Below are 57,671 nucleotides of genomic sequence, written 5' to 3'. Positions count from 1 at the left end.
GGCTTTCACCTATGCTGCTCCTTTGCAGGCCTTGTTCTCCAGCGCAGCTATTGCATTGCTGGATGGGCTGGTGATTATTCTGATAGGCGTGGTATTCATGCTGGTGCTGGAAGCCGAGAAGGCATTGATACGCCGTAGGGGCAAGACAAACATACTGTCTGAAGTTTAAGAAAGGAAATGCAGTGACTGTTGATTACAAGACCAATAAACCACGACATATCTTGCTGGCTACCGACCTTGGGGCCCGTTGCGACCGTGCGCTGGACCGATCGATACAGCTGGCACAGGCCTGGCAGGCCAAACTCACCCTGGTACATGCGTTTGAATCAGAACATGATTATTCAGACCAGCCACGCTGGCGACATCCTGAAGATCCTGCGCTTGCAATCCAGGTAGCATTGGAACAGGAGCTGGGAGCCACAGTGCTGCCGGGCGTCAGCGCGCGAGTGGTGCGCGGCAGGCCTGCCGAAGCCGTGCTCAAGGTGGCCGAGGAGGAACAGGCGGATTTGATATTGACCGGCATCAAGCGAGACGGCGCTTTTGAGAAAGCTTTGCTGGGAGATACGGTGACCGAGCTTGCACGCAGCTCCAGCGTTCCGGTACTGGTCGTCAAGAAACGCGCGCGGGTGCCTTACCGCAAAATCGTGGTGGCTACCGACCTTTCAGAAGTGTCCCGTCCGGCCCTGGCACGCGCACTTGATCTGTTCGGCCCGGACAATATCGTGTTGTTCCATGCTGCCTATGCCCATTTTGCCAGCCGCATGGATGACAGAACTGGTTATGAAAGCGAATTGCGCAGCGACGCAATCAAGAACTGCAAGGAGTTTATTGCAAGCGTGGCTGGGGATGGAGTGGCCGCGCAGATGGAGGTGCTAGTGGAATATGGCGAGCCTGACCTGTTGCTGGAAAAATATGTGCTGGATAAAGGAATAGATTTAGTGGTGGTGGCTACCAAGGGACGCAGTGGGTTGCTGGGAGCGCTGCTGGGAAGCGTGGCAACGCGCATACTGGATACCGTGCCATGTGATGTGCTGATTGCACGGAGCTGATACCAGGAAAGCCGGATGCGAGCAGATTACTTGGCACGGATTGATGCGGTCATGTGCGAGCTTGGTATCCCGATGCATATTGTAGTGGATAGGGGTTTGCCATTATTTCCTGAGGCAGAGGTTTTGGTCGAGACTTCCTCTGTCGGTAAAGATGGCAGGCCATTTCTTCTGGAGCCCAGCACGGCAAGCGCCTGGCAAGCCATGTGCCAAGCCGCGAACCGTAATGAAATCAAGCTGGTGGTGTTGTCCGCGTTTCGTAGTCTTGATTATCAAGCCGACATCATTCGTCGCAAGTTGCAACAAGGCAGAAGTCTCGAGGAAATCTTATCGGTCAGTGCGATCCCGGGATATAGCGAGCATCATTCAGGAAAGGCCCTGGATATTGTTAGCCCAGAATGTTTGAGCCTGGATGCTGCATTTGAACATACTCCGGCATTTCAATGGTTGACACAGCACGCGTCCACTTACGGCTTTTTCATGTCTTATCCCAGAAATAACAGGTATGGCTATATCTATGAGCCTTGGCATTGGTGTTTCCACAGTAAAGGCTCTGGATCCTAAGCAATTCTGACAAGGCTTTCAGCATGTTGCCTATCATATAAATATAGGATGACGGTTAACATGAAGGTTCATTCTTTGTCAGGAGAACATCATGGGTCTTTCACATGGAATTTTACCCGGTATGCCAGTGGTCTGTTCACAAGGTGGCCGTTTTGCCACAGTGGATCATATGGAAGGCAGCAACCAGATCAAGTTGCAAAAGGATGAAAGCGGCCAGCATCACTATATACCCGTGAGCTGGGTAACTGCCACGGACAATGCCGAAGTTACGGTGGATCGTCCCGGCAAGCAAGCAATGCAGGACTGGTCCACCAGTCCCTTGCCGGAGAAGCTTGACAGCTAGCAGTAATCCTCTAGCATGAACTGCTGATCAGAACGAGCGGTTCCACTGCGCGCTCAGTATATCCACCCTGGAGGAAAATTCGCCCTGCACATTGTGGCGAACAGCTCCTTCGCTACTGTGGTTCATGCCGGAGTCCTTCATACGGAGATAGGCATAGCCGACTTCGATAGTGTTGAAGGGATCCAGTTTCCAGCTTGCCCCGACTGCAAACCAGGTGCGATCAGCGTCCGGAATGCGCGGGGTGCGATGGCTGGAACTGGGGACCGGGGTCTGGTCATACGCAACGCCCGCGCGTAGGGTGAGCTGGTCGTTATAGCGATAGTTGCCGCCGAGCGAAACCCTGTAGCTGTCATCCCATTTGGTCGTCGTGACATTGTCCTCAACGCCGGAGTCAAATTTGACCCTGAGTTCCTTGAAGCGGCTCCACTTCGTCCAAGTCACGTCAGCCAGCAATTCCAGCCTTTCAGTCAAGCTTTGTACTACGCTGAGCGAAACGTTCTCAGGCATGGAGAGGTTTGCGGTGATATCGGAACCGCTCAGCCGTGCGGCAAGCGGCGCGATCTGGTCAATGGCGCCAGAGCGCCGGAAGCTGGCCTCGCCTTCCAGCTTGTGCTTGATATGCGAACGGTAGCTTGCCCCTAGGCTCGTCCCCTCCCACGGCCTATAAATCACGCCTAGGTTGAATCCCCAGCTGAGGTCATCACCCTTCAACTTGCTGTAACTATCCACGGCGGCATTACCGGCTTGCCCAAGTCCCAGCGCGTTGCACGTTCCCTGGTTTACATTCTGCAAACAGATCGCGCTCGAGTCCAGGGCGCTGGTCAATTCCGCCTTGACGTATTGCAGGCTGACGCCGCCGCCAATCGAGAGCTTATCGCTGGCCTTGAACGACAAGGCCGGGTTGACATTGATGGTCATCACCTCGGATTTCAACCCTTGGTAGCGTCCTTTCCAGCCATCGTCGTATTCTGAGGTGAGCCCGTATGGCACCGTCACACCCAAGCCAAACTTGAGATCCTGGCCCAGGTCAGTGGCCAGGTAGAAATTGGGCACCAGTTCCAGCGACCCTACATCTCCCCCATTGTTGCCGGAAACGGAAGCGCCGTTGCCGAGATAGCTCGCATTGGCATTCCTGAGCTTGGCGCTAGGGAGAATGGCGCTGCCGCCCAACACGATTTGCCTGCCTGCAGGCAGCCATGAAAGGCTGGCCGGATTGAAGAACTGGATGCTGGCGTCATCGGCACGCGCAGCCATGCCGGCATAGGCATTGCCAAAACCTGAAGCACTTTGTTCAATCAGTGCAAACCCGGCCCCATAGGCAGGGACTGTGATCATCCCCATTAAAATAGCTAAAGCAGTGCGATTGCTCATTAATTATGTCCTACGTTCAAGAGTTTCATTCCCGATATTAACGGCAAAAATCCATGTTTGTTAATAAATATCAATGATGAATCATTCATTTACCTTGGAGGATAATTGTGCTACGTCTATTCATGTAGTGCTTTTTTAACTTAATGTTATGGGGAGTTACTTATGAATGCCATCGTTGATTTCAATCCTTTAAGCAATATCCAGTTTGAGCAAGTGCGTGCCCACTATGAGCCTGAGTTTGGTATTACTTGGTTGTTTATGCAGCCCAGCCCACGACCATGCTTCAATAAAATTTGCATGAGCGAGCTCTTGATCAATCAAACGCAAATTGAAGCCTTGCATGCCAATCCGCAACATCGCCCTCAACAGCCTACCAACTATCTGGTGCTGGCATCGGATGTGGAAGGCATATTCAATCTTGGCGGCGACCTGGCAATATTCAAGCAGGCGATAGAGAAACAGGAAAGGAGCAAGCTGCTGGAGTATGCACATTTGTGCATAGATAATGTGTGGACCTTTTATAACATGCAGGCCCCGATCACCACCATTGCATTGGTCAAGGGCCAGGCCATGGGCGGCGGTTTTGAGTCTGCCTTGTCTGCACATGTGCTGGTGGCAGAGAAAGGCGCACTCATGGGCTTGCCGGAAGTACTTTTCAATTTGTTTCCCGGCATGGGGGCAATGAGTTTCCTTTCCCGTCGTATTGGCTTGAATGCTGCTGAGAAGATGATTCGTTCAGGCAAGATCTACACGGCAGAAGAATTGTACGAGATGGGTGTAGTGGATGTGCTGGCCGAAGCGGGTCAGGGTGAAAAGGCATTACATGATTGGGTGCGCAAGACCCATAAGTCCCTGAACTCATTCCAGGCCATCCAAAAAGCCAAGCAGCGTGTCAACCCGCTCACCAAACAAGAGCTGCTTGATATTACGGAGATTTGGGTGGACGCTGCCATGCGTCTGACGGATCGCAATCTCAAGGTGATGGAGCGCCTGGTACGCGCCCAGAACAGCAAGGTGGGCGAACAGGAAGAAGTGATTGTAAAGGCAGCAGGTTGAATGCCTAACTGGAGGCAGCCTGGCGACTACTCAGATAGTCGTTGATGGCATGCTTGGCTGCCTCAAATTCATTTTCCAATTGTTCAAGCATGATGGCGCCGCGGAAACGCAGCTCCTCCGGACTGGCTTTGTCCATGAGATCAGCTTGCTTGCTGACGGTCAGGGCGCCTATGCTCAGGCTGTTGCCCTTGAGCGCATGGCAGAACTCATGAAGTTCGCCGTAACGCCTGGCACCGAGGTTTTGCTTGATGAGCTTGATCAGGGCTCCGCAGTCAGTGACATATTTGCCGAGCAGGCGGGGTACAAACATACTATCCTTGCCTCCCAAAAGCTCCAGCTCTGACAGCGTTGAACCGGATAGTACATCATTGTCCAACGCATCCTGCCGCGGGGCGGTGTTTTGGCTTGCATAAAGCTGGGCCACCTGGCTGGAAACCGGTATGCTGCCCTTCAGGTTGGCAATGGTATCAAACAGCAGCTTGGTTTCAATCGGCTTGGTCAGGTATGCGTCAAACCCTGCCACTTCGGCTGCAGTCTTAGTTTCTACCGTGGCATCGGCAGTGAACAGGATGAATTTGGTTTCAGTGTCGTCCGGCCGCAGGAACCGGTAAAGTTTCAAGGCATCAATGCCATTCATTTCCGCCATGTTGAGGTCGGAGATGACCAGGTCAAACTGTTCAAGCTCAAGTTTGTCCAGCAATTCGTCAGCATTGTTGGCAACCGCAACCTGGTGGCCGGGCAATTGCAACAGCTTGACGATGATGGTCTGGTTGGTGGCGTTATCTTCGCACACCAGAATCTTGAGGGCCTGGTTGGTAGCAGGCGCGCTGGTGTCTGTAGGATTCAAAGGGACGACAGGTGCGGGGGCCAGGGTTTCCAGCGTGAGGTCGAACCAGAAGCGGCTGCCGACATTGGGTGCGCTATTCAGGTCGAGATGGCCACCAAGCGCTTCCACCAGGCGTTTTGCAATGGTTAGTCCCAAGCCGCTGCCGCCAAATTTACGTGTGGTGGAAATATCCGCCTGGGTAAAACTTTCAAAGATGCGGTCGCGGTGTTCGGTAGATATGCCCACACCGGTATCGATTACTTCAAAGCGATATGTGCTTTGGCCATCCCAGGTTTGCAGGGTATGCACAGCCAGAGTGACTGAGCCGCGCTCAGTGAACTTCACGGCATTGCCTACCAGGTTGGCGAGGATTTGCTGCAGGACGTAAGGGTCGCTTTTGACATAAGCATCGTTCATGTCAATGATGCTCTCGAGGGCAATCCGCTTGTTGAGCGCCTGGCCCCTGAATACTTCCACGGTTTGTTCCACCAGTTCGCGCAGGGAGAGTTCGGTTTTTTCCACCTGCAGCTTTTCCTGCTCGATCTTGGAGAAATCCAGCACATTGTTGAGTTGCGCGAGCAATAGTTTGGATGAGCTTTCCAGGGTGCGTAGCAGTTCATCCTGCTCGCTGTTGAGTTGCGTGTTGCGCAGCAGCGTGCTGATGCCGATGATGCCATTGAGCGGGGTGCGGATTTCATGGCTCATATTGGCAACGAAGCGTGTTTTTGCGTGGTTGGCCACTTCGGCTTTTTGCCTGGCTTCCTCAATCCGGGTGATCAGGGTGGCAACATAGAGCGGCAGCGCCGCCAGCATGAGCAGCAGGCTGTAGCTGATGGCTTTGTGCTCCAGCCAGAACGGATTGACGTTGATGGTGTAGAGAAAGCCAGCCAGGCTCAATAGCTGGGAATGGATCAGGTATTTCTTGCCAAAGCGGAAACCATTGCCGAAGGTTACCCATAGGTAGACCCCGACCAGAATGACGCCCATTTCACCTGTCATGGCCATGAACATGGTGGGAAGGCCTATATCCAGCCACGCACCGGAAAGCCTGCGCAGGGTCGGGTACTTTCTTGTGAACAGAATGAGCCAGAGTAAGACAAACGATAACAACTGGAATGCCAGTGTCATCGCAATGGCCAGCGGGAAGGCATGGCTGTCTGCATTGAGCCCTGCTATTTGCCGATAGACCAGGAAGGAAAGAAATGCCATGCATAGCCAGATGCGGATCGTGGCCTGCTCAAGCTCCAGCGGATCGCAATGTTTGCGTAGCGTCAGCCAGTATTGCCTGGCCCGCTTGAAGGGTTGTATTAATGGCATCATGCTGGTCAAGCTTTTTAAAGGTTGGAAAGCACCGTAATGAGGTTACAGCTCACTATCGTCATTTATTTTTGTATAGGGTGCGCTTAGATAAAGTTATATTCAAGTCCCCTAATGGGGAAATTTACAACTTCAGGAGGCATGACGTTTGTGGATTGCCTCAAACAGTACCCGTACTTCGGGGATCAGCTTGACCAGCTCCGGGTCAAAGTGCCTGCCGCTCTCCGCAAGCAGGTAATCCACCGCACTGTCCACGCTCCATGCGTCCTTGTAAGGGCGGCTGCTGGTGAGGGCATCAAAGACATCTGCAATAGCTACAATGCGGGCAGACAGCGGGATTTCCTGCCCAGAAAGGCCATAAGGATAGCCAGAGCCATCATATTTTTCATGGTGGGCAAGCGCAATCTCGCTGCCTTTTTGCAGATATTTGGATGGACTGCCCTGCAGAATTTCATAACCAATCAGCGGGTGTTGCTGCATGATTTTCTTTTCTTCCAGAGTAAACGGGCCCTGTTTCAGCAGTACCCTGTCCGGGATACCGATCTTGCCGATGTCGTGCAAGGGGGAGGCAAGCTCAATCAGCTCTGTCTCATCATCGGGAAAGCCCAGTGCCTCGGCCAATACGCGGCTGTAAAGTGACATGCGCAGCAAATGCTGGGCAGTATCGTAATCACGATATTCCCCCGCACGTGCAAGGTGCATGAGGGTTTCTTTCTCACGCATGAGGATGTTTTCGGTGGCTTCGCGCACCATGCTTTCCAGCAGGCGGCTTTTATCTTCCAGATTCAGCCTTTGTTGGCGCAATGTAATCAGGTTCTTGCAGCGAGCCATGCATTCATGCATATCTACAGGTTTGGTAAGGAAGTCGGTCACGCCGGCATCCAGTGCCGCATAGCGGATTTCCACGTCCTGCTTGATCGTGATCATGATGGTGGGGACCGACTGATACTGTGGCAAGCGAGTGATTTCACTAATGAAACACAGGCCGTTCATGCCGGGCATTTCATAGTCCACCAACAACAAGTCAACAGTATTGTCTTGTGCCCATAACAATGCTTCGGTGGGAGAGGAAAACTCAAAAGTTTTGATGCCGCGCCCGAGGTTCCTGACAATTTTTGACAGAATTGAACGGCTAACGGCCTGGTCGTCCAAAATCAAAACCTTGGCAGCATCCACGAGATTCAGATTCTTCATAAACACCTTATTACTAGTCCTGGGGGAGGGAGTTTGTATTGCCTGTTCCTTTTAAAGCTGAAGCCAGCATCACTTCGGTTGATAAGTATTGCAGAGATTCAGTCTCATTAGCATCATAAACCAGAGACCGTGTTTTGAATAACGGCAAACCAGGAATTTACATGAGTACCAAGCTAATGCCTTGGGATATTTGACTGAAAAATCGATATGAGACCGTACTAATTGCTTTCGTGCAATATTTAAGGCCAGCAGATGGGTATGGTAGCTGGTTGTACATATGTTGAGACCGGTAACATATTGTTCAACCAGACAAAGAGATGGTTTAGTTTGGTTGATGTTTGCCGGGAGTGACGGCAGGCGACAACATAAAAGCCAGGCCAACGAAAAACAATACTACCAGTAGCGCGTAGCGCAAGGTGAAATGTTCCCCAAGAAAGCCCAGCAAGGGCGGGCCTACCAGAAATGCGACATAGCCGGCGGTCGCCACCACACTGACGCGGGCCGCTGGGTTACTGCCAGTATCGCCAGCTGCCGAGATCGCGAGCGGGAAGCCCAGTGAGGTTCCCAGGCCCCAGAACAGCACGGCACCGGCTGCAATATAAGGATGGTGGGAAAAGATGACCAAGCCTATACCTATCACGCCTAGTAGCGCGCTGGTCCGGATCACGGCAGCCCGGCTGAACCGGGCCAGGAAGAAATCGCCTGAAAAACGCCCCAACGCCATCATGCCGGCAAAACCGGTGTAAATCATGGAGCCTATGGCAGCATCAAAACCGTGATCGTCTACCATGAGGAGTGGGATCCAATCCGTGGCGGAGCCTTCAGCCAACGCCATGCCAAGCACGATCAAGGCAATACATAAAAGTTGTTTGTCTTGCCATATGGCGAGCATGCGGATATTAGCGGGGCTGGTGTTTTCTGTTTGTTGCCCAACTTTGGGTGGGATTGCCTGGAATGCCCATAAAGTGGGCGGCAGGGTCACTACGGCAGTGAGTACCACATGCCAGCTGACAGGGAATGCGATGCTGCTCAAGCCTATCCCTATAACTCCTCCAATGAAGGTCCCCAGGCTGAATCCTGCGTGCAGCGTTGAAAGAGCAGGTTTACGCATGATGCGCTCCACTTCTGCCCCTTCAATATTGAGCGCAACCTCACCTACTCCTATTCCCAGCCCGAATATCATCAGGCCAGCAGCCACGCCTGGTACCAGCTTTAAGGCCAACCCTGCAGCCAGCACCAATAGCCCGGACAACATCATGAGCATGCCTGCTGTAATCACTGGTTTAGTGCCGAGTTTCTGCACCAGCTTGCCTGAGCTGAGAATGCCGGTCATGGCTCCGATGGAAATACTGAATAGTATCAACCCCATCTCCGTCAATGAGACCTCAAGTTGGTCACGGATGGCTGGAGTGCGCGTAACCCAGGAAGCGACGGCAAGCCCGGTCACCAGGAAAAACACGAACAAGGCACGACGACGATGGAGCGGAAAATAAGGCATTGTGAGTGGCAAGTCTACTGACTGGAGGTTGGAGGGTTGGATAATTGATGCACCAGCCCAAAGGCGGCATTTGCATGGAATGATGGAGCGGGCGACGGGAATCGAACCCGCGTATGCAGCTTGGGAAGCTGCCGTTCTACCATTGAACTACGCCCGCGCAGGGCGCCATTATACCCGTTTATCCCGATACATCTATCCCGCATGCGACATTATGCCGCATCTGCCCGCCTTGTATTTGGCTCTACAATTTTGCCTTTTTGTTGTGGCATGGCATGTGTCATGTCGCAGGAACCCGTCAGGAATAAAAGAAGACTTTAATGAGCCATCCTATTGTTCGCCATATCCCAGGTAGTCGCATCAAATGGACTATATTGTTGCTAACTCCGGTATGGAGCGCATTGGTCCAGGCCGAAGAAATGCAGGAGCTGCCTGAAGTCGAGGTGAAAGCCCATGCCCATGCTAGCGATAGCAGCCTCCACCGGCACATGATCAATAGTGCCGATACAGCATCGTTATTACAGGATTACGTCGGGGCCTATTCCTATCAGGCAGGCGGTATCTCCGCCCTGCCGAATATTCGCGGCATGAATGACAACCGTATTCGTATTCTGGTGGATGGAGCAGAATTGACCGCGGCCTGTGCCAATAACATGAATGCGCCGCTAACCTATATTTCACCAACGGCAGTGGCAAATGTCAGCGTGCTGGCAGGCATTACCCCGGTCAGTATGGGAGGTGACAGTATTGCAGGCACCATTACTGTGGATTCTGCCAAGCCCATTTATGCCAGCAATCCTGATGCCTGGCTTTATAAGGGCAGTTTCTCTACCGTATACCGCAGCAATAACAATGGCCTGAGCACCGCACTGAACGCGACGGCTGCCAGCGACAATCTCAGTCTCAATTTCACGAGCACCATGGATCGCGGACAGAGTTACGAGGATGGCAATGGCCGCAAGGTGCGCGCTACCCAGTTTGAGCGTCACATCCAGACCTTGACCATCGGCGCCAGGGGCGACAACGAGGATTTTGTATTAAGGCTCAGCCATCAGGAAGTGCCGCATCAGGGCTTTCCTAACCAGTACATGGATCTGGTGGGCAACCAAGCTGATTCGATCAACGCAAGTTACAGCCGCCATCTTGGCTGGGGTGACCTGGATACGCGCGTTTATTGGCAAGAAGTGCAGCATGAAATGGGATTCTTCTCCTCCGAGAAGACCGGGATGATGCCGATGAAGACCCATGGCAAGGATATGGGTTACAACATCAAGGCAACGATTCCACTGGATGATGTACATACCCTGCGCTTGGGACATGACTTTCACCGCAATACCCTGAATGATGTCTGGCCGCCTGTGGCAGGCAGCATGATGATGGGCCCGCGTACCTATGTGAATATCAACGATGGCCGCCGGGATCGCATTGGCATCTTTGCCGAGGTGGAGTCCAAATGGGACAGCCGCTGGAGTTCCTTGCTCGGTGCACGTGTAGACCATGTGCGCACCAGCACGGGAGAGGTGCAGGCGTATTCCACCATGGGCATGAATGCTGCCGATAATGCTGCAGCCCAGCGATTCAATGGGGGCAGCCGCACTGCCAGTGATAATCACCTGGATCTCACTGCAACAGGGAAGTATGAATTTTCCGAGACTGCCAGCGTGGAGTTTGGCTATGCCCGCAAAACCCGTTCTCCTAACCTTTACGAGCGTTACTCATGGGGAACCGGAACCATGGCCCGTACCATGATTGGCTGGTTTGGCGATGCCAATGGTTATGAGGGCAATCCTGGGCTACACCCAGAGAAGGCCAATACTTTGAGCGCTACCTTGGATTGGCATGACGCTGAGAAAAAATCCTGGCAGGCCAGGGTGACGCCCTACTTTACCTATGTGCAGGATTATATTGGTGTTGAACAGATTGGTACGTTTAATCCCTTGAACCGTGTTGGTACCACTAATGCATTCCTGCGCTTTGATAATCAAGATGCCCGTTTTTATGGCATCAACATGGAGGCTGCCAAACAGCTTTGGGAAGATACTTCGCTTGGCGAAGGCCGCCTGCGTGGCAACCTGGCGTGGACGCGTGGCGAACGCACCAATGGGGATTCGCTCTACCAGATCATGCCGCTCAATGTGCGTATTAGCCTGGAGCACAAGAAGAATGCCTGGTCCAATGGGTTGGATTTGCAGTTTGTCGACAGCAAGACCCGGGTGGACGATGCGCGCTTTGAACGTGAAACTGGGGGCTATACCTTGGTGGACCTGCGCAGCAGTTACCAATGGCAGAAAGCCAGGTTGGACTTCAGCGTCACCAACCTGTTTGATCGTTACTACGCATTACCATTGGGTGGCGTGAACTATGCAGACTGGAAAGCCGACAATTCACAAGGCGCAATCGGGCCGGTTGCTGGCATGGGCCGCTCGGTCAATGTTGGTTTGACACTCGATTTCTAGCCAGGCCTCAGGCCGATATTTTCATCGGGATGGCCGGCCCAAACATCCTGTGGTAGCGCTCGCGCATGGTGACGCTGCCTTGTATGCCACCTTGGTGCAGGTATAACCAGCCATGTCCGAGCGCTTCGCGGTTTTCCAGAATGTTGGCCCAGGCCGGTATGTCATAAAGCAGGTCAAACTCGATCCCGGTTTCCGCTTGCAGCTCGGCCTGAAGTCGCCATAGTTCACGATAAAGCGCGCCAAAATGATAATGGCGGCTGCCTGTGAGTATCTTCGGCATCTGGTGCGGGATTTGGGCATGCTGCCGTAGCGAGTTGAATTCTGCTTGCAGGTATAGTGCATCTCCATATGTCGGTGTAGTGAATACATCCATTTCATGCATTGCTCCTGCAAGATGAAAGGCGCTTACCCCGGTACCAGATGGAAGGAATACGCGCTTTATTCCCAACCCTGCTGCCACCTGTCCGATTTCCTGGGCAAGGAGGTGAAAACCGTACCCGACGGATGCGTGATGAGCGCCCTCGCCGAATACCAGGTCTCCTTCAGCTGGCACAAAAGCCTTGCGTGTCATGCGACGGTATAGTTCGCTGTCAATATGCATGTGCATGCCGCGCTCCAATGCTGACATCAGGTTTCCCCGAGGCCTGGCTTTGAGTTCATCAGACAGATAAGGCAGTACGTAATGGAATTCTACGCCCATCAGTTGTGCAAGCGCACTCAAGGCCAGCATGGCGTTGGATTGTGCTGACCCGTGGCTCCAGATGGATTTGGTCGTTGGCGGGGATGAAATGTTTTCCAGGAAATATGCCAGCTTGTATAGCTTGTTGCCTTCAATCGCAGAAAAATATTCAACAGGAATCCCCTGGCAAAATGCAGGGGCAGGCATGGTTTGCACGATTCTGCTGCCAGCAAGTATGGCCGGCGGAAGCAGTCTGCTCTCTATGCGCAGGATGAAGTCCATTCCGGCAATACTGCAATTGACATAACTGAAGCTGGGCAGGGGCATATGTTGGATCAATGAAAGATATTTACCTTCATGTTAAGCAAAAGCTGCACCAGCCGCCATAAAAAAACCGGCCACGTGGACCGGTTAAATGGGGGGGTATGACTAGAGGAGAATCAAATCACACTATTTGACTAGTGTTTAGTACAGCTCTTATTGAAGGACTCAATCTGCTTCTCAGCTTCTTCCTTTGAGATACCATAGAGCTCCTGCAATTTACCGGACAACATTTCACGGTTGCCCTTGATCTGTTCAAACTGGTCGTCAGTCAGCTTGCCCCACTGCTGGCGAACCTTGCCTTTAAGTTGTTTCCAGTTACCTTCAACTTGATCCCAATTCATTATGTGCTCCTTAGGAGTGAGTAAAAAACTGGTGATTGATCGCCATGCGACTCACCATGAAGCACATCATAAAGGGAGAGCCGTGGTCGGGCAGTCGGTCGCTCACTGAACTGAGTGTCAGTGCTCGCTGACAGAGCCTGATAACAGATGCGATCAGGGGCTATCTGGCATCCATGTCGTGCGCCATGTTTCCAGATGCGCTCCCTCCAGCATCCAGTCGGTATGGATAACACTTTGCAGTGCGTCGCCGGCCTTGGCCGTGGCATCTAGGTCATGGATGTGCATACGGATGGCATCCACCCAGTCGCGGAAGCGGTTTTTAACACGCGTAACAGGCAGATTGTCTTCCTGATAACAGCGTACATCGCTACAAATGACAGGGAAGCCGCAGGCGCCATATTCCAGCAGACGCAAGTTGCTCTTGCACTCATTGAACAGGTTCTGCTCAACCGGCGCCAACGCCAGGTCCAGGTTCAGCCTCGCAAGGGCTGCCGGATATTGGCTGATGGGCAGGCCAGTATGGTACTCGTGCACATAGGGCTGCAATTGGATTGGGCACATGCCGAAAAATACCCATTCAACCTCATCAGCCAGTTCCTTGACGACATCGATAATCAGCTCCAGGTCACCGGTATGGCTGTCTCCGCCGGCCCAACCAACCCGTGGTTTGGCACTGGTGCGGCGCTGGCCCTGCAAGCCCTTCCACCAGGCAACAGGCAGGAGATTCTTGATTACGCGGATATCGGGATGCATGCCAGCAAGTGCTTCTGCCAACGCCGGGGTGGAGACGACAAAGCGGTCTACCAGGCTCAATCCGCGCCGCATGGTCTTGATGATGTCCTTGGGCATGCGCTGGCGATGTATGCTCCTCATGGGCAGGTTGGGCAAATAGTCATCCAGTTCATAGACCTTGAAGGCTTGGGAAAAGGCCTGGATCCTGCGTGTGGATTCCAGGCGATCCTCTGAGGTAGGCTGCTGTAGCACAATTACATCGGGCGCAAAGCGTTCCAGTTCGGCTGGGGATAGATACTGCATGGACAGCGCACCCTCCACCACGCCCGCATCACGCAAAGCAGTTAATGGTTGAATGACCCGATAATGACCACAGCCTGCCAAATCTGAATGATGAGCCAGCAGGGTCGGTAAAGGCCGCCAGGATTGTAATGGCTGCCAGGACAAATAAGATTCGGCCAGCTTGAAGCCTTGTTCATTATGTAGCGAAAATCCTGGGTTGTAGGCCGGGTCACGGGCCAAGGCGGGCAGCCATCGGGCATACATGGCATCCTCTTCCTCCGAGCTGGCGCTAGTGGCAGCAGGCATATCCATCAGTAGCTGCACACGTGGTGTCCAGACATTGAGAAAGCCGGCCTGTTGTAGTTTCAGGCACAGGTCCACATCCGACCAGCGTGACAGCAAGGGCTCTTCATCAAAGCCGCCCGCTTCCAGGAACAAATCCCGGCGCAGCATCAGGCATTCGTTGCTGAGGGCGGAATAATTCTGGTCCACCTGCAGGCGTTGCATATAGCCGCCATCATCATGGGAGAGCCCTTCAAAAGCGCGCCCAGCCGGGCCATTCAAGCCTAGCAGCAAGCCAGCGTGGCGTATTTTGCCATCGGCCGACAGCAGCTTGCCGCCCACGGCGCCCACTTCAGGGCGCAGGCCATGGTTGAGGAGTTGCTGGAGCCAGTCCTGGCTTAATATGCCAGCACCGGCACCCAGCCATAGCAGGAAATCCCCCCGCGCCTGCTGGGCGCCCTGGTTGCACAATATGGTGTGGGAGAGTTCACCCGTAAAGCGCAAGACGCGTAGCTGTGGTACTTCCATGGCTTCAATGCCAGCGAGCCAGGTGCAGACATCCGATGCCTGGTTGCCATGATCCAGCAACAGGACTTCATAGTGCGGGTAGGTGGTGTTTGCCAACAAGGTGTCCAGACAACGCTGGACCTGAGAAAGGCGATCTTTGACGACGATCACTATGCTCACCGTGGGGTTTTGCGGGTGACCATAATGGATGTCGTAACATCTGGGCAAGCGGCTGGTGATTTGGGGCTGTTCATAACCGCGTGCTCTGAGATGGCGTTCAATCACCATCTGCTCTTCAGCGTGTTCTTCCAGCAAGAAAGAGTTGCCTGTCAGTAGCGGTTCACTAATATGGCCGATAGTGTTTGTACCATGCTGCTCAATGAGGCGTAGCTGGTATTCCAGCTCAAAAGCCTGTGAAAATTCTGTATTGAATCCGCCATGGTCCAGCCAGGCTGTCCTGCGCAACAACCAATGCGGAGACACGCTCGCCGGAAAGCTGAGCAGGAGGTCGAGGTTGAAGTCTGGCCGCAATATCAGCCCCAGTTCATCATCCTCCAGGCGCACCAGTTCATCGGCATAAGCGGCATGGCAAGTGTCGGGTAAGGTGGCTAGCTCCAGGGCAGTGATCAATAGGCCGCTGGGCATGAATTCGCTACCAGCGTCCACCAATAGTAGCCAGTCTGTTTCCAGTCCGGCAGCCTCTTGGTTGAGGACATGGAGAAGATGACCCTCGCTGAAAGTTAACACCCTCGCCAGCTGTTGAATCGTGGGCAAGGATGATGGCGTCAATACCAACACTTCCAGGTTCTGATAGCGATTGAGATCAGCCAGGCTGTTCAGTGTACGTTCAATCGCCGCTGGGTTCCCTGTGCGATCAATCAAGAAAATGGCGATGCGCGGCCCGCTATGGAGGGATGAGAGGCGCTGCTCAATCAGGCGATGTTGCGCAGCGCTGGGCACACGTGCCTCCAGCCATGACGACAATGGCACACTACCCAGGCCTGCTGCACGGTGCAAGGCTGCCAGCAGGTTCACCGGCTTGAACACACGTGCCTTGAGACGCGTGATGGGGGCTACATTGACCAAGCGGTTATCGCCAACGGTGCGGTACCAACCCAGGTCGCGGATGGTCTGGCGAAAATCATCATGTCCCTGCTTGCCTATCCCAGGCTGATCCCGTCCGACCTGGCTGAACTGCGCTTGCGATACCCGGAACTTGACCAAAGGCCTAGACAGAAATGCCAGCTTGCCTTGTTGCAGCAACTGGGCACATAGCGCCAAGTCACCCACCCAGTGAATCACCTTGCCGTTGAGTGACATCAGTTCATCAGCAATCTTCAGCAGGTCATCCCGACGCGCAAGGATGCAGCTGGGCTCGCCAATGAAGTTGATGGTATGGTCGCCGAGAAATGACACTAGCTCCTTGCCATCAATCAGCACATCACTGGCAAAAGGGAAGCAGGTAGGCAGGATGTCCGGCAATGGCTGGTCATCATCATCAATCCGCTGGCGACGTGAAGACACCAGGGACACATTGGCTTCATTCTCGATGGCGGCTACCTGTTGCGCAATGCATTCAGGTTCCAGCACATCGTCGTCATGCAGCAACTTGATGTATTGGCCCTGGGCGAGCTTGATGCCTTTTGCCGTGCTGCTGAATTCACCCAGTTGGATATCGTTTTTGAAATACCGGATGGGAATGGCTGTCTGGGACTGAATGGTGTTGGCGATTTCTGCCACGTACTGGTGATTGCTGTCGTCGCAGACAATGACTTCCAGCATGGGATAAGTCTGCCCAATCACACTGCGTAGCGTTTTTGTCAAAAACTTGATCTTGTATGCGGGTATGACAATGCTGACTAGCGGAAATCTACCTGCCATCCTGAAATACCTTTTCGTGATTGTTGAGCAAGATCATAGGGCAATATTATAGGCGTGAGACATGCGGTTTGATTGCCAGAACAGTGGCGATAAAGACCAGTTAATAGTCGAATTGCGGCGGGCAGCAGCCTCATCAAGCAATGCAGTCATGGTGAGATCAAGTGCAGCCTGTTTCCTGCGCAATGATGCTCGTCCAGGACAGGCTGTTGTCTTGCTGCATGTCCTCTTGAGAGGCATGTTTCTGCACCAGTGTCATGAAGGCGTTGCCGTGTAACAGGAATGTCTCCGGGTGCTGTTGCAATATGTGATGCACAAGTTGGGGGATATCGTCGCGGGCGGTATCTGCCGATGCGGAAATATTCTGGATCAGCCCGGTTGCGCGGAACCGATGCCCAATTTGCTGGAACGCTTGCCATGCGTCATTGCCCTGCACCGGGTCAGCATCGGTAAAGATATAGCTCAGTACGCAGTCGTAGGCCATACGCGGGTCAACGGAGTCAATGATGTGGTGCAGTGTCGGGTGCCAGAAATCCCTGACAAATGCCATGAATTCTGCATTGCCAACCCGGTACAGTGCATTGCCATTGAGATGCTGGAAGAATCGCGGGTTGAGCTTGGCAATCCCGCGATAATAGCTGCCAATCAGCCATGATTCCTGATCGCTGGCTGCCAGCATGATCAACTGATCCAGCCAGCCTGCCTGCAGGGGAATGCAGTCACTTTCCATATAGAAAATGAACTCTCCCATATCCCTGCACATGGCCATCAGTGTAAAGAACTGCTCGTTTGGTCCGGATTTGAAGCCCTTGCCTGTCACCGGTTGGCTGTAATCGCGCTGGTAATAATCCAACGAGGCATCAAGCCCAATAAAGTGCACATCAACCAGCGAGAAACAATGTTGCAGGCGGCGTGTGGCGCCCATGGCATCGCGTAATCGGGTCGCAATCGCTGCATCATGCTGGCCACTGAAGGCAAACAGGAGGTCTGGTTTTTGATGGTTGGACAACTCTGCATGCAATGGGAAAAAGGCGGCTTGATCCCATATCTGGATATTGAGCAGTAATTGCTCCAGTTCTGCTGTTGTTGTTGGCACCACCACCGCACCCAGGGCGCGTTTTTGCATAAATTCCGCTAAGGGTATGAAAGGGAATATCTGGTCGTCAAACAACACAGATTCTGCATTCGAGTTGAATAAGCGGGTGCCCCAGCCAAATTGCTCGCGGTCATTGGCCACCACTTCAAATGCAGTCACGTGCAGGTTGACTCCATGCGATGCCGGGTTGGGCACGTTGAATTTGTCTCCCGCCTGCTGGTAATCATCAAAAAAGTAATTTGGGTTGTGCTGGGGTGTTTCAGCCATCACCAGCTTGATGCCGTCTGCCTGCCGCGCCTCGGGGATTATTTCAACGTAACGCAAATCCACGCCCAGGATGGTGATCTCGCTGTAGCCAAGATGGGCGCCGTAACGCACGGCATAGGCCCCGGTGGTGACCTTGCTGGCGTCGGATTCCTGGAATGGCACCGAGTAGATAAACGGGATGCCACGCTCGGCCACGCGTTTTTGCCGCACTGGATTGAAGCTTTCCAGAAAGAAAACGTTCTCCCTGTCGCGTAGGTCTGGGTGAAAATCCAGTATCTTGCTGATCAGGAAAGCGGTCCTGATCTTGCCGGTGACGATCATGTCATGGATGGCATCAGCATGGGTTTCAATCAGCTGGTCATCGAGGCATACATAATGGTCCGGATACCACTGGATTCTTTCCCAGTGGCGATATGCCGCATTCATGCCCAGCGTATCCACACCATGCAATGTATGGAAATCAATGCCCTTGAGCGATGGGCCATTGCCAAGGACAACCAATTTTTTGCTGGCAGTGAACATGGCTTAGAAGGCTTTCTGGATCATCATGGCAATGCTGACAGATTGAGATATGCGCCGCATGTCTTGTAACGCAGGCACGTTTTTGTTCCAGCGCCACATACCCCAATCGGAATTGGATGCCATCTCGCAGCGGAAAGAGGCGGGACGAGCCAATGCCGGAGGGGAGACAAAAACGAAGCCATGGTTACGTATGCTGTTCAAATAGAGGTCTATACTATCTTCAAGCTCTGGTCTGCCTTCATCCCCGACATAAATGTCTATCGCATGGTAGGCCATTCCTCCTGGTTTCATGATGCGTGCATGATCTGCAAAAAAATCAGGCAAGGCCTCTGCAGGAATGTGCTCAATGACGGAAATGCTGAATGCCAGATCAAAGTAAGCGTCTGGTAGCTCGGGCGAAAAGTCGCCCAGTTTTTTGCGCAACAACTTGCATCCTTCAAGCTCCACCGGTGCTGTTACGCCATTGCCATCGCCGAGGAATTCGTCCAGGTTCCAGCGTTCATTGCTTGCATCCAGCGCAGGCAATACGCGGCTGACTCCTCCGCCTATTTCAATGATCCGCAGATTGCGTAGTGGGAGCAATTGATGCAGTGACCAGGCATCCTGGATGTGCTTCAAGCCATCCAGTGCCTTGAGGGTAAATCCTCCCAGCCGCGAGAATACCTGAGGGTCATCCAGGGCTGCCCAATAATCGGTTTTGCGGATGATATCAAACATGAATTTTCAACTGTGCCATCATTTATCGCCTTATATATTTCATATGCAATCTTGAGCTGGCCTTGGCTGATCTGTCCTTCTGCTATGCACTGGTTGTCCCGGAGTGATCAGCTTGGGGCGGGGTGAACAAAACGCCATTCCATAATCCGGCCTGGATGTAAGTCGTGTTGTGGCAGCCAAAATCGGCCATCGCCTGCATCAGGCCTTTGATGGAAAAATGGGTGACGTGCACGTCATTGTCAAAAAATGGGGTGCCGGGTGTAAATGGGTCAGGTGCCAGCATAAACTTCCAGTGTGCTTTTTCCAGGAAGGGCACACTGATAAATAGTGTGGCATGATGCCTAAGCGCGGCTTCACAGAGATTCCTAATCAACTCCCTTGGTCGTTCGATGTGTTCCAGCACCGATATCGACAGGTACAAATCAATTTTCCTGGTGGGTGTTTCAGCTGACCACAGCACAGAGTAGGCTTCCAGCCCATGCGCCACAGTGGCATGCTCAATGGCAAGTGCATTGACATCAAACCCTATGGTTTCATATCCGAGCTGCTTGGCGACCGACAATAATGTGTCTATGCCACAGCCTATTTCGGCAATGGATTGAAACTCAACGCCCAGGGACAATAGTGTGTTGAACAGGGTGACAGCGGCTGCCTTGTTCCTGCTTTCAACCGACAAGCCCCAGGCCAGGTCTTTTTCAAGTTGGGCTACATCTTCGACATAGCCGGAGGGATTCCAGAAACTCTGGCATTCCAGGCAAGAAAACAAGGCGATCTGCCTCTTGGTCCTGCGTGTAGGCACATCCCTCACATAGGCTGTGTATGGAGAGGCGCATACAGGGTAGGGCTCACGCACAGAAGGTTCTTTCCGGGCTGCGGGTGGCATATGGTTCAGTGTCATCATGGTTTATAGCGCCCGACTATCAGCTCAATGTTTCCGGCCTGGGCGAATCAATACATCCACCTGGCCGCCTAGCTCACCCCGGTTGAGGGAGGTGACATAGGACACAAAAGCTGTCCTCTGCTCCTTCTGCAATGGGTAGGCAAACAATGATTCCAACTCGGTGGTGCCATAGGGAATCCGCTCGCTGAGCTCGGTGACTGCAAAACCGCAGTCATCCTGCAGCCAGGCAAGCAAGGCTAGCGGGTCTGCCCCTTGTGAACGTAGCAGGCCTGGCGCAAATTCCATCTTGATGACCCAGTCCTGATGCGCGCGCAACCATGGTTCACAGCCGCGCAACACCATATGTTCAAAGCCCTGGACATCAATCTTGAAAAATGTTTTCCCCGTGATGCCTCTGTCATGCAGCACCTGGTCCAGCCGTACCATAGGCAGCAGCGTTTTATGCCATCCACTGACATTGACGCGATTATCCAGGCTGCTGTGCGGATTGAGGCTGAAAGAGGTATCGGGGCGTGACTCCGCACCAACAATGGCATTAATCACTTCAATGTTCTTGAGTCCAAGCCGGGCAATATTGCGATGCATAAGCTCAACCAGGCGCGGGTCTGGTTCCAGCGCAACCACATTCAGCCTGAGGGCAGCAAGCCGGGCCAGGATAGAGATAAAGCCGACATTGGCACCGACATCGACAAACTGGGTAAACCCTTCGTCAGCAATAAAGCGGTAAAGCAATGAGGCTTTTTCTTCAAAAATCTTGCGTTGCTGATACCAGGTCACGTCAAATTTATCATCCAGCACCTCAAGTGGCAGGCCATCAAGGTTGAGCAATTGCGACACAAAGCCCAGCGATGAGGATTCGCGCGGAGACAGGCGAACCAGGTTGCTGACGGCGGCTGCGAGGGCGAGTTCATCCACCGGGTCACGGAACGCCAGCAAGTTGCCCCAGGATGCTTCATCCTGTAGGGCATAGGGATATTTCGCCAGGCAGTGCCAGTCATGGCGCGTGCCATATTGCAGGATGGGGTGCCATTCACTGACATATACCGTGTAGCCTTTGTCCACCAGGAATTGCGCCAGGTCATGAAAGTCATACCCTAGCGAGACGGTCTTGGCATTCTCGAATTCGCATTCGATCACGTCAGGTCTGGTCTGGTCCCACGGGAAGCCTTGCAGCACGAAAAGGTCGTGTCCTTCGGTATCGATTTTCAGGAAATCAATGTCCGGGATGGCACCGCCTGCAAAAAAGTCGCTTAGCGTGACACTACTCACCCGCTGGGCCTCTGTGTGGGACTCATGAAAGGCTGACAGTCCGCTGATCCCCGAACTTTGTTCTGATCGGTAAAACGACAGGTCATGCTGCGTGGTGTTACTCACACAGCGTGTATCCAGTGTCACCAGGTGCCTGCTGACATGGCAGGACAACCATTCCAGCAACTTGCTCCGGTTGGTGTCATCCGGCTCAAACGCGTAGATATGCCATCCTTTATTCAGGAAAGGCCGGAATGCGGAGCCCACATGCGCACCGACATCGATCATGGTGCTACCAGGGCGATATGCCCCGGCCAGCAGATGGGCGATTGATTGCGTTTCGTCATAATGGGCGGATTGCTTTCTCTCGAAAGGCCCGACCAGCAGATGCCCTGCCGCAAACTGCCGAGGGGAAACATATTGCCGGAAATTTTCTTGCACTACTTGTCGTGATAGGTGGTCGGCCGCATGTGCCTGTGCCTTGGCTGCCAGTGCTTGTCTCTCTTCAGGCGCCATCACCAGCGCCTGAATGGCATCTCTTAACTTGCCAGGCGCCCGGTCGGTGACAAGCGCTGCACATCCGGCATCACGCAAATAGGCCATGGTGGCGCTACCAGCTGGCCCATAAGCCAGTACTGGCGTACCAGAGGCCAGACACTCCGGCATTTTGTTGGCAATCGACAAGCCCGTATATCTGATACTGGTGGCATCAAAGTTATAGGCAATCAGGAGGGCATCTGCCTCGCTCAAGGTGCGATGGTAAGCATCTGCATCTACCTGGGGCAGCACAGATACCCCAGCCCAGCTCCCCATAGCATCCAGTGCCTGTTCAAACCATTTTTCTCCGGTGTAGATTTCAAGGCGGACTGCGCACTCGCCCTGTAATGAGGTGACTGCCTCGGCGACATCCCGGACACTGTCGTAGGTCATGTCCTCTGCCAGCGATCCCATATAGCGGATGATGAACGGCGATGCTGCGGTTGGCAGGGTGTAGGTCTTGGGCTGGTATTGCGTGAAGTCTGATAACGCCACGCCATTGGCTAGGGGCAGCCAGTAACCGCCGTAGCGCGATGCATAAGCCCGGGACATGGTCGTGCCTATGCTCAATCGCCGCTGGCTTTTTGCCAGGATGCGTCGCAAACCTGCATCAAACCAGGGAAATCGCGCAGGGTTCTGGATGCGCAGGCGCTCTGGCCAGTCATCCATCATATGCACGATCAGCGAGACGGGAAGCTTCTCCAGCAGGCGCTCCACAAATCCCAGCAAGGTGCCGGACTCCACTGGCCGGAAATAAATCACGTCAGGCTTGAAGCGGATGCATGCTTCCTGGACAGCTTCTGGGGAGCAGGCACGGCTGGCACTCTCCTTGAAAGATTGCCCAGGTGTCATGGTGTGCAAGGGCTGTGCAACTTCATCTTCATACCACACCTGCAACACATGATCTTGCGGCCAGCCTTCAATAAATACCTGCCTCAACTGGCTGGTGGCACACATCAGCCCGAATGGGGTTGGGTCAACCACTAACAAACGGGGATAGGCTATCTGTGACATGCGTTTAGTGCCTCTTGCCGGATAGACTCAGATGAAAAGCTGTTCCTGCCTTGATTGAGCGGCGCATTTATTTTTCCAGGAATGCTTGAATTGAAACAAAGGGAAAGATGGCTTCATCGAACAACACGGACTGGGGGTTGGCGTTTACAATCCGCGTGTTCCAGGCGTAAGCCTCCTTGTCTGCTGCCACGCGCTTGAATGCGCCTACGTGCAGGTTCCAGCTCGGGTTGGGGATATTGTATTTATCGCCTGCCTGCTGGTAATCGTCAAAGAAGTAATTGGGGTTGTGCTTGGGCGTGTCAGTCATGATGAGCTTGATGTCACCTGCATGCTTGGCTTCGGGCAGGATTTCCACGTACCGTAAATCCACGCCCAGGATCGCAATCTCTTCATAACCCAGGTGGGCGCCATAGCGGACAGCAAATGCGCCCGTGGTGTGTTCCAGCGAGGTGGTGCCCTTGAACGGGAGCGAAGACTGTATCCTGATCCCGCGTAAATAGGCGCTCTTGCGGGATGAGTTCTTGAACCCTTCCAGGAAAAACACATTCTTCCTACCACGCAAGTCTGGGTAGTCGTTCAATATCTTGGCGATCAGGAAAGCGGTTTTCACCTTGCCTGATACGATCATGTCGTGAATCGCACTGGCATGGGTCTCTATCAATTGATCATCCAGGCACACATAGTGGTCCGGGTACCAGTTCACGCGTTCCCAGTAGCGATAGGCCGCATTCATGCCCAGGGTATCAACACCTGTCAGGCTATGCAGGTCAAAGCCTTTAAGCGATGGACCGTTGCCAAGGATGACCAGCTTTCTGTGCTGGCAAAAGTCGTTATCCGTTGGCTGTTGCTGCGCGGCGGTCTCCTCCAGTGATTCAATACGTTGGATCAGGCTGAGCCCACCTGAACGCAGGAATGCGTCATTGGGTAGCGACCTGCCCCAGGTCAGGACGGCGGAATAGTCATCCCATTGATCAAGGGTTTCTCGCGCATGGTGATGCGCTACCACAGGGATAGCGGCCACTACAGGTGCTGGTCGTGCCGGTGTCAGCACTTGGTGCCAGAACGCGGGCGAGAGGAAGTCCCTGAAATGTACCTGCTGATAATGGCGTGAGGAGAACCCTGCCTGCTGTCCCAATGGCACAGCGGGTTGGTGCAACATATGGGCTGTCTTGTCGAACCATTCGGCCTCTTGCAGCAGTTCAGCGGTGATGCCGGTCAATGCCAGGTCTTCGATGGCTGATAGCAGTTGATAGCTGCCTTGCATGCAGGGGGGCACGGCTTGCCCGGTAATGCGCGCCAGTGCAGCACGTTCCTTCTGTGCAAAATCCGCGACTAGTGGATGTCCCTTGTAAAGCAGGCGGTGTCCCTGGCTCAGGGTTTGCAGTTGGTCAGCAAAATCATCACACACCAGGATATGACCATCTGCCAGTTGCAGGGAGGATTCATAAGGGCTTTGGCCGATATAGACCAGGCTGCCCTCAAGATCATCAAAATGAAAGCTGCCCTCTTCTTCCAGCAGTGTTTTGTGCATGCGCACATTGGCGGCCAATGCGGAGGCTTCGAGCCTGATTTCTTCCCGCTTGACGGCATAAGTGCTGATGCCTTGGAAAATGGCAGCATCCGAGCAGCGGATGGCCATGTATAAATCGCGCGCAAAACGTAGTGGAGAGGTAGTGACGTTGATGTAGTGATAACCGCGTTCTTCACAGGCGCTGATCAACCAGGGAGGCATGTCCACCGATAACACCAGGCTATTGTCAGGCAGGCAGGAAAACAGGTAATCCACAGATGCCTGGGGGGCGATCCATTGCAAGGGTTGCATGTTGTGCTGCGCATCACTGGCAAGGGCCAGAAATGTTTCGAGGTTAAATCCTGCCAATCCTGTCGGGTTTTTCTTGACTGAGGGCGAGTAGCCAATATGGATGCCACAACCCTGGAGAATGGGCTCACGCATCAGGTCAAATATACCGTGCTGGCGGGAAAACTTGCCCTTGAACAGGTCCGGCAGGCACACAATATGGGTCATCGTCATTTCAAGGCCTCAATCCGGGTCATGCAACCTGCCACGAATACCACCATCCAATGCAATGCAGCTGCCATTGGCAAAGGGCAAGATGTCGCTGCACAACATCAGCGCCAGTCTGGCCACTTCTTCCTGCTGCCCGATATGGCCTACCGGGTGGTATTGCTGTAATGCAACCAGTCCTTCGGGGTTGTCGCTGAAACCTGCCTTCAACATTTCGGTATCGATGGCGGCAGGTTCTATCGCGTTGACCCGGATGCGCTCACCCAGGTCCACGGCCAGGGCGCGGGTCATGCCACTCAAGGCGGCCTTGCTGGTGGCATAGGCCACGAAACGCTGTTTGGTTTGTGCTGCATGAATGCTGCTGATATTGACCACCGCCCCCCGCGCTGCTTCCAGTTCTGGCAACAGGTGTTTGATCAGCAGAAATGGGGCACTCAGGTTGACATCCAGCGTGGTTTGCCAATCCGCATCACTCAGTTCAGCGGTACCGGCCAGGATCTGGATGGCGGCATTGTTCACCAGGCTGTGCAAGGCGGATTGCTGTAACGCTGTGCGTACTTCCACAAGAAAGTTGGCGGCGTAGTCCGGCTCCCTTACTACGCGCACCAGATCTGCACTCAACCAGGTGTCATCACTGGCTAACCATGCAGGCTGTGGGCCGATATCGGTGGCAATCACGTGGTAGCCATCGTTGTGGAAAGTCTCCACCAGCGCACGGCCGATGCCGCCAGCGGCTCCCGTGATCAGCACATGGCGCTGCGGCGCGGCAGTCATGGTGTCTTGACTCCCAGGAAGCCCATCAGCTTGTCGATGGCGATTTCACTGGTGCGTACCACCGCGTCAGCGGTGTTGGAGGCATTGTGTGAGCCGAAAATGCAGCGGGGATGGGAACGCAATGAGGAGGTCGAGGGCAATGGCTCCGTTTCAAACACATCCAGCGCGGCGGAATAGACCTTGCCGGACTGCAGGGCGGCCTCCAGCGCGGGTTCGTCAATAATCGGCCCGCGTCCGACGTTCACAATTCTCACGCCATCCTTGGCCTGTGCCAGTGTGTCTACATTCAGCATGTGGCGGCTGCTGGCGGTCAGCGCGCAGGTGATCACGATAAAGTCCGCTTCTGGCAGGCGCTCAGGCCAGGTGGCGCGTTGCACCGAGGTCAGTTCAGGTGCATCAGCGGCGCTGGGGTCGTAAGCAATCACTTGCATGTCTGTGGCCAGCAGGCGGCGGGCAGTGTGTTTGCCAATATCCCCAAAGCCGACCAGTGCCACGGTTTTGCCTGCCAGCGAAATGCCGCGCGGCTTGGGCCATTGGCCTTGTTTGACAGCGGCATCAATCTGGAAGGTTTCGCGCGCCAGGGCAATCACATAACCCACCGCAATGTCAGCAACTTCGCCGCCAAACATATTGGGGGTGTTGGTAATGGGGATGCCCAGTTCCTTGCAGGCGGCAAAATCGACGTTATCGACGCCTATGCCCCATTTGACGGCAGCCTTCAGCTTGCCCGCCTGTCCAGCCAGGAACACCTCGCGCGTGGCTGGGTCATCGCCGATGATCCAGCCGTCATGCTGAGGCACGATGTCTTTCAGTTCTTCCACCGATAAGGTCTGCACCACCTTGGCCGCGGTCAGCTCCACGCCATATTGAGCAAAGCGTGGACGGAAGGCGTCTATCATGCCCAGCATGGGCGGGCAGGTCACCAGGATTTTCATTGGGCACCCGCTTTCTGGCTTTGCAGGTAATGGGTGGCAATCACGGCAAACTCCCAGTCTTCCTGATCGTCGATATCAATCGATTCAATACGCGGTCCTTCATACATCATCGGTTTTTTGCCGATACGGGCCTGGGTCTTGGCAAAGCCTTCCGCTGTGAACAGGTAAAGATTGGAGTTTTCCTCAAACCAGGGTTCCAGGTCCTGGGTACGGATCAGGTTGTCCGGGTCATGGTTGACTGCGCTGCCATCAGCACGGTAGAAGCGCGTCTGGATCTTGTCCACGGTAAACAGCGAGTCTGCCTCCCCGCTTGCCAGCTTTGCCTGATAGGCTGCCAGTGCCTGGCGTATGGTGTCTGCAGACATCAGCGGGTTGGTGGTGTGGGTCATCAGGTAGATATCAGCTGGAATAGCGGCGATATCATCTGCTAGCACCAGGTTCATGCTGACCAGGTCGCCGCAGATGTCGGGTTTGCGGTCACGGATGCGGATCTTGCCACCATCCACCAGGCCATTCTCGGCAAGGATATCGCGTGCGTCGGTGTTGATGATGATCTCGTCAATTTCATCGACGGACAGCAATGTGTCCAGAATCCAGCGGAACAGCGGCTTTCCGCAGAATTCACGGAAATTCTTGCCCTTGACGCGTACGCTATTGGCTTTCATCGGTAGCAACGCGACGATGCGTGGCTTGGGGTTGCTCATGTTCATTGGCTCACACAAAAATTATTGAGGGTAAAAGTATTTTTCTTTTTCGGCACGTGACATGCGCCTGTGCTCATGGTTGCCTTTATAGGCGCCCCAGTACTGGTTCAGCCGGTAACGGAAAACATCCAAGAGGCTGATTTTAGTACCATCACGCCAGGCTTGCCGTACATCCTTGCGGACGCTGCTGAAGATATAGCGTACGGTATCCAGCAGGCCCACATGCAGTTGCGGCATGATTCTCTGCAAGGCAATCGCCTCGCGCTCAAAGCGCCGCCGCACTTGCGACCAGTGTTCATCATGATGATGGTATACCCCTGCTTCGGCAATATACCCCACCTTGCCACCATCCCTGGCCAGCTTTTGCGCCAGGTCCATATCTTCCAGCCCGGTCAGCTCTTCGTCAAAGCGGTATTGTTGCCAGGCCTTGCGGGATAGCGCGGCATTGGCGTTATTGCAGAAAAAACCGGCTTGCGGCACCGCCGAGGTGGGCGGAAAATACTTGGCAAAAATACGCTTCTCACTGAAGTGGCTGCTGTCTCCCCCCAACTGTCGGCCATAGACATAATCCGCACGCTGTTCCAGTATCGGCTGGCATAACGTGTGCAGCCAATGCGTATCAGTCGGCACGCAGTGGCCGCTGATGAAGACCAGGATATCGCCCATGGCAGCGTCGCATCCGCGGTTCAGCGAGCGACCAAACGAGAACTCCTCACGCGAGATATGCAGGATGCGGCAGCCATGCTGCTCGGCAATCTGCAGAGTGCCATCGCTAGATCCTGAATCCACTACTATCACTTCATGTCCCCAGTCGGGGAGTGCCTGACTGGCAATGCTTTGTAGCACGGATGCCAGATGCCGGGCTTCGTTCAGGGTGCGGATGATGATGCTGGCGCGTACCTGGCCCAAATTGATGCTGGTCGGGCGCAGCAGCAGGTCAAACCCAGGATTCAGCTTCTGGTACAGCAGGCGGATTTCATCCGGGTCTACCGCATTGATGGCAAACATGTCCCAGTGCACCGTTACCACCTGGCGCACGCCAATCTCCTGGCCAAACTGGAAGGCTTCACGTATCGACATATTGCCGATGATGCCGCGCCTGCCCCGGAAGAAATTATGTTCATTCACCGGCAGGAACGCAGTGTGTATTGGCGCAAGCTGGGTCAGGGCATCAATGATCTCCTGCTTGACCATGGTATCGCCGGCGACATAGAGCTTTTGCCCGGCGTACTCCAGCACAAAGCCCACACAGGCCAGGTTGCCTGCTTTGTCCCGCACCAGCTCAGGATGCGCTGCCGGGATGGCATGTAGGCGTAGTCCTCCAGCATTCAACTCCCTCCAGGTTTGCTCGGCAAGCAATAAGCGGTCATCAGCAATACCCCATTCTGCCAGTAGCTGAATGACGGGAGCAGGCCCGACAAACCGTGCCTGCGGCGATGCGGCTGCCAGCTTGGGCAAGGTGTGTGGGTCGCAATGATCAATGTGCGCATGCGTGATCAGCACCCAATCCGCATCCTGGACTTCTTCCGGGAGCATGGGGATGGGCAGCAGTCGTTCCAGGTCAGGCGCATCCAGCTCTTTGACCGAGTTCGAGAGATAGGGGTCTACATAGACCGTGCAGCCGGGAAAGTCCAATCGGCAGCCCGATTGGCCGAGCATGTGCACAGGAATACGAAGAGTAGAGTTCATGACAGTTTATTGGCAAACGGCAATCATAGTTATTCGATAGAAATAAAATCCGCTATTGGTGCAAGACCTCAGCCACCATCTGGCCCAGGCTATCTATTACTTGTTGCGCCTCTTCACTGGCGATATCCCTATGCACCATGCTCTGCCACTGATAACGAAACAGTGGGTAGCCGATGGCTTCAAACTGGGGATGGTTGACCAGCAGGTCAGCGATATGGCCGCCCTGGGGGAAGCCGTACAGCTCCCAGTGGATGAACAGATTATGCTCAATGGCATCGGGCACTTGTGCCAGCTCTGCCGCCACAAGATCAAGGTTACCATGGGGGATAGTGATTTTAATTGCAGAAAAAGCCGGGTATTTCCCCAGTTTCATCCAGGGACTGGCACCCAGGTTGAGGAACATGGTATGCATGACATCGGCATTACCCGGGCCTCCCAGCCATGCCGTTTGCTTGTTCAACAAGTGTAGCTGTTGCAAGCTGTCGCCATAGGATGGATGCGATCCATACCTGTCCAATATCACCTTGGCAAAAGCCTGGATATTGGTGCACAGGTCTTGTTGGCCCTGTTCACCAATATAGTCACGCATTTTCTCGTCAATGTGTACGGTCCGCACCGAGAGGCATGGATTTCTCACCACATTGCCTTCCGTGCGCAGGATGGCTGCCAGCGCCGTATCGCAGCCATAGGTGGCAACAGATATGTCAGCCAGGGCATCTGGCACGGTGACAGGTGTATCAAACACATAGGTGTCGTAAGACAGGCAGTGTCGCTCAAAATGGCTGCGTCCATCAGGTGGCCATGTTGGCCAGGGTGGGTGTGCCTGCATGCCCTGCAAGAAGTCGCCCGTTGCTGTCCGGTTCCAGCGCGTGAGTGCATACACGGGATGTCCGTCCGCAAGGCGCCCAAGCTGGATGTCATGGACTGCCTGTGCAGTAAGCACGATGTCGGCATTGACTACGGCTGCCGTGACCTGCCCCAGGGCATTGGCGTATGTGAACAGGGCAAGGTAATGCGGGCGTGACGAGAGAGGCAAGAACACCAGTTTGCCCGATTCAACAAAGCGGCGTAGCGCGATGAGTTGCGAGGCTTGCAGGCCATGTTCCAGCTTGTCGATCGGCCCTTCGAGCAGGACGTGTACCTGGTAGATCAAAGGGTTGCTGCAATTTCCCAGCAGGATTTCTCTACAGTTGCTGACTTCTGTTGCGGGCCCATGGCTGCGAAATGTTGTGATCAATATGAAAGGACGTAGCCCGGCTGGTATGGCAGTCTCTGACGTAACAGCAGCATGATCTTCATGATGGCTGGCCTGCTCCTGCGGATAGGGCATTCCCAGGCATTCACACAGGGCCAGCAATACTGCGGGAGCTTTATCACGTAATCCTAGTGTAAGCGCATCACTCAGCATCCTGGCCTTGATGTTATCCCCTAATTGTCCCGGATGCGCTTGCAGGTTGACCTGGTAGTGGCGGGCGATCTGCCTCTGGATTTCCTCCTTGAGTGAGACCACCAGCCAGGTATTGAGGAATGCCTCCAGGCCAGCGTTTTCCAGCATGAAGCGACATTCCTGCATATGACCGCTCACCAGGCACCAGGTGAACAACGATAAGTCCCGCAAGCGTTTGGCGGCTGTAAGGGGTGGGCTGCTCAGGCCTTGCCTATATTGCGGTGCCGTGCATGCATCTGGCGATGCGGCATACATCCAGTCGAGTACATCCCGGATGGCCGCCCTGTGAAGTTGTTGTTCCGATGCCAGTGTGGGGGCTTGCCGGATTCTGTGACTGGCTCCTCCATGGGCAAGGAATTGCGAGATGGCTCCCGTGCGTAATGCGCGGGCAAATGTCAGCCACCCCGCATGCCATCCCGCAACAGTTATTTCTATGCCACCGATCTCTCGCAACAAGGCGGTTTCCATCATCACGCCACTGAGATGGATGGGGTTGATCGCCGCTTCAAATGTCATGGCCTTGGGCCGCGAAATCACTGCGCCCAGATCGTTGCCATCCCTATCAATCAGCTTGACCGGGCTGTGGAGTAGCCTGGTGCCAGGGTGCTGTTGCAGGTAATCCAGTCGGGCTTGCAATGCCCCCGGTTCAAACAGACCATCTGTTTCCAGAAAGGCAATATACCTGCCGCTGGCCTCCGTCACGCTGCTGCCGATCAGGAGTTCTAGGTCAGCTATCCCTTGCGCATGCACTGATGCGAGGGCCTGTGGGAGAAAACTGGACGCTGGGGAGCCCAGTACGATCACGGAGATGAGGGGTGGCTTGGCTTGGCTGGTCATCATGTGAGTGATGGCTTAATGGTTGTAGACGTATATCGGCTCATCGTAACGGATGTCGTATACGGTTTTGTCTGCTACATCGGCGCTGTAAATTTGTGGCCATCCCAGCTCGGCTGCCTTGCCTATTTTGATATTGCTGTGCACGATGGCGCCGGTGCGGATGATGGCATGTGCCCCCACCTTGACCCCGCTGCCAATCTGCACTCCTGGTTCTATCCACACGGATGAGCGCAGGTGGCTGTTGGCTCCGAGCTGCACACCGGCATGGATCACGCTGTTGTATTCCACCTTGCAACCGTGGTTGATCACTGCACGTGGACCGATGAATACGTTTTTCCCTATTCCTACATCTTTTGCCACATCGGCACTGGCGCTGATGTGAGATGCCATGACGAAGCCTCTTTCCAGCGCTGCGCGGAACAACTCCATGCGCTTGAAGTTACCAAAGCGGTCATCGACGGCAATGAAGACATCCCCATTGTCGGGGCTCAATTGCTTGAAGATAGAGAAATCGAATTCATAGTCCTCGCCTTGCACAATCTCGATTTTCTGCACATCCTCTTCCCGGCTGGCCTGCTTCCACGCGTGATATACCAGGTCCAGGTACTCTCCCCCGCCAACGATCCATCTAGATCTCATGATCGGTCTCCATCAAGGTGGTATACCAACGTTCCACCAGGCGGTTCTGCGTCTCATAAGCGCCTTGTCTGGGGATGGATGCATGGTGGTGCAGGGTCGACTGCACAGCTTCCAGGATCGCGATATCCTCCCCGACCACCTTCTTGCTGTAGTGCATGTGGGTGAGCAGCACTTGATGAGAGGTGGCATAAGCCTGCTTCTTTTTTGCCGTGAAGTAATAGATTTCGACGTCTGTCTCTCCAGGGGAGACAGGGATATGGTTCTCGATGGAAAACGAGTATCCGCCAGTGCCGCTGGCAATGTGCAGGTTGGGATATGCCAGCCAATTGTAATAGCCGTGAACGCCCTGCCAGGGCTCCACCATGCTCATCCAGGCGTATTGGCGCGATTGGGCATATTCTGCATCTTCTGCCCCGGCATGGCTGAAGCGGCGCATTTCCGTGCGCAGGCCTTGGGGTGACAAGTCAGCTAACGGGTCAGCTGCCTCATCAACGAATATATCACTTTCATGTTTCTGGAATTTCAGTGCCTGGCCCAGGCTCTTGGGATGTATGTAGCGCACATGATTGAGATCACGCAGGTTCTCGTACACCAGCTTCCAGTTGAACTTGGCATGCCAGGTCGTAACCATGACTTCCGTGTCATATTGATTGGAGCTATCTGTCAGAAGCTCGATAAACTTGGGCGAAAACTGGGCTTCCAGTGGCATCGGGTCATCACTGAGATTGATGAACAACAGCGTACCGACCTGCTTCAGTCCAAACTCACGAAGTTTGAGCGATTGCTTTTCTGCATCACTGAAGCGGTATAGCGCGTCACAATCAGGGATATGCTTGATGCTGCCATTCTCATCATAGCTCCAGGCATGATAGGGGCAGACCAATGCGCGGCGTCCGCAAAACCCTTGCTGCAAAGGTGCACTGCGGTGCAGGCAGACATTCTCGAATGCCTTGAGCTCACCCTTGAAATTCTGGATCACTACCGGAATACCTGCGATCTTGCGCGTGATGAAGGCGTTGTTTTCGGACACCAGCGAGCTCAGTCCTGCAAACAGCCAGACCTTGCGGAAAATCTTGGCCTGTTCGCGATCAAAGATTTCCTGCGACAAGTAGTATTTCGGGAGCATGCGCGATTGCATCAGTCGTTTCCTGGATGATCTGTAGCTAGAAAATGACTTTGGCCGGGTTGCCAAATACGGTGGCACCCGGTGGCACATCCTTGATCACCACTGCACCAGCGCCTACAGTGGCTCCCTCACCTATCTTGATGCCGGGCGTGATGGTGGCATGGGGATAAACGATAGCTTTGTTGCCGATCTGGGCGCCGCCCCCAATAAACACCATGGCGCTAATCTGCGCATAGTTCCCAATGCGCACGTCATGGCTGAGGATACTGGCACTGTGGATGTTGGCGAAATCGCCGATCTGCACATCAGGGCTCACCTGCACGCGGTGCGACAGGATAGCACCCTGGCCGATCTGCACACGCACACTGATCCAGCCTAGTGGGGCATCGTGCAAGGTGAGAAAATGGCCACCCTTGTCGAGGATAGGCTGTGCAAAAGATTGCCTGCCATTGGGCAGGCCGATGGCGCATACGAACAAGTCATCTGCCTGTGGCTGGTGCGTCAGTGGGTCACCCGTGATGCGGGCACCGCAATCAATACCATCCAGCATGTGCGGTCGCGTATCGAGGAAGCCGGCAATGTCCCAGGCTGTGCCACAATCCACGTGGTCCCTTAACAGGATCAGCACCTCCCTGCCCCAGCCACCTGCGCCAATGATGTAGAGTTTTTTCATGCTGCTGCCCCTGTTTCCATCTGCGAGCGGGATGCAGAGTCCGAGCCAGCGCCATTGATCAGCAAGCTGGTGCCCGTGATCCAGCGGCTGGCATCAGCCAACAGGAAAATCACGCTGTTGGCCACATCAGGCCAGATGGCTTCATCTGCACGTGGTGACACGCCATTGACGCGTATGCCCTGGGCCGCCTGCTCCAGAGCCAGGCACTTGATCATGCCCAGCAAGGCAGCCTTGCTGGCGGCATAAGCCCCCTGCCCCTTGGCACCCATATGGGCGGCGGTGGAGAGCAGGAACACGATAGAGGCATTGGGCGCCAGGCTGTCAGTTTGCAGCAATTGTTGTGTCAGCATGACCGGCTGTACCACATTCGAATGAAACAGCCTGGTCAACTCTGCTTCGCTCAAGTCAGCCACTGCGCATTCAAGTGCATGATCCACGCAATGCACAAGGCCATGGATGGGCTGCCTGGGCTGTGCTGCTGGCAGCACTTTTGCACCACGCTGACTGCAAGCCTGGGCAATGACTTGTCCCAGGCCGGATGCCATGCCATTGACCAGTATGGTCTTGTCTTGCAGTGAAAATGCCTGGGCGCTCATGCGTAGATATCCAGCGGGATGCTCAAGCCACCATCGATAAAGGTGTAGTGACGCGAGAGGCAACGGCTGGCATCCGAGAGGTAAAACACGGCGGCATGGGCAATGTCTTCTGGTTCACCGATGCCCAGCGGCGTGCGGGCAATCAGTTCATCCATGTTGGCGCCGCCTTGGGCAAGCCCATCCAGCATGGGCGTACGTACGTAGCCTGGTGCAATGCAGTTGGCACGTATGCCCTGTTTAGCGGTTTCGATAGCCAGGCTGCGCATTGCGCCTAGCAGGGCCGATTTGCTCGCAGCATAGGCACCCGTTGCCACGGCCCCGCTGTGGGAGGCCAGTGCCGATATGAAGAGGATGGAACCGTTCTGGGCAATGCGTTTTTTCACGAGCAAGTCCCTGGTCAGCAGCATGGGGGCAAATGTGTTGCTGTCGAAGATGTCGGTTAGGTGCTGTTTGTTGATCAGGCGAAAAGGCACCAACTTGGAAATGCCGGCTGCATGCACCACGCCATGGAGTGTGTCCGCCACTGCTACCAGCTGGTCTATGCCTTCCTGCTGCGATAAGTCTGCCGTGATGGCGAGATGGTCTTCCCCCTGTAGCGCGGCCTTAGTTTCCTGCAAACGCTCTGGATTGCGCCCGCTGATCACCAACTCTGCCCCCACCTGCGAGCAGGTGATGGCAATCTGTCGGCCGATGCCGGAAGAAGCTCCCGTGACCAGCACACGCTTGCCGCTGAGTGAAAAAGGGTCCTGCGCTACACTCATGAAATAATCAGTTCGGGGAAGATGGCATCTTCCACATCCACAATTGCGCCGCCCCAGGACAAGCCTACACCAAAACCGCAGAAGAGCAGACGTTTCTTGCCTGCCACCAGGGCATCGCGCAGGCGTACGCTGACGGTGACGGGTAATGAGGCGCCGCTGGTATTGCCGAACTCACGCAGGGTGGAAGGGGTCTTTTCTTCAGGCAGCCCCAGTTTCTTGCGGATGGTTTCGTTGATCATGCGGTTGGCCTGGTGGAAGATGAAGTAATCGATGTCCTCCTTGGGGATATCTGCATATCCAAGCAGCTTTTCCACCATGGGCGGCACGCGCTGGGTGGAAAAACTGATCACGGCGGGGCCATCCAGGATCAGGTCCAGGTCTGAGCGCCAGAAGCCATCGTCTCCTTTGCGGGCAATGCCATGCTCAAGCTGGAACGGGTTTCTATGACCGCCAACCGGCACGATGATCGCCTTGCAACCACTGCCATCACTGTTGAGGTCAAAGTACATGGGTGGCGCACCTTCCTGGTATTCCAGCGCGGTCGCTGTCCCGGCATCAGAAAATAGGGGATCCTTCAGTGGGTCCTTGTGCTTGTAGCTGGATCGGTCACCCAGCAGGATCAGCCCTTTCTTGATGGCTCCTGAAGCAATCATGCTGCCCAGAATCTGCAAGGCGAATGGATAGGCCGAACAGCCCAGGTTGACGTCAAACGCAATCGTGGAATGCGCCAGGCCCAGCCTGTCCTGGAGGATGATGGCCGTGGCCGGTACCAGGTAGTCAGGGGATTGCGTTACTACAATCAAGGCATCCACTTCGTCGCGTGACCATTGCAGGTCGTTCAGCAGTTTGTCGGCAGCGTCATAGGCTAAATCAGAAAAGCACTGCCAGTCCGGGCATACCCGGCGCGTCTCTATGCCGATATTGCGCACCAGTCGCTCACGCTCGGAACGCAGGTGCGGTGGCACGTCATTGACGTTGTGGACCACATGCTTGGGCACGCAGGTCGCCATGCCGGCAAAACGTACATTTTTTAGCGTTGAAGTGGCCATATCGACAACTTAAGTCAGTAATTGATAGAGGTCATTGACGGTGGTCACTTGCTTCAAGTGTTCGCCAGTAATCGTTTTGCCGTATTCCATATCACTCAGGACGATCACGCCCAGTGCTGCCAGGGAATCCCATTCCGGCAAGTCCTTGAGGACGGTGTCAGGGGTGATTTCCACCGCCTCCTGAAAGTCCACTGCAGTGATGAATTTTTCAATAAAGGTATCGATGTTATCCATGGTCATTCTCATTTCAATTGATTAATAGGCGCGATATTTACGGTGGCGAGGCTCACGGCTTCTACTACATCTGTAATGTCTTGGCGCGAGATAAAGGTAGAAAACGGCAGGCCAATCAGTCCGTTCGCCACTGCTTCAGCGATGGGGGTTGGTTGTTTGATGATGGGCGCTACTTTGGCTGCATGCTGGTGCAGCAATGGCTGATACCAGCGTCGGGTGGCAATTTGTCGTTGCTGGCAAATTTTTTCCAGGCGGTCGCGTGCATCTGTAGCCATGCGTACGCAGAAAATCGTTGGCGCTGCCAACTGTATACCTGCTTGCCATTGCAGGTCTGCACCACAAGCTTGCACCAGTGCTTCACGGTAGTCGTGATAAATGCGTTGTCTGAGGCGGGCCTGTGCATCCCATTGATCCAGGCTGGCATGGGCGACCGCGGCATGATACTCGGAAAGCTTGGCATTGCTGCCGACAAAGGAAAGATGGCCGACCGGGAAGCCTGCGTTTGCATCTAGGTTGATGCCAAAATTGCTGAGCTGGCGCACAGTGTTATTGACGGTGGCGTTGCCGCTGACCACCATTCCTCCTTCACCCGCTGCAAGCGATTTGGTGGCATGCATGCTGTAAACCACGGGAATATCTGGCGCCTCTACCCACTGACTGCCAAATGCACCTGCAGCATCAATCACGACATTGAGGCCAGACTGGCGCTGGAATTCACTCCAGCCCAGTGTATCTTGCGGCTGGCCAAATGCTGCCACCGCAAGCACGGCTTTTGCGCCGCTTTGAGTCGCCGCTTCTGCGGCAATGGCTGGCGTGAGTAACCAGCTATCCGGGTCTATATCTGCAATGACCGGGATATAGCCTGCACGGATGATGGTGGTCAGGGATGCAACAAAAGTCAATGCCGGGACAATCACCTTGCTGCCTGGAGGTAGGTCCAGGCTACTGAGCACCAGCTCCAGCCCCAGTGTGGCACTGCTGGTGGTGGTGACATGGATGGGGTGGTTGCTGTGTGCTTCAAACAGGCCAGACAGGCGCTGTTCCAGTGCGGTGTTAAGCGGGCCAAAATTTGAGTAGTGGCGGTTCCTGTCTAGCTGGTCGAGATAGGGCGCGAGCGAATCCCGGTCTGGCAAGAGCGGAGTCAGAAGGGGGATGGCAGTGCGCACACTCATTTGGATTGTCCTTGGGATTGCTCATAGGTCGCACGCAACTGCTGCAAGGTATCGGCGTATGGTGCCTGCACCATGAGAAATGTTGGCGTGTCCAGCAAGTAATTCAGCCACATATGACGATAACTGGTTTCAAGGTTGCGGCAACGGTTGGCATAACTCATCAAGGCGGATTGCTGCATGATATGGCGCGCCTGGTTGCGGTGTTCTGTCAGCAATTCTGGGTGGTCAAGCAAGTGTAGTACCTTGGCAATATAGTCTTCCTCGTTATCCGCTATCCACTGCTCCAGGCGCAGGCCTTTCAGTGTAGTAGAGGTGGAAGCGGAAACTGCCTCGGTGGCGTTCATGGCCACTATCGGTAATCCCATCCACAATGTATGCAACGTGGTGGTGCCGCCGGAAATCGGGAAACTGTCGAGCGCGATATCTACAATATCACCACGGGACATGAACTCCTCCATGGGCACGATGGGCGATACGATAATGCGGTCCAGAGGTAGGCCAAGGTTGACCAGGCGAGGTTCTATCGTGTTGACCGCATCGTCAACGTTGGTTTCCTGCACATGGATCAGCAACTGAACCTCGGGCCTGGCTTCCAGGATACGTTTCCATACCAGCAAGGCCTGGTCGCTCAGTTTGCGCGAGCTGTTCAACGATGCCAACGTAGGCGGATTGCCGCGTAGCATTGGTGGGGTTGTCTCCAGCGGTGTATTGGCAGGCGGAATATAGCTTGCCATGCAGTGCAGGCGGTATAACTTTTCTACATAGAATTGCTCATTGCCGAGAGGATCCATACCCCAGTCAGTTAGACGGTAATCCATCTCTTTCATCCCCAAGGTACTGCCGACATAGCCTAGCCAGGTGACTTGTACCGGGGCTGCGCGCCTGGCAAATACATAGAGGCGATGTCCCTGGGTATGGCCAGACAAGTCGATGAGGATGTCAATCTTCTGCTGGCGTATCAGGTGGTAAAGTGCATCATCATCAAGTGTGGACACATCGTGCCAATGAGGCACCAGTTTTTTCAGGCGCTCTGTTGTTGCATCCTGTTGCTTGGATGTGGAGAACACATGCACGTTGACCTGTTTGGGGTTGTGGTGGGCAAACACTGGCTCCATGAAATAAGCCACGGCATGGTCACGCATATCGCCAGATACATAGCCGATGCGCAGTATGCGGTCTGGAGAGCGGTCATAGTTGAAGGGTTTGCTGTTCACGCCAAGCGGATCGGCAAAACGCTTTCCCCACTCTCTGTAAAGCGCCAGTTTTTTCCGTGGATCAGAATGGGCGATGGAGTGGATATTGGCGCGATCCAGCGCAAATGAGGAGTTGTCTGGCTGCATTTCCACTGCATGGTCTATGAAAGCGCATGCCTCTTCCAGCCGTCCCAGGTAGAAATATGAAATGGCGAGACCGTAAATTGCCTGGATATTGCCAGGCTCCATGCCAAGCACAAATTCCATGGTTTCTGCGGCTTGCTGGTATTTCATGGTACGCAGGAAAATATTGCCGATCTTGAGCCAAATCGGAATCTGGTCGCCGCCAAGTTCCAGTGCCGCAGTGAATTTGTAGAGGGCTTCGAGATAATTGTGCGCAGCTTCGGCATCAAGGCCGGCCTGGAATAACTCTTCAGAGGTGGTGGTTGGCTGCTGTGACAATTTCTTTGCCTTGTCTATCTCACTTATTATGATGTTGCCATTGCTAGGTAGAACCTGCGCAAGCCTATATCCCGCGACATATCCCGTCAAGCGGGGCGGCAGGCACGATGGGTATTTGATATTACTATCGGCTATCAGGATTGAAATTTGAGATCAGTCAGGTAATTACCGTGCTATTCGGGAGTTGCCGCCTTGGCAAGCGAGTTTTCCAAACTGGTTTGCTAATTGTCCATGAACCTACGTAAAATACAGGGGCGGCATGATGTTTGCCGGATATCTAAATTATTCTTGGTATTTCACTAGGTAGTATTCAATTGATTCATCTGACCATCAACGGAAATCCACGGCAGTTCGAGGTTGAAAGCCTGACAGTTGGCGAGCTTGTAGAAAGGCTCGGGCTGACCGGTAAACGTCTGGCAATCGAACGAAATGGTGAAATCGTCCCGCGCGGCGCATTTGCCGAAGCGGTATTAAACAGCCATGACAAACTCGAGATTGTCGGCGCAGTAGGAGGTGGTTAATGGATACATTGAATATTGCAGGCAAGAGCTATCACTCGCGCCTGCTGGTGGGGACAGGAAAGTACAAGGATTTTGCCCAGACGCGCGCGGCGATAGATGCCAGCGGCGCCGAAATCATCACCGTGGCGATACGCCGCACCAATATCGGCCAGAACGCTGGCGAGCCTTCATTGCTGGAGTTCCTGCCGCCGGAAGAATTTACCTACCTGCCTAACACCGCTGGCTGTTACTCAGCGGATGATGCAGTGCGTACCCTGCGTTTGGCGCGTGAACTGCTGGATGGACACAAGCTGGTCAAACTGGAAGTGCTGGGTGATCCCAATACGCTTTACCCCAATATGCTGGAAACCATCAAGGCAGCGGAAACCCTTGTCAAGGATGGCTTCGATGTCATGGTTTACTGCTCGGACGATCCTATTATCGCCAAGCAGCTTGAAGAGCTGGGCTGTGCCGCCGTGATGCCATTGGCCTCGCTCATTGGTTCCGGCATGGGCATACTCAATCCATGGAACCTGCAGATCATTATTGATAATGCCAACATTCCGGTGCTGGTGGATGCAGGCGTGGGCACCGCTTCCGATGCCGCCATTGCGATGGAGCTGGGCTGCCAGGGGGTGTTGATGAATACGGCCATTGCCGCGGCGAGGGATCCGGTCCTGATGGCAGCTGCCATGAAAAAAGCTGTAGAAGCCGGGCGCGAGGCCTATCTCGCCGGCCGCATGCCCAAAAAACTCTACTCCGCCTCCCCCAGTTCGCCTACCAGCGGCCTGATTGCCTGAGGCATCGCATGCCAGAACATAAGCGTTATGAGTTCTCGGTCAAGGTAGCGACGGCATTTGTGCCTGATCAATCGGACGTGGAGCAGAACCGCTACGTATTCACCTACACTGTCCGTATTATCAATACCGGCAACGTGGCAGCACAGCTCATCAGCCGTCACTGGATCATTACCGATGCCACCGGCAAGGTGCATGAAGTACGAGGCCTTGGCGTGGTAGGTGCGCAGCCTTTACTTAAGCCAGGTGAGCATTTCGAATATACCAGCGGCACCATAGTGGCTACTCCTGTGGGAACGATGCGTGGCAGCTATCACATGACGGCAGAGGATGGCACGCAGTTTGACAGCGAGATCGCCCCTTTTACCCTCAATATGCCACGAGTATTGCATTAAGCCCGGCCGCATGACGCTGACCAGAAGTTATCTGCCCCTGATTATTGCATTGCTATTGGCTGCCTGTGGCGGCCATAAGCACGTCAAGCTGGAGGAGCGCCCTCTCCAGACCTGTCCATGCCCTGCGGAACAACAACCCGCCCCGCAGCCGCTTCCAATACCTGAGACTCCAAAGCAGCCTCCAGTGGAAAAGCCATCGGCAACCAAGATTCCTGACTATGGTTTATTGAAGCCAGCCGCTTGGGATGCACTGGCTGGTTTTGAACAGGCGGATTTGGCCAAGGCTTGGCCCGCCTGGCTGCAGGGATGTACTACCATGAAAAATCGCCAGCACTGGCAAGCGGCCTGCCAGGCGGCCAGCCTGTTGCCAGTCAGTCCCACGGATGCCATGGTGCAAAGCTATTTCAGGCAATATTTCAATGTGTACCAGGCAACCAATGCTGACGGCAGCGATAGCGGCATGATCACCGGCTATTATGAACCCTTGCTCAAGGGTAGCCGCACTCGTAGCGAGCTGTATCGTTATCCGCTGTATGGTCGTCCTGCCGACCTGATCACGGTGGAGCTTGCCAGCCTGTTTCCAGAGCTTGCCAATAAACGGGTGCGCGGCCGATTGGTGGGAAACAAACTGGTCCCCTACTACAACCGTGCCGAGATCGAGGGTGGCATGGCGCCAGTGCAGGGCAACGAGTTGTTGTGGGTGAGTGATCCAATAGACCTGTTCTTCCTGCAAGTGCAAGGATCAGGCCTGGTTCAGCTCAATAATGGCCAGGAAGTACACGTGGGCTATGCGGACCAGAATGGCATGACGTATCAATCCATAGGCCGTACCCTGGTGGAACGAGGTGAGATGACGCTGGACAAGGCTTCGATGCAGGGCATCAAGAATTGGGCACGCAGCAATCCAGGCAAGTTACAGGAGCTGCTGAACACCAATCCCAGCTATGTTTTCTTCCGTGAACTTCCCGCAGGTCTGCCAGGCCCACTTGGCTCGCTTGGTGTGCCTATTCTGGGAGAGCGTGTGATAGCGGTCGATCCAAAGTATATCCCGCTGGGCGCCCCGGTTTTCCTCGCCACGACCTACCCCAATAGCAATACTCCGCTTAACCGCCTGGTGCTGGCGCAGGACACTGGCGGTGCCATCAAGGGCGGGGTGCGAGCAGATTTCTTCTGGGGGGCCGGTGAAGCAGCAGGTCAGAAAGCCGGCTCCATGAAACAGGATGGACGTATCTGGGTATTGCTGCCCAAGGGTTTTGTCCTGCCAGCGGCTGGAAATTAATCGCTTATATTTGGGTGATCCGTGCATTATGCACTGAGCTGGTAAGGCAGATAGCGCGGCTGGCCTCCGTCAGGAGCCGCCCTGTTGTTGCTAGTTCAACCGAGAGTGAATGCAGGGTTTCTGCTATCTGTATGAGTCCCTGTTAAACAATGATGTCCTTGGTTCGAGATTGACACGTCCGGGCTATTAAATCCCGGCATACCTCTTCGTTTAATGCCAGACATAGGTATCCATGGCCAGGATGCCATAGGTGTTTTCCGGCTCGTAGCGCACGCTCTTGCCTTGGGCGGCACCGAGTGCCACAAACAGTGGCATCAGGTGATCCTCATGCGGGTGGGCACGGTTTCCTCCTGGAGCGAGCTGCCTGTAGTCAAGCAGCGATTGGATATCCTTTGAGGCAATTCTTCCTGCTACCCAGTCGCTGAATGCTGGTACATAGTCCAGTACGGCTGCATTCCTATCCGAGGTGAAGAAATCATGCAGGTTGTGAGTGATGGCGCCTGAGCAGAGCAGCATGATGTTCTCCTGTTGTAGGGCTGATAATGCCTGGCCTAGCTTGTAGTGTACTAGTGGCCCGGCGCTGCTTTGGATGGAAAGCTGGGTGACGGGGATGTCGGCCTGTGGGTACATCAGCATCAAGGGCACCCAGGCACCATGGTCCAGCCCCCTCTTTGCATCCATGCGAGCGGTAGGGAAAGAATCGGCCAGTATTTCCAGAACACGCATGGCAAGGGCTGGTGCGCCTGGGGCTGGATACTGTATTTCATACATCTGGCGTGGAAAACCTCCAAAATCATGGATGGTTTCCGGATGTTGTACGGCACTGACGCGTGGTTGTGTCGTATCCCAATGGGCCGAGACGGCCAGGATGGCATCGGGGCGTGGCAATGATCGCCCTAGTTCCGCCAGCAAGCGCCCAGTTGCACCCGGTTCCATTGCCAAGGTTGGAGCACCGTGCGAGATGAATAGAGTTGTCATGGTTACTCCTGTGGATGAGCCAGAAAATGCGGCCATGGAATTCTGTTCTGGCCAGGGTTAGCGCCGTTCACGATCCAGGCTGTAACCACCTGCGCCATGGATAGCCACTTGCAATAGCCCGCCTATGATTGCCAGGTTCTTGAGGAACATGATGAGCTGGATCTGGTTGCTGAAGTCTGTATGGAACATGAGGGCAGTTGCCAATGTGAAGATTGCAATCAGGACTGCTGCTATCTTGGTGCGATAACCGAACAGCAGGGCCAGGCCTAAGCCAATTTCTACAATCAGTGCAATTGCATAGCCCAATTCGGGCAATGGAGCTCCTATGCTGCTGATATAGGCAATGGTACCAGTGGGGTCCGCCAATTTGCTGAAACCGCTGACAATAAAAATCAATGCCAGCAGGGCGCGGCCAAGCAACAAGATGGTGCTGGAAAGGGCATTCATTGGAGACTTCCTTATCAAGATTGGGATTGATGTATTGTAGTGTTGAATATTTATGTTGATAATCCAGATTTAATTGGTAGGACTGTCAATAATAGGTTGACAATTATGAGCCAACTTGAAGAAATGCGTATTTATGTGGAAGTGGTCAAAAGCGGTAATTTCACTGCGGCGGCCAACCATCTCCGAATCAGCAAGCAACTGGTCAGCCGCCGCGTCATGGATCTGGAGCAGCGGCTGGGTGCGCGCTTGCTCAACCGCACTACGCGCAAGCTGTCTCCCACTGAGCTCGGCAAGGTATTTTTTGAACGATGCCTAAGCATTCTTCAAGAGGTCTCAGAAGCGGAACAGGAGGTTTCCAGCAGTAGTGGGGAGTTACGGGGCCTGATGCGTCTCTCTGCGCCAGTATCCTTTGCCAGTATGGTACTGTCACCAGCCCTCAATAGTTTCATGTTGCAGCATCCCAGGCTGGAAGTGGCGCTGGATGTAGATAACCGTATGGTGGATGTGATTGGGGAGGGCTACGATATGGTAATTCGCATTACCAAGCATCCCGATGAAGGCATGGTGGCTCGTAAGCTGGCTAGTTCCCCCTTGGTTTACTGTTGCAGTCCAGGTTATATCGCCAAGCATGGCAGGCCAGAATCGCCAATGCAGCTGGGCATGCACAAGTGCATTACTGCACGTGCAGGAGAGTGGGTTTTTGAGAGAAATGGAGAAACGCTCAAGATGCAAGTACATCCCACATTCAGATCCAACCACGGCGAAGTGATGTGTGAAGCAGCCATTGCGGGTTTGGGTATTACGGGGCTGCCGGAGTTTTATGTCAGAAAAGCCTTGGAAACCGGGCAATTGGTAGAAGTGTTGCAGGAATTCACGGGCGATATTGGGGCTGTGTATGCGCTCTACCCACAGCACAGGCAATCGTCCTTGATGGTGCGAACATTTGCTGATTTTCTGCAAGCTTGGTTCAAGAACCACAGCTAGTTCCTGAAAAGAAAACGGGAGCTTATGCTCCCGTTGATCTTACATGCATTGATTGACTTTAAATGGTCAATTAGCGATTGCAAACGTACATTGTTACTTCAAAGCCAAAACGCATTTCAGTAACTTCTGGTTTGGTCCACATGGTAGATCTCCTTAGAGTATTTTCAGAGTGAGCGTACTGTTATGCAGCACGTGAACCAGACTTTACCCGCCTCAAGCTTTCTACGCATGAGTGTTAGCCATTAAAAGAAGCTCATGATTTTCATGAGCTGAACGAGGCAGTGGCTAACTAATTATGGCGCTCTGCTGCACCTTCAAGTTTTTCGCCCCCGCGCTGTATGTCCTGGCCAGCGCCTTTCATGGTATTACAGCCTGTGAGCATGATGAATCCACATAGCAACAAAAAAGCAGTCAGTTTCTTCATTTGCTTATTCCTTAACAAATTAATGTGTGTGACCAATATAGAACGTTTAGCTCTGCAGCAGGTTAGGATGCAAGCTGAATTGAATGTCAGACAATTCTGACACTCCTGATACGCAAGCAAGCCAATATGCCGATGCTCAGGAATACCAGCATGCCGATGGCCACGGTGGCAGGGATTACAGGCATTTGTTGCCGGCTGAGCAGAATGTATATCCCCATCATGATCAGCATGCAGAGGTTCTCGAACAGGTTCTGGATGGCAATGGCGTGGCCTGCGCCTACGGTTTCATGACCACGTTCCTGTAATAGCGCGTTAAGGGGGACGACATAAAAGCCGCCGCAAAAGCCTATCAGCACCAGCCACATACTGGCCACATAGAGATTGCTTGAGAATGCGAAAGCAATGATCAGCAGGCCGATCAGCACGCCGGCAGGCAGTGCCCGGTTGATGGTGTACAGCGATACATAGCGCGCGGCAGCAATCGCACCCATTGCAACCCCTATTGCCACTGCCCCACTAAGGTTGGCAGGGGTACTGAGGTCATGCATGCCGAGGGCAACCGGTACCCAGGCAACCAGCAGAAAGCGCAATGTACTACCTGCGCCCCAGAAGATGCTGGAGCCGATGATGGAGAAGCGCGCATCGCTATTGCCCATCAGTTTGCGCGTGGCATTGACGAAATCATTTAGCAGTGTCATGGGCGCAAAGGCAGCAACCGGGTGGGATGGAACCAGGCGCGGAATCATGAGGTTGGCAGCGGCTGCAAGCAGATAGCAGCCTGCAACGATATAGAGGGCGGCAGCCAACCAGTTGTCAGCCAGCAGGCCGCCGAGCACGGCGCCCAATAAAATGGCCACTATGGTGGAACCCTCCATGAGGCTGTTGGCCTTGACCAGTTTGTCGGCACTGACCATTTCAGCGAGGATGCCGTATTTGGCAGGGGAATAGGCAGCAGCTCCCAGCCCTACCATGCCATAAGCCAGCAGGGGGTGCAGGCCTGCCAGCATGGAGGCAGCCCCCAGGAATTTCATGGTGTTGGCAATGAGCATTACCCTGCCCTTGGGAAGGCTGTCGGCAAAAGGGCCAACGAACGGGGCAAGGACAATATAGGCAATCACGAAAAATTCCTGCAATAAAGGAATCTGCCAGGAAGGAGCCATATTGCTCTTGAGCAAGGCAATGGCTGCAAAAAGCAGGGCATTGTCAGCTAGCGCAGAAATGAACTGCGCAATCATTACCGCGATCATGCCGCGTGAAAGGAGCGGGTCGGGTTGGTTCATGTTCTGCCTTGTCATGCTTAGGCGCTTTCAGCCATTTGTTTAAGGGTGACGTAATCTGTCTTGCCGGTACCAAGCAGGGGCAAGGTTTTTATGGCGATAATCTTGCGTGCAATCGCCAGCTCACTAGCCCCCAGTTTTTTTGCGGCGCTTGTCAGTGGTTCTCGGCCCAAGCCTGGGTCAGTGGTGTATAGCACGATATTCTCGCCGCGCTGTATGTCAGTTTGTGTAGTTGCCGCATGTTGATGTCCTGGTGATGCGATAACGGCCAGCTGTTCCGCGGTTTCCAGCGAGACCATTTCCCCCGCAACTTTGGCAAAGCGTTTTACACGGCCGCAGATCGTGACAAAGCCATTGCGATCAATATTGACGATATCCCCGGTGTCATACCAGCCATCCGATGGCGGCTGCAGTTTTCCTGGATGGTCGTAAAAGTAATAACCCAGCATCACGTTAGGCCCCTTTACATGGAGCAGGCCGCCTTCATCTATACCGGGAACCGGGGTCAGTTTGTAATCCAGCGATGGGAGCAACATGCCGACAGTGCCGGCAAGATGAGCCATTGGTGTATTCACGGCAAGTACCGGGGCACACTCGGTAACGCCATATCCTTCCAGGATGCGGATGCCGAACTTGTCCATCCATAGCTTGCGAACCTCGCTGCTGAGTTTCTCAGCACCAGCGACAACATAACGCATCTTGTAGAAGTCATAAGGATGGGCAAACTTGGCGTAATTTCCGAGGAACGTGCTGGTACCGAAAATGACGGTACAACCACGGTCGTAGGCAACTTCCGGAATGACGCGGTAATGCAATGGTGATGGATAGATGAACGTTTTGCTGCCACATACCAAGGGCATGATGCCGCCACAGCTGAATCCAAATGCATGGAATAGCGGCAATGCCATCATGAACTTGTCTTTGTGCGAGAAATCGATCACGGCCCGGATCTGGGCAATATTTGACATGATGCTGCGGTGGGAATGCACTACCCCCTTGGGTTTGCCTTCAGAGCCCGATGTGAATAACACGGCAGCCGGAGCGTCGGGATTGCGGTTTTTTTCTATGCGTCTGGGTAGCCAGATTGCATAGGCCATCAGCCACAATTTGTCAGCCAGCGTGAATTGGCTGCGTAAATCTTCCAGATAAACGATATTCAAGTGTTGCAGTTTTTCAACTGCGCCCGTCAGTTTCGCTGTCTCCAGGAATTTTCTCGAAGTGATTACGGTATTGATGGCTGCTGTAGCGCAGGCATCCTGCATGCCACTGGTGCCTGCAGTGTAATTCAGCATAGCCGGGATGCGCCGCATGGCATTCATGCCGAAAACCAGGCAAACCGTATTGGTGACATTAGGCATGAGCACCCCTACGGTTTCTTCAGGCCTGGTGATTTTCCCAACCAGACGGCCCAAAGCCAGGCTCTTCTTCAGCAGGTCGCCATAGCTCTCTTCCACCATTTGCGCGTCTTCCATGACTTTGGTTCGCCTGCCATAAGTCTTGATGGCTTCCAGGAATGCGCTGTAAATGGTGGTAATAGGCCGTGAGGTGAACAGCATTTCCTGCATGATCCGTTGCATGCGTTCGCCCGCAATACGTCGTCTTGCCTTGGCGGTTGGCGCTTCTGGCATGGGAATGTGGGTTGGTGGCTGGATGGATAATGTGATTTTTGGCAAAAGCTGGTGCGGATAGCCGCTATCCAGGCGGCCAAACCAGCTATGTGCAGCTCCCATGATACGTACTGGCAGGATAGTGGCACCAGTCTTGGCGGCGACAAATGCCGGGCCTGCATAGACTTTCATCAGGCTGCCGGTCAGCGTGATCCGGCCTTCCGGGAAGATCATGACCGACTCGCCTGCTTCCAGCAGCCGGATGACTTTCTTCATTGCCAGTGGACTGTGTGGGTCCACGGCCAAATGCGGCACATAACTGAGTATTCGTCGGAAAAACCAGTTATCCAGCACTGTAGTATGAACCACGAAAGTGGTACGTACGGGCAGAAACAGCCCGAGCAGGAAGCCATCCAGGAAAGACTCGTGGTTGGCGATGACGAGCAGTTTTTCCGGTGCAGGGATATGTTGTTGGCCAGTGACTTCTACACGGAACAGCAGCCTGGTTATCCACCTTGTTAATGACAACAGCATGGGGTCTCCTCTGGTTTATATTTTTTCATTAATGTAGTTAAGAACATCCTGTAATGCGGTTTGCATATGGTTTTTATCAATATGGAACAGTACTTCCTTGCCAACCTTCTCGCTTCTAAGCGCTCCGCCCTGCTCCAGCACTTTCAGGTGATGCGTTACTGCAGTGCGGCTCAGGGTTGATGCATCAACAATCTGCCTGATGCTCATGCGTTCTCCTGATTCAAATGAGAGCAGGATGCGTTGCCGGTGTTCATCGCCGAGAGCAACAAATAAATCGGAGATGTTTTTCCACTCTGCTGGAATGTGGCGGATGTTTTTCATAACTAAATATTTAGTTTTTTAGTTAAGTGTGTCAATAACTTTATTTCAAAGATGCTGTGTGATTCGCTAATATGCTTATCTTTCCTAGGTATAAGTATTTATGAGCGATCAGCAGGTAACAGACTTGATATCCCTTGCGGCAAGAATCAACGAAGCTGGTTTCAGCTTTGTCAATGGTGCCCAGGCACGAACATGGCTGCAGGAAAAAAATGCAGAATCGTTGGCAGATTGGGCGGCATTTGATGCCAGCTGGGAGAATATGCCGCTGGATAAGTATATGGCGGATGGCGGTCGCTATCGGCGTCGGCGTTTCGCCACCTTGAGTGCGGACAGTAAAGGGGCAATCTTATTGGAGCCTCACCAGCCGCATTACCAAAGCCGTGAATACAATAGCCTGAATGGTGGCGTGGCGCGCATCTATGAGCCCATTCCAGAGGCAATCATTCAGGGACAGACCATGCAAAGCGTACTGCATTTCTGCCGGGATCTGTTCAGTCACATGCGTCCTGAGGCACGCTGGCATATCGAATGCCATCAGTTCCGCATAGAGGCAAATCAGCGTGAGCATGGTCAACCTGCGCCTGAGGGAGTGCACAGGGATGGGGTCGATTATGTTCTGGTGATGATGGTCAAGCGCGTGAATATTTCCAGCGGCACTACCACATTACATGATTTGGATAAGCAGATGCTGGACAGCTTCACATTGACCAACCCGCTGGATTGGGCTCTGGTGGATGACAGGCGGCGTATGCATGGAGTGACGCCTGTAGAGCAGATTGATCCTGTATTGCCAGCCTATCGGGATGTGCTTGTGGTGACGTTTGCCGATAGAGCTTAATTTTGCTAAACCCGTGCTAGTAAAATTTCATATATCAACGAATACGTGCAAAGTATAACTTTTGCTAATATAAAAATAGATACCACATGAAATTCCGGGAATATGAATTGTATTGAGAAAATCTGCCATGCTTGATTGGAGTCTAACCATCAAGCGTGTTTCAATTCATCGTACAGTTAGATGGGCCGCACTGTTCGTCATATTTTTCTCGTGCCTTGATGTTACTGCAGCTCCCTTGCAAAAAGTGACTCTTCAACTCAAGTGGTATCACCAGTTCCAGTTTGCCGGATATTATGCAGCCCAGGCCCAGGGCTACTATCGCGATGAAGGGCTGGATGTCGAATTCATCGAAGGCGGGACAGGCCGCGCTGCAATCAAGCAGGTGATGAGCGGTCAGGCGCAATTTGGCGTCGGGGACTCTGAAATTGTATTAGCCCGCATGCAGGGAGAGCCTATCGTGGCCCTTGCTGCCATATTTCAGCATTCTCCCCATATTCTCCTCAGCAAGAAATCCAGCAGTATCAATACTCCTGCAGACCTGGCCGGAAAGCGCATCATGTTGTCTGGGGATAGGCGAGACGCACAGCACAAGGCATTGCTCTTGAAGGAGGGAATTGATATCCGAGCTGTGACGATTGTGCCTCATAGTCGCAACCTGGAGGATTTGCTGACAGATAAAGTGGACGTGATTTCTGCTTATGCCACTGTGGAACCTGCACGCATGAAAGAGCTGGGCGTTGAGCCGGCGCTCTTGAGCAGTATGGACTACGGCATTGATTTCTATGGCGATACCCTATTTACCTCTGACGCTGAAATCGCTGCACATCCCGACCGCGTTGCGGCATTTGTCCGTGCCAGCCTTAAGGGCTGGAAATACGCGTTGGATAATCCCCACGAAACTGCACAGTTGATTCTGGCGATGCCCGGTGTGGCAGAGCGAAATGTCACCATGAAGCAGCTCTTGCACGAGGCGCGCGACATGGAGCGCTACGTTATGCCGGAAGTGGTTGAAATCGGGCACATGAACCAGGCCCGTTGGGAGTTCATTGCCAAGGTCATGGAGAATGTCGGCTTTGCCAAGCCTGGATATGACCTGTCCGGTTTTATGCGGCCGCCTTCTGAAGAAAGCGCTCATCTTATACGGTGGCTTGCCGTGATCATCCTGGTGGTTGGTATCGTGATGGCGCTAGTCCTGCTCTGGAATCTGCAGATACGACGCAAGGTGCGAGAAAGTACGCGCGAACTGAATGCCGAGATTTTGCAGCGCAAGTTCATCGAGAAAGAGCTGCAATCCAGCCAGGAGCTGGTGAAACTGACATTTGGTGCAGCTGCAGCCGGTATTGCAATGATTACTATAGACGGTCGCTTCGTACTCACTAATCCCGCATATTGTGAGATTGTCGGTTATACAGAGGAAGAATTAAAAGACCTGACTTGTGATGTCCTGGCATATGAGCAGGACAGTGTCGAGGCCACCAGCAACAGACAACGGTTGCTGGATGGCAGCATCAATTATTCAGTGGCTGAAAAGCGCTATCGCACAAAATCAGGCCGTCCCGTCTGGGTGCGTATCAGTGCTTCGCGTGTGCTGGGAGCTGATGGAGCACCTGTTAATATCATCAAGGTGGTGGAGAACATTGAGCAGCAAAAAAGGCTTGAGAACTTGAGGATTGAGCAACGTGGGCTGCTGGAGCGTATTGCGGTAGGAAGCATGCTGGATGATACCTTGAGCGCTGTCGTGGAGTTGATAGAGGCGCAATTTCCAGAGGTCATGTGCTCCATCATGTTGCTGGATAAGAATGAATGCTTTGTCCGGGGGATATCGACCAGGTTGCCTGAGGCGTATCTTGGATTGCTCAATGGGTTAAAGATAGGCCCTTGCGTCGGCTCTTGCGGTACTGCCGCCTATGAGCGCAGAACGGTGGTGGTGGCAGATATTGAGGGGGACGTGCTGTGGGAGGATTATCGCCAGATTGCCAGGCAATATGATCTGTGTGCCTGTTGGTCCATGCCTATTTTCTCCAGCACACAACAGGTGTTGGGAACGTTTGCAGTCTATGGAAAGCATCCTCGCGTGCCTGGAAATGAAGAGATGGAGCTGGTCAGCGCCTGTTCGCATATTGCAGGCATTGCGATTGAGCGTGCCCGGGCGGAGAATCAACTCAAGCTGCTTGAAGCCAGCATAGCCCGCCTGAACGATATCGTGCTGATTGCCGAGGCTGATCCGCAAGGGTTGCATAGCCCGCGAACCATTTTTGTGAACAAGGCATTTGAACGCTTGACCGGATACACTGCTGAGGAGGTGATTGGCGAGCCTGTGCGCCTGTTGGATGGCCCGAACACGCAACAGGATGAGCTAGGCAAGGTGAAAGCCGCGCTGAAAAATGGACAATCCATTAGAACTGAATTAATCAATTACAAAAAGAATGGCGAGGAGATCTGGCTGGAGATGGATATCCTGCCCATTGCCAATACGGCAGGGCAATTCACGCATTGGGTGGCAGTGGAGCGGGATATCACGGAGCGCAAGGCTGCTGAACGCAAGATCCAGCATCTGGCCTTCTATGATGTGCTGACCAACCTGCCTAACCGGCTGTTGCTGCTGGACAGGTTGGAGCATGTGCTAGTGAACTCCATCAAGCTCAATAATTCAGGTGCTTTGCTTTTTATTGACCTTGATAATTTCAAAACCCTGAACGATACGCATGGACATGATTTTGGTGACATGCTGCTGGAGCTGGTGGCGCAGCGTATTGTCGAGAGTGTACGTATCAGGGATACCGTAGCGCGGCTGGGAGGGGATGAGTTTGTGGTGGTGTTGGACGGCCTGAGTAAGGATTTGCAGGTTGCAGCACAGGAGGCGGGAGGGGTTGCAGAGAAAATCCTGGCAACTTTCCTGGCGCCTTTCCATCTTTCCGGATATGAGCATTATTCTTCCAGCAGCGTCGGTGTCGCCTTATTTGGTGCCCAGCAGCAAGTGACTGTCGATGAGCTGCTGAAGCGGGCGGATGTGGCCATGTACCAGGCCAAGGCAGCGGGCAGGAACACATTCCGTTTCTTTGATCCTGCCATGCAGGCACTCATCACTCAGCGCGCCGCCATGGAAGAGGATTTGAGGCAGGCGTTGGCGCGCAATGAATTGGTGCTCTTTTATCAGTCTCAGGTGGATGAAGCGGCGAAGCTGTTTGGTGCGGAGGTGTTATTGCGATGGCAACATCCAAGGCACGGCTTGTTGTCCCCCGCAGGATTTATTTCCCTGGCTGAGGAAACCGGGTTGATACTGCCGATAGGCAACTGGGTTTTGAAGACTGCTTGTTTGCAGTTGGTGGCTTGGTCCAAACGGGCAGAAACTTCTGCGCTGAGCCTGTCAGTCAATGTCAGCGCACGCCAGTTCCGTCAGCCGGATTTTGTTGAGCGGGTACTGGCCATCCTCAATGAAACCGGTGTTGACCCTATGTACCTCAAGCTTGAGCTGACCGAGAGCATGCTGGTGGAAAACATTGAGGACATGATCATCAAGATGAATGCCCTCAAGGCGATGGGGGTGGGGTTCTCCATGGATGATTTTGGCACCGGATATTCATCATTGTCCTATCTCAAGCGTTTGCCATTGTCGCAGCTGAAAATTGACCGGACCTTTGTGCGCGATGTCCTGATTGACGCAAACGATGCATCTATTGTGCGTACCATTATTGCCCTAGGGCAGGGTCTGGGCCTGAAGGTGATTGCCGAAGGAGTAGAAACCCAGGAGCAGCAAGCATTCCTGGCACAAAATGGCTGCCTGGCCTATCAAGGCTATTTGTTCGGCATGCCTGCACCTTTAATCCGGTTTGAGCAGGAATTTGGATTGGCCTGAGCGGTTGACATTCAATGGAGTATCGGGAACTATTCCCTCATGTCATGAAAAAATTTCATGGCAATGATGTATTCATATGAGGAGAAAGTATGAAAAAAGCTCTATTGGTGATCTTTTCCGCGGGCGTATTGAGCGGCTTGTCTTTGGGAGCACAGGCGGCAGATGAAGAGTTTTATGGCGTGATCGAGAGCCGTCCGCAAGGAGATGTCGGGACATGGGTGATTGGTGGGCGCAAGCTGAATGTGACCAAGGATACCGAACTGGAAGAGGACCATGGTCCCCTGGTCAAGGGCGCCTGTGTGGAAGTGGAAATTGAGGACGGCCTGGTGCATGAAATCGAAAGCAAGAAAAAAGAAAAGTGTACTAAATAAAATTGACCGGCTGTAGTCGGAGACACTCCCGGAAACCCCTTGGAAACTCCAAGGGGTTTTTCATTTAAGGGATCCTTACTGCAATAGAGGGTGTACGCTATGCAGTAGAATACGGTCAAGTTGCTGCTTACTATTGTTCATGCTTGATGACTGGATGGGGGACGCCATGTTGGGTGGGATACGTTTTTGCGCGGTTTTGCTGTTAATGAGCTCGATGACGGCATGGGCTGCTCCATTGGTAACTTTGTACAAGGATGCCAATTGTGGATGTTGCCAAAAATATGTTGCCTATTTGCGGCAGCATGGATTCAAGGTGGAAGCATTTGATCGTGCTGATATGCAGCAGATCAAGCAGAAGTATGGCGTCTCCAGGGTGGCGAGCTGTCATACTGCACTGGTTGGCGGTTACGTGGTGGAAGGCCATGTACCTGTCGCTGCGATCAACAGGCTGCTCAAGGAAAAACCCGCCATTATTGGCATCAGCGTGCCGGATATGCCGATGAATTCTCCCGGCATGGGTGAGATGAAGCCAGGGGCGCTCACGGTCTACAACATTCCTGCTAACGGCCAGCAACCCAAGGTATTCTCGGTGGAATAAACATGATTGGCCGTGATCCCGGTCCAGGGATTAATAGCCTTTAAAAATCGCTCTGATCGGTGTATTGAAACTTCAATATTGCTATATGCTACTGCATCGGTGATCACATTGTGTGATGACTGGGGCCCTGTACAGGGGGAGACAACTCAACTTTTTCCTGAGATGCAGATACCATGCAACAACCAGCCTCTTCCATAGATATTGCACGCCAGACCCTGATGCAACTGGCGTCGCGCAAGATCCAGCCTACACCCGATAATTTCCGTACGGTTTATGATGAGATTGCCGGTGTTAAATCCGCAGACAGTTCGATTGAGCTTGCAAACACTTTGAACGAAGTCCTGGTGAACGCCGGGCAACAGAATCCCAAATATATTGCGGCTGCCCAATCTGTCAGGCAGTCGATAGAAAGCCGTAATTGGACGAAGCTGGCAGAGCAGTTAGGCAATCTGTTACCTGTTTCCAGTGTGGTAGATGATGATGTGAGCTGGCCTGCAACAATACGCAACTTGTTGAAGCAGCTGGAAATGAGCCACAAGGGTGTGACCTTGACGCGCAAGCGGGATGGCCTGAACCGCCTGCTCAGCAAATTTGAGCATGATGAAGCATTGCCGCAGAAAATCCAGGCCCTGATCAACTCATGGGGTATCACCAGCAGTGACGAGGTCGAGGTGGTTGATTCTGTGGATGACGTTGCAGCACCATTGGTCAATGCGGTGCCGGCATACACCGAAAAACCAAAAGAGCCCGCCCGCGAATATTACGCACGCATATCCGACTATTGGCGCGACATGCTGATGAGGACATTGGGCCTGATCATTATTCCTCAATTGGCAGCCCTGCCGGAGATGGCGCAAAAGGCAGAGGCCGTATTGGCGGATATCAAGTTGGCCTATTCGGAGGAAGATGTACTACGCCAGGGTGAAAATCTCAAATCCATTTTGTTTACGCTGGAAATGCATGGTGATACACAGCACCGGATTCATGAAGCCTTGCTGCAGTTACTGCGCTTGTCAACGACCAGTATGAGCGAGCTGGTGATGGAGGATAAATGGCTGCATGGGCAAACCCTGATACTACGGGATATTCTTGCCCGTCCGCTTAATCTGGACATGCTCTACGACGCCGAGAGCAGCTTCAAGGAGCTGGTTTTCAAGCAGGGGCAGATCAAGCCTCGCCTGATTGATGCCAGGGATGCGGTCAAGAAGATGGCTGAAATATTTGTCGTACGCTTGGCGGATATGACGGAAAGCACCAGCGAATACCAGAACAAGATCGATGGATACAAGCAGCGCATTACCGAGACCGAAGATATCCTGGAACTCAACAGCCTTATCAACAGCATGATGGAGGACACCCGGAACATAGGCCTGAACATACGCCAGTCCCGGGAAATGCTGAGTGAGACACAACTGAAAGTGATTGAGGCAGAGCGCCTGATCGATGAGCTGACATCCAAGCTGGAATACTTTAGCGAGGTGGCCCATGAGGATTATCTGACAGGCACTCTCAATCGTCGCGGCATGGAAGAAGCGCTGGAGCGAGAGTTTGACCGGGCCGACCGGCATTCCACCCAGCTCAGTGTTGCCATGATGGATGTTGATCACTTCAAGCAGCTCAATGACAAGTTGGGCCATGCTACGGGAGACAAGGCTTTGGCTCATTTGGCCAAGGTCATCAAGGAGTCCCTGCGTACGACCGATGTGCTGGCACGCTATGGTGGCGAGGAGTTTATTATCATCTTGCCCGGGACTGGTGAAACGGAGGCGGTAGATATCATAAGGCGTTCCCAGCGCGAGCTGACGCGAAGCTTCTTCATGCACAAAAATGAGCGTGTGCTTATCACGTTCAGTGCGGGCGTTGCCGAGCGCAAGCAGGACGAACCTTCCGCCGAGCTGCTGCCCCGGGCAGATACTGCTTTATACAAGGCCAAGCAGAGCGGGCGCAACCGTGTAGTGGGAGCGGATGGGCAGGATGCTTGAAATCGAGTTTGGCTCAGGCCTGTACCAGGCCAGCCTGGATTTGCGGCAGCTAGTGCTACGGACCCCGCTGGGTTTGATATTAAGTGAAACAGACTTGGCAGGCGAAGAGGCCCAATGGCATTGGGGATTGGAGCAGGATCACGTATTGCAGGCGTGCGTCGTGATCAAGCCACAGCATAAGCCGGTTGCAAAACTGCGGCAAATGGCCGTTGCCCCTTCGCTGCAAGGTTGTGGATTCGGGCGACAGTTGCTGATGCAGGCAATAGCATGTCTGGGCGAGCGCGGTTTTACCGAACTCACGCTGGATGCAAGGCAAACGGCAGTGAGCTTTTATCGCCGTGCCGGCTTTGTTGAGCAAGGGCAGTATTTCCTGCAGGTGGGGATTCCGCATATCGCCATGAGCAAACGTATATAGGCGCTGCTTAATGCTTCGGAGCATTCTTGATGGATCAGGCACATTGGTGCGATGGAGGGGGACATGCTAGGATGTATCGATATTGATGCGTTGCAGTGAGCGTTCTTCCCCCTGCTTTCTCGTGTGATAACAGTGAAAGCGCATGACATTCCGGCATCATCATTTAACCATTTAGCTAGTTGATATATTGATTAATCCTGAACGCCTTTCGCAATTGGCACTGGGCATGCTTATCCTGATCGTGGCGGGAATTTTTATTGGAGGCGAGGCACCTGGTGCTGGCGGTTTATTTACACCGCCATGGGACAAGGTCGTCCATTTCCTTGCTTTCGGCGCCATAGGCGTCTTGTCCGGCCTGGCGTTTCCGCGTGTGCCGTTGCTCTTGATCTGGCTGCTGGTGATTGCTGTTGGTGCTGCTGACGAGTTCCATCAGATATTTATCCAGGGGCGCCAAGCAGGGTTGGATGACCTCCTGGCAGATGCAGTGGGCGGGTTTGCTGCGCTGCCTGTGATTGCCGTATTAAGGAAATGGTGGATTTATTAGGCCTCTCGAATTCTGTCATCGAAATAAGTTTTGCATCATAAGATATTGGTGGGATAGGGCTCGCCAATTCTTCAATTCAGCATAAGCAACCTATATGCAGTCCAATATCCAAGAAAACGAATCATCCTATCCTTTACGCAATCCGGCATTCATCCGCCTGCTGGCGTTTCGGGTGAGTATTACCTTTTCCTACCAGATCATGGCGGTGGTGG

General features: G+C 53.6%; 52 protein-coding genes and 1 tRNA gene (2 of these 53 cut by a window edge). 19 read left to right on the top strand and 34 right to left on the bottom strand.

The annotated features are described in order from the left end of the window. From LG200_RS13325 to LG200_RS13310, 4 genes are all read left to right on the top strand, one after another. Positions 1 to 169 carry the final stretch of a cation-transporting P-type ATPase gene (locus LG200_RS13325; RefSeq protein ID WP_226758114.1) on the top strand. 2,549 nt of this gene lie to the left of the window's left edge, so the window shows 169 of its 2,718 coding nt (coding positions 2,550–2,718); the start codon falls outside the window, past its left edge; its stop codon occupies positions 167 to 169. Between the two features lie 13 nt (positions 170 to 182). Next, on the top strand, positions 183 to 1,049 hold the full coding sequence (locus LG200_RS13320; protein WP_226758113.1) for a universal stress protein: 867 nt from the start codon (positions 183 to 185) through the stop codon (positions 1,047 to 1,049). A 15-nt stretch (positions 1,050 to 1,064) separates the two neighbouring features. Then, entirely contained in the window at positions 1,065 to 1,610 is a 546-nt protein-coding gene (locus LG200_RS13315; protein ID WP_226758112.1) for a M15 family metallopeptidase, read from the top strand. 91 nt (positions 1,611 to 1,701) lie between these two features. Then, the gene (locus tag LG200_RS13310) at positions 1,702 to 1,953 is read left to right on the top strand and encodes a DUF2171 domain-containing protein (protein ID WP_226758111.1); all 252 of its coding nucleotides are present in this window, start codon (positions 1,702 to 1,704) and stop codon (positions 1,951 to 1,953) included. 27 nt (positions 1,954 to 1,980) lie between these two features. Here the strand turns inward: LG200_RS13310 and LG200_RS13305 are convergent, their stop codons facing one another. Continuing rightward, positions 1,981 to 3,324 (bottom strand): OmpP1/FadL family transporter, encoded by a 1,344-nt coding sequence (locus LG200_RS13305; RefSeq protein WP_226758110.1) that lies wholly within the window; start codon positions 3,322 to 3,324, stop codon positions 1,981 to 1,983. Positions 3,325 to 3,486: 162 nt separating this feature from the next. Here LG200_RS13305 and LG200_RS13300 point away from each other — a divergent pair, with 162 nt between their 5' ends. Then, the gene (locus LG200_RS13300; RefSeq protein ID WP_226758109.1) at positions 3,487 to 4,380 is read left to right on the top strand and encodes a crotonase/enoyl-CoA hydratase family protein; all 894 of its coding nucleotides are present in this window, start codon (positions 3,487 to 3,489) and stop codon (positions 4,378 to 4,380) included. A 4-nt stretch (positions 4,381 to 4,384) separates the two neighbouring features. On the opposite strand, the gene LG200_RS13295 is transcribed toward LG200_RS13300, so the two are convergent. The 4 genes from LG200_RS13295 to LG200_RS13280 form a co-directional block, all read right to left on the bottom strand. Then, the gene (locus tag LG200_RS13295; RefSeq protein ID WP_226758108.1) at positions 4,385 to 6,526 is read right to left on the bottom strand and encodes an ATP-binding protein; all 2,142 of its coding nucleotides are present in this window, start codon (positions 6,524 to 6,526) and stop codon (positions 4,385 to 4,387) included. Positions 6,527 to 6,655: 129 nt separating this feature from the next. Further along, positions 6,656 to 7,717, bottom strand: a complete 1,062-nt coding sequence (locus LG200_RS13290; protein WP_226758107.1) for a response regulator — start codon at positions 7,715 to 7,717, stop codon at positions 6,656 to 6,658. 322 nt (positions 7,718 to 8,039) lie between these two features. Further along, positions 8,040 to 9,215, bottom strand: coding sequence for an MFS transporter (locus LG200_RS13285; RefSeq protein ID WP_226758106.1), 1,176 nt, complete (start codon positions 9,213 to 9,215; stop codon positions 8,040 to 8,042). Between the two features lie 83 nt (positions 9,216 to 9,298). Continuing rightward, a tRNA-Gly gene (locus tag LG200_RS13280) sits at positions 9,299 to 9,372 on the bottom strand. Between the two features lie 160 nt (positions 9,373 to 9,532). On the opposite strand from LG200_RS13280, the gene LG200_RS13275 reads away from it, so the two are divergent. Next, the gene (locus tag LG200_RS13275; RefSeq protein ID WP_226758105.1) at positions 9,533 to 11,668 is read left to right on the top strand and encodes a TonB-dependent receptor; all 2,136 of its coding nucleotides are present in this window, start codon (positions 9,533 to 9,535) and stop codon (positions 11,666 to 11,668) included. A gap of 7 nt (positions 11,669 to 11,675) precedes the next feature. On the opposite strand, the gene LG200_RS13270 is transcribed toward LG200_RS13275, so the two are convergent. The 22 genes from LG200_RS13270 to LG200_RS13165 all read right to left on the bottom strand — a co-directional run bounded on the left by LG200_RS13270 (position 11,676) and on the right by LG200_RS13165 (position 39,312). Then, a complete protein-coding gene (locus LG200_RS13270) occupies positions 11,676 to 12,674 on the bottom strand; it encodes a hypothetical protein (protein ID WP_226758104.1) in 999 nt (332 codons plus the stop codon). A 131-nt stretch (positions 12,675 to 12,805) separates the two neighbouring features. Continuing rightward, entirely contained in the window at positions 12,806 to 13,012 is a 207-nt protein-coding gene (locus tag LG200_RS13265; protein WP_226758103.1) for a CsbD family protein, read from the bottom strand. A 153-nt stretch (positions 13,013 to 13,165) separates the two neighbouring features. Next, positions 13,166 to 16,696: a glycosyltransferase gene (locus tag LG200_RS13260; RefSeq protein ID WP_226758102.1), complete on the bottom strand. Its 3,531-nt coding sequence runs from the start codon at positions 16,694 to 16,696 to the stop codon at positions 13,166 to 13,168. Positions 16,697 to 16,853: 157 nt separating this feature from the next. Next, a complete protein-coding gene (locus LG200_RS13255; RefSeq protein WP_226758101.1) occupies positions 16,854 to 18,578 on the bottom strand; it encodes a hypothetical protein in 1,725 nt (574 codons plus the stop codon). Between the two features lie 3 nt (positions 18,579 to 18,581). Next, positions 18,582 to 19,295, bottom strand: a complete 714-nt coding sequence (locus LG200_RS13250) for a class I SAM-dependent methyltransferase (protein ID WP_226758100.1) — start codon at positions 19,293 to 19,295, stop codon at positions 18,582 to 18,584. Between the two features lie 82 nt (positions 19,296 to 19,377). Further along, entirely contained in the window at positions 19,378 to 20,196 is an 819-nt protein-coding gene (locus LG200_RS13245; RefSeq protein ID WP_226758099.1) for a class I SAM-dependent methyltransferase, read from the bottom strand. Positions 20,197 to 20,220: 24 nt separating this feature from the next. Continuing rightward, a complete protein-coding gene (locus tag LG200_RS13240; RefSeq protein ID WP_226758098.1) occupies positions 20,221 to 22,995 on the bottom strand; it encodes an FkbM family methyltransferase in 2,775 nt (924 codons plus the stop codon). 67 nt (positions 22,996 to 23,062) lie between these two features. Then, complete coding sequence (locus LG200_RS13235; protein WP_226758097.1) at positions 23,063 to 25,027, bottom strand: hypothetical protein; 1,965 nt, start codon at positions 25,025 to 25,027, stop codon at positions 23,063 to 23,065. A 9-nt stretch (positions 25,028 to 25,036) separates the two neighbouring features. After that, entirely contained in the window at positions 25,037 to 25,795 is a 759-nt protein-coding gene (locus tag LG200_RS13230; protein ID WP_226758096.1) for an SDR family NAD(P)-dependent oxidoreductase, read from the bottom strand. Beyond that, a complete protein-coding gene (locus tag LG200_RS13225; RefSeq protein ID WP_226758095.1) occupies positions 25,792 to 26,730 on the bottom strand; it encodes a phosphoglycerate dehydrogenase in 939 nt (312 codons plus the stop codon). Before LG200_RS13225 ends, LG200_RS13230 begins: the two co-directional genes overlap by 4 nt. Next, entirely contained in the window at positions 26,727 to 27,434 is a 708-nt protein-coding gene (locus LG200_RS13220) for an acylneuraminate cytidylyltransferase family protein (protein ID WP_226758094.1), read from the bottom strand. Before LG200_RS13220 ends, LG200_RS13225 begins: the two co-directional genes overlap by 4 nt. Positions 27,435 to 27,455: 21 nt before the next feature. Next, a complete protein-coding gene (locus LG200_RS13215; protein WP_226758093.1) occupies positions 27,456 to 29,123 on the bottom strand; it encodes an MBL fold metallo-hydrolase in 1,668 nt (555 codons plus the stop codon). 52 nt (positions 29,124 to 29,175) lie between these two features. Continuing rightward, on the bottom strand, positions 29,176 to 31,410 hold the full coding sequence (locus LG200_RS13210) for a glycosyltransferase family protein (RefSeq protein WP_226758092.1): 2,235 nt from the start codon (positions 31,408 to 31,410) through the stop codon (positions 29,176 to 29,178). 12 nt (positions 31,411 to 31,422) lie between these two features. After that, entirely contained in the window at positions 31,423 to 32,046 is a 624-nt protein-coding gene (locus LG200_RS13205) for a DapH/DapD/GlmU-related protein (RefSeq protein ID WP_226758091.1), read from the bottom strand. Beyond that, positions 32,036 to 33,184, bottom strand: a complete 1,149-nt coding sequence (locus LG200_RS13200) for an aromatic ring-hydroxylating oxygenase subunit alpha (RefSeq protein ID WP_226758090.1) — start codon at positions 33,182 to 33,184, stop codon at positions 32,036 to 32,038. Before LG200_RS13200 ends, LG200_RS13205 begins: the two co-directional genes overlap by 11 nt. 25 nt (positions 33,185 to 33,209) lie before the next feature. Next, positions 33,210 to 33,845, bottom strand: a complete 636-nt coding sequence (locus LG200_RS13195) for a NeuD/PglB/VioB family sugar acetyltransferase (RefSeq protein WP_226758089.1) — start codon at positions 33,843 to 33,845, stop codon at positions 33,210 to 33,212. Beyond that, entirely contained in the window at positions 33,842 to 34,441 is a 600-nt protein-coding gene (locus LG200_RS13190) for an SDR family NAD(P)-dependent oxidoreductase (protein WP_226758088.1), read from the bottom strand. The genes LG200_RS13195 and LG200_RS13190 overlap by 4 nt, the downstream gene beginning before the upstream one ends. Further along, positions 34,438 to 35,202: an SDR family NAD(P)-dependent oxidoreductase gene (locus tag LG200_RS13185; RefSeq protein WP_226758087.1), complete on the bottom strand. Its 765-nt coding sequence runs from the start codon at positions 35,200 to 35,202 to the stop codon at positions 34,438 to 34,440. The genes LG200_RS13190 and LG200_RS13185 overlap by 4 nt, the downstream gene beginning before the upstream one ends. Next, entirely contained in the window at positions 35,199 to 36,251 is a 1,053-nt protein-coding gene (locus LG200_RS13180) for a ketoacyl-ACP synthase III (protein WP_226758086.1), read from the bottom strand. Before LG200_RS13180 ends, LG200_RS13185 begins: the two co-directional genes overlap by 4 nt. A gap of 9 nt (positions 36,252 to 36,260) precedes the next feature. Next, on the bottom strand, positions 36,261 to 36,485 hold the full coding sequence (locus LG200_RS13175) for an acyl carrier protein (RefSeq protein ID WP_226758085.1): 225 nt from the start codon (positions 36,483 to 36,485) through the stop codon (positions 36,261 to 36,263). Between the two features lie 8 nt (positions 36,486 to 36,493). Further along, positions 36,494 to 37,657, bottom strand: coding sequence for a DegT/DnrJ/EryC1/StrS family aminotransferase (locus tag LG200_RS13170; RefSeq protein WP_226758084.1), 1,164 nt, complete (start codon positions 37,655 to 37,657; stop codon positions 36,494 to 36,496). After that, positions 37,654 to 39,312, bottom strand: coding sequence for an O-linked N-acetylglucosamine transferase, SPINDLY family protein (locus LG200_RS13165; RefSeq protein ID WP_226758083.1), 1,659 nt, complete (start codon positions 39,310 to 39,312; stop codon positions 37,654 to 37,656). The genes LG200_RS13170 and LG200_RS13165 overlap by 4 nt, the downstream gene beginning before the upstream one ends. 314 nt (positions 39,313 to 39,626) lie before the next feature. On the opposite strand from LG200_RS13165, the gene thiS reads away from it, so the two are divergent. Genes thiS through mltA form a run of 4 tightly spaced genes read left to right on the top strand, consistent with a single transcriptional unit; the run spans position 39,627 to position 42,283 of the window. After that, on the top strand, positions 39,627 to 39,833 hold the full coding sequence (gene thiS / locus LG200_RS13160) for a sulfur carrier protein ThiS (protein WP_226758082.1): 207 nt from the start codon (positions 39,627 to 39,629) through the stop codon (positions 39,831 to 39,833). Beyond that, complete coding sequence (locus LG200_RS13155) at positions 39,833 to 40,612, top strand: thiazole synthase (protein ID WP_226758081.1); 780 nt, start codon at positions 39,833 to 39,835, stop codon at positions 40,610 to 40,612. Before thiS ends, LG200_RS13155 begins: the two co-directional genes overlap by 1 nt. 8 nt (positions 40,613 to 40,620) lie before the next feature. After that, entirely contained in the window at positions 40,621 to 41,004 is a 384-nt protein-coding gene (gene apaG / locus LG200_RS13150; RefSeq protein ID WP_226758080.1) for a Co2+/Mg2+ efflux protein ApaG, read from the top strand. Positions 41,005 to 41,014: 10 nt separating this feature from the next. Beyond that, positions 41,015 to 42,283, top strand: a complete 1,269-nt coding sequence (gene mltA / locus LG200_RS13145) for a murein transglycosylase A (protein ID WP_226758079.1) — start codon at positions 41,015 to 41,017, stop codon at positions 42,281 to 42,283. 210 nt (positions 42,284 to 42,493) lie between these two features. On the opposite strand, the gene LG200_RS13140 is transcribed toward mltA, so the two are convergent. Further along, positions 42,494 to 43,261 carry a DODA-type extradiol aromatic ring-opening family dioxygenase gene (locus tag LG200_RS13140; protein WP_226758078.1) on the bottom strand — a complete coding sequence of 256 codons (768 nt, stop codon included), beginning with the start codon at positions 43,259 to 43,261 and terminating at the stop codon, positions 42,494 to 42,496. A gap of 57 nt (positions 43,262 to 43,318) precedes the next feature. Continuing rightward, entirely contained in the window at positions 43,319 to 43,708 is a 390-nt protein-coding gene (locus tag LG200_RS13135; protein WP_226758077.1) for a DoxX family protein, read from the bottom strand. 105 nt (positions 43,709 to 43,813) lie between these two features. Between LG200_RS13135 and LG200_RS13130 the strand changes: the two genes are divergently transcribed. Continuing rightward, positions 43,814 to 44,692 (top strand): LysR family transcriptional regulator, encoded by an 879-nt coding sequence (locus tag LG200_RS13130; RefSeq protein WP_226758076.1) that lies wholly within the window; start codon positions 43,814 to 43,816, stop codon positions 44,690 to 44,692. A gap of 70 nt (positions 44,693 to 44,762) precedes the next feature. Here the strand turns inward: LG200_RS13130 and pqqA are convergent, their stop codons facing one another. The 5 genes from pqqA to LG200_RS13105 all read right to left on the bottom strand — a co-directional run bounded on the left by pqqA (position 44,763) and on the right by LG200_RS13105 (position 48,855). Beyond that, positions 44,763 to 44,834, bottom strand: a complete 72-nt coding sequence (gene pqqA, locus LG200_RS13125; protein ID WP_081774944.1) for a pyrroloquinoline quinone precursor peptide PqqA — start codon at positions 44,832 to 44,834, stop codon at positions 44,763 to 44,765. 147 nt (positions 44,835 to 44,981) lie between these two features. Then, complete coding sequence (locus tag LG200_RS13120; protein WP_226758075.1) at positions 44,982 to 45,116, bottom strand: entericidin A/B family lipoprotein; 135 nt, start codon at positions 45,114 to 45,116, stop codon at positions 44,982 to 44,984. 86 nt (positions 45,117 to 45,202) lie between these two features. Further along, complete coding sequence (lplT, locus tag LG200_RS13115) at positions 45,203 to 46,396, bottom strand: lysophospholipid transporter LplT (RefSeq protein WP_226758074.1); 1,194 nt, start codon at positions 46,394 to 46,396, stop codon at positions 45,203 to 45,205. A 17-nt stretch (positions 46,397 to 46,413) separates the two neighbouring features. Beyond that, positions 46,414 to 48,534 (bottom strand): bifunctional acyl-ACP--phospholipid O-acyltransferase/long-chain-fatty-acid--ACP ligase, encoded by a 2,121-nt coding sequence (aas, locus tag LG200_RS13110; RefSeq protein WP_226758073.1) that lies wholly within the window; start codon positions 48,532 to 48,534, stop codon positions 46,414 to 46,416. Between the two features lie 15 nt (positions 48,535 to 48,549). Next, positions 48,550 to 48,855, bottom strand: a complete 306-nt coding sequence (locus LG200_RS13105) for an ArsR/SmtB family transcription factor (protein WP_226758072.1) — start codon at positions 48,853 to 48,855, stop codon at positions 48,550 to 48,552. 100 nt (positions 48,856 to 48,955) lie between these two features. On the opposite strand from LG200_RS13105, the gene LG200_RS13100 reads away from it, so the two are divergent. The 8 genes from LG200_RS13100 to LG200_RS13065 form a co-directional block, all read left to right on the top strand. Beyond that, positions 48,956 to 49,693, top strand: a complete 738-nt coding sequence (locus LG200_RS13100; protein WP_226758071.1) for a 2OG-Fe dioxygenase family protein — start codon at positions 48,956 to 48,958, stop codon at positions 49,691 to 49,693. A gap of 244 nt (positions 49,694 to 49,937) precedes the next feature. Beyond that, positions 49,938 to 53,549: an EAL domain-containing protein gene (locus LG200_RS13095; RefSeq protein WP_226758261.1), complete on the top strand. Its 3,612-nt coding sequence runs from the start codon at positions 49,938 to 49,940 to the stop codon at positions 53,547 to 53,549. Positions 53,550 to 53,638: 89 nt separating this feature from the next. After that, positions 53,639 to 53,920, top strand: a complete 282-nt coding sequence (locus LG200_RS13090; RefSeq protein WP_226758070.1) for a DUF5666 domain-containing protein — start codon at positions 53,639 to 53,641, stop codon at positions 53,918 to 53,920. Positions 53,921 to 54,059: 139 nt separating this feature from the next. Then, positions 54,060 to 54,518 carry a DUF411 domain-containing protein gene (locus LG200_RS13085; RefSeq protein ID WP_226758069.1) on the top strand — a complete coding sequence of 153 codons (459 nt, stop codon included), beginning with the start codon at positions 54,060 to 54,062 and terminating at the stop codon, positions 54,516 to 54,518. A gap of 173 nt (positions 54,519 to 54,691) precedes the next feature. Next, positions 54,692 to 56,500 (top strand): GGDEF domain-containing protein, encoded by a 1,809-nt coding sequence (locus tag LG200_RS13080; RefSeq protein WP_226758068.1) that lies wholly within the window; start codon positions 54,692 to 54,694, stop codon positions 56,498 to 56,500. Continuing rightward, entirely contained in the window at positions 56,493 to 56,915 is a 423-nt protein-coding gene (locus LG200_RS13075; RefSeq protein WP_226758067.1) for a GNAT family N-acetyltransferase, read from the top strand. The genes LG200_RS13080 and LG200_RS13075 overlap by 8 nt, the downstream gene beginning before the upstream one ends. Before the next feature lie 226 nt (positions 56,916 to 57,141). Beyond that, complete coding sequence (locus LG200_RS13070) at positions 57,142 to 57,459, top strand: VanZ family protein (protein WP_226758066.1); 318 nt, start codon at positions 57,142 to 57,144, stop codon at positions 57,457 to 57,459. Between the two features lie 94 nt (positions 57,460 to 57,553). Continuing rightward, on the top strand, positions 57,554 to 57,671 hold the 5' portion of the coding sequence (locus LG200_RS13065) for an MFS transporter (protein ID WP_226758065.1). It continues 1,130 nt past the right edge of the window; the window shows 118 of its 1,248 coding nt (coding positions 1–118); it begins with the start codon at positions 57,554 to 57,556; its stop codon lies off the right edge, out of view.

Origin of the sequence: Methylobacillus caricis, assembly GCF_020532705.1 — a bacterium.
In the GTDB taxonomy this organism is placed as follows: Bacteria; Pseudomonadota; Gammaproteobacteria; order Burkholderiales; family Methylophilaceae; genus Methylobacillus; species Methylobacillus caricis.
The sequence above is the reverse complement of the archived record's forward strand: the minus strand, read 5'-3'. Positions and strand labels throughout refer to the sequence as shown.

Coding starts and splice junctions, on each gene's coding strand:
- LG200_RS13210 (WP_226758092.1), bottom strand. CDS start 31,410: ATGATGACCAGCCAAGCCAAGCCACCCCTCATCTCCGTGATCGTACTG.
- LG200_RS13290 (WP_226758107.1), bottom strand. CDS start 7,717: ATGAAGAATCTGAATCTCGTGGATGCTGCCAAGGTTTTGATTTTGGAC.
- LG200_RS13285 (WP_226758106.1), bottom strand. CDS start 9,215: ATGCCTTATTTTCCGCTCCATCGTCGTCGTGCCTTGTTCGTGTTTTTC.
- LG200_RS13235 (WP_226758097.1), bottom strand. CDS start 25,027: ATGACGATGACCCATATTGTGTGCCTGCCGGACCTGTTCAAGGGCAAG.
- LG200_RS13270 (WP_226758104.1), bottom strand. CDS start 12,674: ATGCCCCTGCCCAGCTTCAGTTATGTCAATTGCAGTATTGCCGGAATG.
- LG200_RS13225 (WP_226758095.1), bottom strand. CDS start 26,730: ATGAAAATCCTGGTGACCTGCCCGCCCATGCTGGGCATGATAGACGCC.
- LG200_RS13155 (WP_226758081.1), top strand. CDS start 39,833: ATGGATACATTGAATATTGCAGGCAAGAGCTATCACTCGCGCCTGCTG.
- lplT (WP_226758074.1), bottom strand. CDS start 46,396: ATGAACCAACCCGACCCGCTCCTTTCACGCGGCATGATCGCGGTAATG.
- LG200_RS13185 (WP_226758087.1), bottom strand. CDS start 35,202: ATGAGTGTAGCGCAGGACCCTTTTTCACTCAGCGGCAAGCGTGTGCTG.
- LG200_RS13305 (WP_226758110.1), bottom strand. CDS start 3,324: ATGAGCAATCGCACTGCTTTAGCTATTTTAATGGGGATGATCACAGTC.
- LG200_RS13215 (WP_226758093.1), bottom strand. CDS start 29,123: ATGAACTCTACTCTTCGTATTCCTGTGCACATGCTCGGCCAATCGGGC.
- LG200_RS13195 (WP_226758089.1), bottom strand. CDS start 33,845: ATGAAAAAACTCTACATCATTGGCGCAGGTGGCTGGGGCAGGGAGGTG.
- LG200_RS13190 (WP_226758088.1), bottom strand. CDS start 34,441: ATGAGCGCCCAGGCATTTTCACTGCAAGACAAGACCATACTGGTCAAT.
- LG200_RS13075 (WP_226758067.1), top strand. CDS start 56,493: ATGCTTGAAATCGAGTTTGGCTCAGGCCTGTACCAGGCCAGCCTGGAT.
- apaG (WP_226758080.1), top strand. CDS start 40,621: ATGCCAGAACATAAGCGTTATGAGTTCTCGGTCAAGGTAGCGACGGCA.
- LG200_RS13080 (WP_226758068.1), top strand. CDS start 54,692: ATGCAACAACCAGCCTCTTCCATAGATATTGCACGCCAGACCCTGATG.
- LG200_RS13240 (WP_226758098.1), bottom strand. CDS start 22,995: ATGTCACAGATAGCCTATCCCCGTTTGTTAGTGGTTGACCCAACCCCA.
- LG200_RS13230 (WP_226758096.1), bottom strand. CDS start 25,795: ATGACTGCCGCGCCGCAGCGCCATGTGCTGATCACGGGAGCCGCTGGC.
- LG200_RS13300 (WP_226758109.1), top strand. CDS start 3,487: ATGAATGCCATCGTTGATTTCAATCCTTTAAGCAATATCCAGTTTGAG.
- LG200_RS13090 (WP_226758070.1), top strand. CDS start 53,639: ATGAAAAAAGCTCTATTGGTGATCTTTTCCGCGGGCGTATTGAGCGGC.
- LG200_RS13130 (WP_226758076.1), top strand. CDS start 43,814: ATGAGCCAACTTGAAGAAATGCGTATTTATGTGGAAGTGGTCAAAAGC.
- mltA (WP_226758079.1), top strand. CDS start 41,015: ATGACGCTGACCAGAAGTTATCTGCCCCTGATTATTGCATTGCTATTG.
- LG200_RS13205 (WP_226758091.1), bottom strand. CDS start 32,046: ATGAGATCTAGATGGATCGTTGGCGGGGGAGAGTACCTGGACCTGGTA.
- LG200_RS13100 (WP_226758071.1), top strand. CDS start 48,956: ATGAGCGATCAGCAGGTAACAGACTTGATATCCCTTGCGGCAAGAATC.
- LG200_RS13295 (WP_226758108.1), bottom strand. CDS start 6,526: ATGATGCCATTAATACAACCCTTCAAGCGGGCCAGGCAATACTGGCTG.
- LG200_RS13265 (WP_226758103.1), bottom strand. CDS start 13,012: ATGAATTGGGATCAAGTTGAAGGTAACTGGAAACAACTTAAAGGCAAG.
- LG200_RS13070 (WP_226758066.1), top strand. CDS start 57,142: ATGCTTATCCTGATCGTGGCGGGAATTTTTATTGGAGGCGAGGCACCT.
- LG200_RS13170 (WP_226758084.1), bottom strand. CDS start 37,657: ATGAGTGTGCGCACTGCCATCCCCCTTCTGACTCCGCTCTTGCCAGAC.
- LG200_RS13310 (WP_226758111.1), top strand. CDS start 1,702: ATGGGTCTTTCACATGGAATTTTACCCGGTATGCCAGTGGTCTGTTCA.
- LG200_RS13120 (WP_226758075.1), bottom strand. CDS start 45,116: ATGAAGAAACTGACTGCTTTTTTGTTGCTATGTGGATTCATCATGCTC.
- LG200_RS13200 (WP_226758090.1), bottom strand. CDS start 33,184: ATGCAATCGCGCATGCTCCCGAAATACTACTTGTCGCAGGAAATCTTT.
- LG200_RS13105 (WP_226758072.1), bottom strand. CDS start 48,855: ATGAAAAACATCCGCCACATTCCAGCAGAGTGGAAAAACATCTCCGAT.
- LG200_RS13220 (WP_226758094.1), bottom strand. CDS start 27,434: ATGAGCAACCCCAAGCCACGCATCGTCGCGTTGCTACCGATGAAAGCC.
- LG200_RS13275 (WP_226758105.1), top strand. CDS start 9,533: ATGAGCCATCCTATTGTTCGCCATATCCCAGGTAGTCGCATCAAATGG.
- LG200_RS13175 (WP_226758085.1), bottom strand. CDS start 36,485: ATGGATAACATCGATACCTTTATTGAAAAATTCATCACTGCAGTGGAC.
- LG200_RS13245 (WP_226758099.1), bottom strand. CDS start 20,196: ATGATGACACTGAACCATATGCCACCCGCAGCCCGGAAAGAACCTTCT.
- LG200_RS13085 (WP_226758069.1), top strand. CDS start 54,060: ATGCTTGATGACTGGATGGGGGACGCCATGTTGGGTGGGATACGTTTT.
- aas (WP_226758073.1), bottom strand. CDS start 48,534: ATGCTGTTGTCATTAACAAGGTGGATAACCAGGCTGCTGTTCCGTGTA.
- LG200_RS13260 (WP_226758102.1), bottom strand. CDS start 16,696: ATGGCAGGTAGATTTCCGCTAGTCAGCATTGTCATACCCGCATACAAG.
- LG200_RS13315 (WP_226758112.1), top strand. CDS start 1,065: ATGCGAGCAGATTACTTGGCACGGATTGATGCGGTCATGTGCGAGCTT.
- LG200_RS13180 (WP_226758086.1), bottom strand. CDS start 36,251: ATGGCCACTTCAACGCTAAAAAATGTACGTTTTGCCGGCATGGCGACC.
- LG200_RS13135 (WP_226758077.1), bottom strand. CDS start 43,708: ATGAATGCCCTTTCCAGCACCATCTTGTTGCTTGGCCGCGCCCTGCTG.
- LG200_RS13255 (WP_226758101.1), bottom strand. CDS start 18,578: ATGTTCACTGCCAGCAAAAAATTGGTTGTCCTTGGCAATGGCCCATCG.
- LG200_RS13140 (WP_226758078.1), bottom strand. CDS start 43,261: ATGACAACTCTATTCATCTCGCACGGTGCTCCAACCTTGGCAATGGAA.
- LG200_RS13250 (WP_226758100.1), bottom strand. CDS start 19,295: ATGTTTGATATCATCCGCAAAACCGATTATTGGGCAGCCCTGGATGAC.